We start from the raw sequence: 43,689 nt of genomic DNA on the forward strand, positions 1-43,689 counted from the left end.
CGACCTGGATGATCCGCGCGCCCTGGGCTTCCAGGTCGACGGTCTCGTCCCGGATGGCGAGCGCGACCTGGCGGGCCGACTCGCCCAGCGGCTGGTCGTCGCGGACGAACGACCACGCCAGGATGGTGACCGGGCCGGTGAGCATGCCTTTGACGGGCTTGGTGGTCAGCGACTGGGCGTAGTTGATCCACGACAGCGTCATCGGTTCGGGCCGGGTGACGTCACCGAACAGGATCGGCGGGCGCACGCAGCGGGTGCCGTAGGACTGCACCCAACCCGCCTCGGTGACGGCGAAACCGTCGAGCAGTTCGGCGAAGTACTGCACCATGTCGTTGCGCTCGGGTTCGCCGTGCACCAGCACGTCGAGACCGAGCCTTTCCTGCAGGGTGATCACGTCGGCGATCTCGGCGCGCATCCGCCGCACGTACTCGGCCTGGTCGATCTCACCCTTGCGTAGTGCGGCGCGGGCCAGCCGGATGGTCGAGGTCTGCGGGTAGGAGCCGATGGTGGTGGTCGGCAGTACCGGCAGGTCGAGGTGATCACGCTGCCGCGCGCGGCGCTCGTCGGCGGGGGAGCGGGCCAGGTCATTCTCGTCGAGCGCGGTCAACCGGGCCCGTACCTGCTCGTTGTGTAGACGCGGGTCGCTGCGGCGTGAGTCGGCGGCGGCGCGGGCCGCGGCCAGTTCGTCGGCGACGGAGTCGACTCCCGCGGTGAGCGCGGTGGCCAGCACTCGCACCTCACCGACCTTCTCGATGCCGAAGGCCAGCCACGAGCGCAGGCGCTCGTCCAGTCCGGTCTCGGGGGTCAGCGAATACGGCACGTGCAGCAGCGAGCACGAACTCGACACCGCCACCGCGTCGGCACTGCCGAGCAGGGTGCCCAGGGTGCCGAGGACCGCGTCGAGGTCGGCGCGCCAGATATTGCGGCCGTCGACCACGCCGGCCACCAGCAGCTTGCGGGCCAGGGCGGGCAACGCCGCGACCGCCGAGACATCGGCGCCCGCGGTGAAATCGAGAGCGACACCCTCGATCTCGGTCTCGGCCAGCACCGCCAGGGCGGCATCGGGGTGCCCGAAGTAGGTGGCGACCAGGATCGCGGGCCGGTTCAGCGCGGCCGACAGCGCGCTGTAGGTCCGGCCGACCAGGGCCAACTCTGCCTCGGTGAGGTCGGTGACCAGCACCGGCTCATCGATCTGTACCCATTGCGCACCCGCATCCGCCAGCTGGGCCAGCAGGTCGAGGTACAGCGGCACCAGCTCGGGCAGCCGCTCCAGCGCGGCACCGTCGGCGGCCTTGGCCAGTTTCAGGAAGGTGATCGGACCGATCACCACCGGCCGTGCGGGCAGGCCGAGCTCGATCGCCTCGTCGAGTTCGGTCAGCAGCTTGCCGGGATGCAGCGAAAAGGTGGTGGCCGCGTCGATTTCGGGCACCAGGTAGTGGTAGTTGGTGTCGAACCACTTGGTCATCTCCAGCGGGGCGACCGTGTCGGTGCCGCGCGCGGCCGCGAAATAGCGGTCGAGCGGATCGGCGATCCCGGCGACGCGCGGCGGCAGCGCACCGAGCAGCTCGGCGGTGTCGAGCATCTGGTCGTAGTAGGAGAAGGTGCCCACCGGCACCGAATCGAGTCCCGCCGCGGCCAGTTCGGTGAGCTGGGCGCGGCGTAGCTCTCGGCCGACCGCGTGCAGGTGCGCGGCATCGACACGGCCTGCCCAGTAGGACTCGGTGGCGCGCTTGAGTTCCCGGTTCGGGCCGACTCGCGGCAGGCCGAGAACCGTTGCGGTGAAAGGGGTGTGCGAAACAGTCACGGAGATTCTCCAGTGTCGTGCAGGGAGAGCCGTCGCCTTTTCGCGGGCACACGTCACCGGTGGCCGGACGGAGTCGCGCAGGCACGACAGGTCGGCATCGATGGTCCGCGCGCCCGATCCACGAGGCGGTGGCCGCCGGATACGGCGTATCCGGCACAGTCGGCAGGTCTTCGGACTCGCGGGCACCGGTCGTGTGATCGACCGACCTACTGGCCGTCGCTTCCCAGGCGTGCAGCCCAGTGCTGATGACGGCGGTCGTTCCCGCTCACCGCTGCGGGACAGTCCCGGATTCTCACCGGGTTCCCTCTCACCCGGTGCGGAACATGATCCGCACCCGGGTTTCGACGCCTCCGCGGGAGGTCGGGGCTCCGACTCTTCCACCGCGCAGGCGAACCAGCTGCGTCACCGAGCATAGGCCCTCGGCGCGAGCCGCCACCACCGCCCCGTCGCGAACATGGCCGTGACCTGCGGTTGCGTTGGGACCGTCCGGGGCGCACCGCGAGCGGTTCCCAGCGGTGAGATGTGACGGCCTGATGAACGCAACTTCGCAGGTGGGCGGGTGTGCGGTGTGAAGATTGCTGCGAAGCAACCTTGCGTGTCCTGGCTCGGCTCGTGGCCGGGTACCGTAGGCCAATGTTCTCGAAAGTCTTGGTCGCAAATCGTGGTGAGATCGCTATCCGTGCCTTCCGCGCGGCCTACGAACTCGGCATCGGAACGGTCGCGGTGTTCCCGTACGAGGATCGTAATTCCGTGCACCGCCTCAAGGCGGCCGAGTCCTACCAGATCGGCGAAGAGGGTCATCCCGTTCGCGCGTATCTGTCGATCGAGGCGATCATCGACGCGGCGGTTGCGGCGGGCGCCGACGCGATCTACCCCGGCTACGGCTTCCTGTCGGAGAACCCCGACCTCGCCGCGGCCTGTGCCGCCGCGGGCATCACGTTCATCGGCCCCACCGCCGAAATCCTCGAGATGGCGGGCAACAAGGCCACCGCCATCGCCGCGGCCAAGGCGGCCGGGCTGCCGACGCTGAAGTCCAGCGAGCCCTCGGCCGATATCGACGAATTGCTCACCGCGTCGGCCGAACTCGAGTACCCGATCTTCGTCAAGGCCGTCGCCGGTGGTGGCGGTCGCGGCATGCGCCGAGTAGCCGCACCCGAGCAGTTACGCGAATCGATCGAAGCGGCCTCGCGCGAAGCGGAGTCGGCCTTCGGTGATCCGACGGTGTTCCTCGAGCAGGCGGTGGTGAATCCGCGCCACATCGAGGTGCAGATCCTGGCCGACCAGCACGGCAATGTGATGCACCTGTTCGAGCGGGACTGCTCGCTGCAGCGCCGCCACCAGAAGGTGATCGAGCTCGCGCCCGCGCCCAACCTGTCACCGGAACTGCGCGAGCAGATCTGCGCCGACGCGGTGGCGTTCGCCCGTCAGATCGGCTACATCAACGCGGGCACGGTCGAGTTCCTGCTCGACGAGCGCGGCAACCACGTGTTCATCGAGATGAACCCGCGCATCCAGGTGGAGCACACGGTCACCGAGGAGATCACCGACGTCGACCTGGTGCAGTCGCAGCTGCGCATCGCGGCGGGAGAGTCGCTCGCCGACCTGGGCCTGAGCCAGGAGACCGTGCAGATTCGCGGCGCCGCGCTGCAGTGCCGCATCACCACCGAGGACCCGGCCAACGGTTTCCGCCCCGACACCGGTCGCATCACCGCCTACCGCACCCCGGGCGGCGCGGGCATCCGTCTCGACGGTGGCGCGAACCTGGGCGCGGAGATCGGCGCCTACTTCGACTCGATGCTGGTGAAGCTGACCTGCCGCGGTCGTGATCTGCCCGCCGCCGCCGCTCGTGCCCGCCGTGCGCTGGCCGAGTTCCGCATTCGTGGCGTGACCACCAACATCCCGTTCCTGCTGTCGGTGCTCGACGACCCCGACTTCCAGGCGGGCCGGGTGACCACCTCGTTCATCGACGAGCGTCCCGAGCTGCTCACCTCGCGCGGGTCCGCCGACCGCGGCACCAAGATCCTCACCTATCTGGCCGACATCACCGTCAACAAGCCCAACGGTGACCGCCCGACCACGGTGTACCCCTACGACAAGCTGCCCGCCGTCGACCTGACGCTGCCGCCGCCGGACGGTTCACGCCAGCGACTGCTCACTCTCGGGCCGGAGGGTTTCGCCCGCGCCCTGCGCGAGCAGAAGGCGCTCGGCGTCACCGACACCACCTTCCGTGACGCGCATCAGTCACTGCTGGCGACCCGCGTGCGCACCAACGGCCTGCTCGGTGTGGCGGGGCACGTCGCGCGGCTGACGCCGGAGCTGCTCTCCATCGAGGCGTGGGGCGGCGCGACCTACGATGTGGCACTGCGGTTCCTGCACGAGGACCCGTGGGAACGCCTGGCCGCCCTGCGCGAGGCCGTGCCCAACATCTGCCTGCAGATGCTGCTGCGCGGTCGTAACACCGTCGGTTACACCCCCTACCCCGAACAGGTCACGCGCGCTTTCGTTTCCGAGGCCGCCGCCACCGGCATCGACATCTTCCGCATCTTCGACGCGCTCAACAACGTCGACCAGATGCGGCCGGCGATCGACGCGGTCCGCGAAACCGGTACTGCCGTCGCCGAAGTCGCGCTGAGCTACACCGGTGACCTGCTCGACCCGAACGAGTCGCTCTACACCCTCGACTACTACCTGAAGCTGGCCGAGCAGATCGTCGACGCGGGCGCCCACGTGCTCGCGATCAAGGACATGGCCGGTCTGCTGCGCGCACCCGCGGCCGCGAAACTCGTGACCGCGCTGCGTAGCAACTTCGACCTGCCGGTGCATGTGCACACCCACGACACCCCCGGCGGTCAGCTGGCCACCTACCTGGCGGCCTGGCAGGCCGGTGCCGACGCGGTCGACGGCGCTTCGGCGGCGATGGCGGGCACCACATCACAGCCCGCGCTCTCGGCGATCGTGGCCGCCGCCGCGCACACCGAACACGACACCGGCCTGAATCTGCAGAACGTGTGCGATCTCGAGCCGTACTGGGAGGCGCTGCGCAAGGTCTACGCGCCGTTCGAGTCGGGTCTGCCCGCGCCGACCGGGCGCGTGTACACCCACGAGATCCCGGGCGGTCAGCTGTCGAACCTGCGTCAGCAGGCCATCGCGCTCGGCCTGGGCGATCGGTTCGAGGAGGTCGAAGCCAAGTACGCGGCCGCCGACCGGCTGCTGGGTCGCCTGATCAAGGTGACGCCGTCGTCGAAGGTGGTCGGTGACCTTGCGCTGGCCCTGGTCGGCACCGGTGTCGACATCGAGGACTTCGCCGCCGATCCCGGCCGCTACGACATTCCCGATTCGGTGATCGGTTTCCTGCGCGGGGAGCTCGGCACTCCCGCGGGCGGCTGGCCGGAGCCCTTCCGCAGCAAGGCACTGGCCGGGCGCACCGAACCCAAGCCCGAGACCCCGCTGAGCCCGGCCGACCAGAAGCTGCTCGACGGCTCCTCCGCCGAGCGTCGCGAAACGCTCAACCGGCTGCTGTTCCCCGGCCCGACCGCCGAGTTCAACAACCACCGGGAAAAGTACGGCGACACCACCGGCCTGTCGGAGAACCAATTCTTCTACGGCCTGCGCCGCGGCGAAGAGCACCGCGTGCAGCTGGAGAAGGGCGTCACCCTGCTCATCGGACTCGAAGCGATCTCCGAGCCCGACGAGAAGGGCATGCGCACGGTGATGTGCATCATGAACGGCCAGTTGCGTCCGGTCGCGGTGCGTGACCGGTCCGTGGCCTCCGAGGTGCCCGCGGCCGAGAAGGCCGACAAGAACAACGCCGGTCATATCGCCGCTCCGTTCGCCGGTGTGGTCACGGTGGCGGTGTCGGAAGGCGACGAGATCCACGCCGGTGACACCGTCGGCACCATCGAGGCGATGAAGATGGAAGCGGCGATCACCGCGCCGCGCGGTGGCGTGGTCGGCCGGATCGCGACCGCCAAGGTGGCCCAGGTCGAGGGCGGCGACCTGCTGGTGGAACTGGTCGCACGCGAGTCGGAATGACACGCATCGTCGCGGGTGTGGCAGGCGGGCGGCGCTTGAAGGTGCCGCCCGCCGGTACCAGGCCCACCTCCGACCGGGTCCGTGAAGCGCTGTTCAGCGCGATCGATGCCCGCCTCGACCTGGACGGGGCACTGGTCCTCGACCTGTACGCGGGCTCGGGGGCGCTGGGTTTGGAAGCGCTCTCGCGTGGGGCCGAGCGGGCGCTGCTCGTCGAGTCGGACCGGAAGGCGGGCGAGGTGGTGCGCGCCAATATCGCCGAGCTCGGCCTGCCCGGCGCCGAACTGCGGCTCGGCAGCGTGTCGTCGGTGCTGAAGCACGCCGCGCCGAGGGCTTACGACGTGGTGTTCTCGGATCCGCCCTACGACGTGAGCGCCGAGGACGTGATCGCCGACCTGGCCGCGCTTGCCGGTAACGGCTGGCTCGCGCCGGAGGCTCTGGTGGTGGTGGAGCGGTCGAGTCGATCACCCGAAATCGTCTGGCCCACAGGCTATGTGGCGTTGAAGACACGCAAGTACGGGGAGACCAGGGTCGAGTTCGCCGAGTTCGGTGCTAGCGTCTGAGGTATGGCTGCAGCACTGTGCCCCGGTTCCTTCGACCCGGTCACCAACGGTCACCTCGATGTGTTCGCCCGTGCGGCCGCACAGTTCGACGAGGTGATCGTCACGGTGAACGTGAACCCCAAGAAACAAGGCATGTTCACCGTCGAAGAACGCATGGAACTGCTGCGCGAATCGGTCTCGCACCTGCCGAACGTGCGCGTCGCGTCCTGGCAGGGTCTGACGGTCGACTTCGCCAAGCAGGAAGGCATCAGCGCGATCGTCAAGGGCCTGCGCGACGCGGGCGACTTCGGCTACGAGCTGCAGATGGCCCAGATGAACCACAAGCTGGCCGGCGTGGACACCTTCTTCATCGCCACCAACCCGTCGCTGAGCTTCCTGTCCAGCTCCCTGGTCAAGGAAGTCGCGGCCTATGGGGGAGACGTCAGCGACATGCTCCCGCCCGCCGTGCACAAGCGCCTGCTCGACCGCCTGGCCGAACGCAACAAGTGATCCCGCGCGAGTATCGGTAACTGACGGCCGGAAACCGACCGGGTTCGGCTAGGAAGTCGCGGGCAGGCGGAACAGCCCCCGCAGTGCCAGGAAGCGCAGGCCGCCGACGGCTGCGGTGATGGCCAGGACTGTCAGCGCTTGCGTGATGTCACCCAGGCCGGGCGCCCAGAAGTCCAGTCCGGCCAGGCACGCGGTGGTGATCGCGAGCCCGATCAACGCGATTCCGCCACCTTCCCACTGCGCGGTGAACCAGGTGACCCGGTCGGTGGCGTGGAATGTGAGCTGGCGGTGGAATTCGTTGGCGATGACCGTGCTGACCACCGACCCGGCCACATTGGCGATCAGCGGACCGATCCCGTGCATCGCGAAGAACAGCAGCACATAGGCGATATTGCTCGACCCGCCGACGAGGGCGAATCGGAAGAGTTGGGGGAGTGCGTGGTCGCCGCGCAGATAGGTGAGCGCGCCCTGGAGCTGCGGGCGCAGCGCGGGTGCGACTTCACTCGGCGTCACCACGGGGAACGGACCGGTCCAGGGAGTGAACATGCCCGCGACGTGCGACACCGGACTCCTAGGAGTTTCCAGGAGGGTCATGTTCGACTCCGATCCCACATGAACAGACGTCGAGGAGTACAACAGCGAAGAGGTTGCGGTGCTTCCCGGCGGACGGCGTTGTCGTGCTCACCGATGGTAGCCGAAGTGGAGGGCTGCACTCCACTTGATATCTGTGCGATCTTGGACACTGTCGCGACACACCGCGACGACATTCGGCACAGCCGCCGAGGACAGGCACACTGGGCGTCGGCGGTAGTGGTTTCGCCGTGAGTCCGCAGGAGGGTAGTGAGCATGTATCGCGTATTCGAAGCACTCGACGAACTGGTCGCGATCGTCGAAGAGGCACGCGGCATCCCGCCGACCCGCAGTTGTATCGTGCCGCGCGGCGATGTCCTCGAACTGCTCGACGACGTCCGCGACGCGCTCCCCGGTGAACTCGACGACGCCCAGGACGTTCTCGATCACCGCGACAAGATCGTCGGCGACGCCCGCAGCGGCGCCGAGACGACGGTCACCACGGCGAACGAGCAGGCGCGCACCACCATCGACGCCGCGCGCGCCGAGGCCGACCGCATCCTCGCCGACGCCAAGGATCACGCCGATCGAATGGTCGCCGAGGCCACGGCCCACGCCGACCGTCTCGTCACCTCCGCGCAGGCCGAGGCCGATCGGGTCGTCGCCGACGGCAACGCCGAATACGACGAACTCACCGGTCGCGCCCAGATCGACGCCGACCGGGCCATCGAGGCGGGCAAGGCCTCCTACGAGCGCTCGGTCGCCGACGGCAAGGCCGAACAGGCCCGCCTGGTCGCGCAGGCCGAGGTGGTGCGGGTCGCGCACGCCGAATCCGCCCGGCTGATCGACGAGGCCCAAGCCGAGTCCGACCGGGTGCGCACCGAATGCGACGACTACGTCGACGAGCAGATGGCCGACTTCGGCGCCAAACTGGCCGCGATGGAGGAGACGCTCAACACCACCCGCCGCTCCATCACCCGTGGCCGCCAGCAGATGCGGGGCGCGGCAGCGGGCGGATACCCGGAATACGCTGCCGAGCACCGGCGCTGAGCAGCCCGGCGCCCGCGCGGAGTCGGGCGCGCGTTTTGAGTTCCGGCGGGGTCCTGCCGTACTGTTGAGTGGTTGCCCATCATCCCCTCAACGGTTAGTGAGAATTTTCAGTGATGTCCGCCGGTTCCGGTTCGCCTGCGCGTCCACGCAAGACCAATGGTCCTGTGTCGGAGGCGGGTTTCGTGCTGGACGTCCGCAATCTCGGCCGTCGGCCGGGAACCATGCGGGAGGTGCGTCGCACTGTCACCGACCACGAGCGGCTGGGTCTCGACCTGATCGCCATCCCGGCCGACGCCGAGGTGGAACTCGATCTGCAACTGCAGGCGGTCTCGGAGGGCGTGCTGGTCACCGGCACGGCGTCCGGACCGACGACCGGGGAGTGCTCGCGCTGCCTCGAACCGTTCGACGACCAGGTGGGGATTCGTCTGACGGAGTTGTTCGCGTATCCGGACAGCACCACCGAGCAGACGACCGAGGACGCCGAGGTCTACCGCATGGAAGACGACCTCATCGACCTCGAGCCGGTGATCCTCGACGCCGTCGGGCTGGAGCTTCCGCTGCAGCCGCTGTGCTCGCCGGACTGCGCGGGCCTGTGCCCCGAGTGCGGCGTGCGGATGGCGATTGCGGGTCCTGATCATGGGCATGAGATACTGGACCCTCGCTGGGCGAAGTTGGCGAAGTTTGCCACCGACGAGCCCGGTACCGGCGACCCCGCTGAGGGTTCCACCCCCTAATACCGATCCGCGCCCGCGGCAGGCGATGCCGTGCGGTCAGCGAAAACCAAGAGGAGAAGTACCGTGGCTGTTCCCAAGCGCCGGATGTCCCGTTCCAACACCCGGTCGCGGCGCAGCCAGTGGAAGGCCACCGCGCCGACCCTGGTGACCTGCCCGAACCGCGCCTGTGGTGAGAAGACCCTCCCGCACATCGCGTGCCCGTCCTGCGGTACCTACAAGGGCCGCCAGGTCACCTCTGCAGTCTGATCGTTGTAGATCATTCCTAGCAACGTGACAGCCAGTAAAGACAATGTGGGCGCGGCGGATCACGCCAGCCTGCTCACCGCCCTCGGTGTCGACGTACGACCGGAGCTTCTGCGCCTAGCGCTGACGCACCGGTCGTACGCGTACGAGAACGGCGGTTTGCCGACCAACGAGCGCCTGGAGTTCCTCGGCGACTCGGTACTCGGCCTCAGCATCACCGAGCGCCTGTATACCGAGCATCCGGAGAAGTCCGAAGGTGAGCTCGCGAAGCTGCGCGCGAGCGTGGTGAACATGCACGCGCTCGCCGAGGTGGCGCGTGGTCTCGGCGACGGCGGACTCGGCCAGTATCTGCTGCTGGGTAAGGGCGAAGAGCTCACCGGCGGCCGCGACAAGCCGAGCATTCTCGCCGACGGCATGGAGTCGCTGCTCGGTGCGGTGCACCTCGAGCACGGCATCGAAACCGCGCGCGGCGTGGTGCTTCGCCTGTTCGCCGAACTGCTCGAGCGTGGCCCCCGCATGGGTGCCGGCCTCGACTGGAAGACCAGCCTGCAGGAACTCACCGCCGAACGCGGGCTCGGCGTGCCTGCCTACGAGATCACCTCCACCGGGCCGGACCACAACAAGGAGTTCACCGCCACGACGGTGATCGCCGGTCGTCCGTACGGTACGGGGATCGGCCGTTCCAAGAAGGAAGCCGAGCAGCAGGCAGCCGGTACGGCCTACAAGGCCCTCACCGACGAATCCGACGCCAAAGCCTGACGTCGTGCCCGAACTGCCCGAGGTCGAGGTCGTTCGCCGCGGTCTGGCCGATCATGCGGTCGGCCGCGCCATCGAGACCGTCACCGTCACCCACCCGCGTGCCGTGCGCAGGCACGTCGCGGGTGGTGCCGACCTGGCGGCCCGACTCACCGGGTTGCGGATCGACTCCGCGCAGCGGCGCGGGAAATATCTCTGGCTCACTTTCGACGAGCCCGATACCGCGCTGGTGGTGCATCTGGGCATGAGTGGTCAGATGCTCGTGCAACCCGCCGACGCGCCTGTCGAGAAACACGCGCACATCCGGGCCGCGCTCGGTGACGGTGCCGAATTGCGATTCGTCGACCAGCGCACCTTCGGCGGCTGGGCGCTCGGCGAACTCGTCGAGGTGAACGGAACCGTGGTCCCCGATTCCGTGGCCCACATCGCGCGTGATCCGCTCGACCCGCTCTTCGATCGTGAGGCCGTGGTCGCGGCCATCCGCGCCAAGAACACCGAGATCAAGCGGGTGCTGCTCGATCAGACGGTGATCTCGGGTATCGGCAACATCTACGCCGACGAAGCGCTGTGGCGGGCAGGTCTGCACGGCACCCGCGTCGCCGCCGAACTCACCCGCCCGGTCCTGCGCATCCTGCTCGACGGGGTCACCGCGGTCATGACCGAAGCCCTGGCAGTCGGCGGTACCTCCTTCGACGCCCTGTATGTGAATGTGAACGGCGAATCCGGCTATTTCTCCCGGTCACTGGCCGCGTACGGGCGCGCGGACGAACCGTGCGATCGGTGCGCGACGTTGCTCGTACGGGAACAATTCATGAATCGGTCGTCGTTTTCCTGTCCCAAGTGTCAACGGAAGCCGCGCCGCCGCTGATCCGGGCACGCTAACGTTTCCCCTGACAGGTCGTGACAGACCGGGTCCGTGCAGGGAGGACGTTATGCGCAAGCTGACCTATTTCGTGGCATCGACAATCGACGGCTTCATCGCCGCCGAGGACGGAACGCTGGATTTCTTCCCGGTGGGCGGTGACCACGGGCCTGCGATCATCTCGCAGTACCCGGAAACCCTGCCGACGAAGGTGCGCGAGGCGCGCGGGATCGCGGCGGGCAACATCTACTTCGACACCGTGATCATGGGTCGCAAGACCCACGACTTCGGGGTCCGCACCGGCACCGCCAGCCCGTACGAGCACCTGCGCCAATATGTGGTGTCCACGACGCTGCCCGAATCGCCGGCGCCGGGGGTCGAGCTGATCGCCGAGGATCCGACGGCCGCGGTGCGTGAACTCAAACGCGAAGACGGACTGGGGATCTGGCTGTGCGGCGGCGGTGAACTGGCCCAGGCGCTGCTACCCGAGATCGACCAGGTGTTCCTGAAGCTGCACCCGGTGGTTCTCGGTACCGGCAGGCCGCTGTTCGGTGGTGGGGCGAAACTGCCCGCGCCGGAACGGTTCCGGGTGATCACCAGCCGGGTGTACGCCGACGGCGTCGCGTTCCTCAAGTACGGCCGGATCAAGTAGTCCGCGATGACGTCGGCGGCGAGTCCGGGTCCGGTGGCGGCGCTGCGCGAGGTCGGGTTCTGGCTCGAACGCAGTCGTGCCGAAACGCACCGGGTGAAGGCTTACCGCCGAGCCGCCGATGTCGTCGCCGGGCTCGCCGAGGGCGAGTTCGCCACGCGCGCACACGAGCACAGTTGGCGCGAGCTCGCCGGGATCGGGCCCAAGACGGCGGCTATCATCGAACAAGCTTGTGCTGGTGCGGTTCCCGACTACCTGGCCGAGCTCCGCAAGCAGGCCCAGCCGATCGCACCGGCGGGTGAGCGGTTGCGCGCCGCGCTGCGTGGCGATCTGCACACCCACTCGGACTGGTCCGACGGTGGAAGTCCGATCGCCGAGATGATGGGCGTCGCGGCCGCGCTCGGCCACGAGTATTGCGCGCTGACAGACCATTCGCCGCGGCTCAAGGTCGCCAACGGCCTGTCCGCCGAGCGGCTGCTGCGCCAACTCGACGTGATCGCCGAACTCAACGAGCAGATGGCGCCGTTTCGCATTCTCACCGGCATCGAGGTCGACATCCTCGACGACGGCACCCTCGACCAGCGGGCGGATCTGCTCGAACGCTTGGATGTCGTTGTCGCCAGCGTGCATTGGCATCTGCGCGACGACAGCGACACCATGACCGAACGGATGGTCTACGCCGTCGCGAACCCCCACGTCGATATCCTGGGCCACTGCACCGGCCGTCTCGTGGAAGGGTCGCGCGGCACCCGACCGGAGTCGTCCTTCGATGCCGAAATCGTCTTCGAGGCCTGCCGCCGCTACGGCACCGCCGTCGAGATCAACAGCCGTCCCGAACGTCGGGATCCCCCCGGGCGCTTGATCGAACTGGCCGTCGAGATGGACTGCTTGTTCAGTATCGACACCGATGCGCACGCACCGGGCCAATTGGACTGGCAGGGATACGGATGCGAGCGGGCGCTGGCACACGGCGTCACCGCCGAGAAGGTGATCGACACCTGGCCGGTCGAGGAATTGCTGGCCTGGTGCCGCGAGTCTGCCGGGTGAAGTCTTGTCCAACAACTGATTCGGGCCACCGACCGCGTCGCTCTCGCCTGGTATAAACAACTCGCGATACGGGGCGGTGAGTGGGGGACTGGTGAGCGATATTCCGATCGACATCGCGCTGTCGGTGATCGGCATCGCGGTGGCGGTGGCGGCCTTCCTGCGGGAGTTCGTCTTCGTCGGACGTAAACATCTGGGCTATCGCGTGCAGATGAACACGCCGGTGAGCCGGATTCCGTTGATGGTGCCCAACGGGTCGGACATGACGATGGTGCTGATCCGGATCGAAAACGACGGCGGCACAGTCATCGATGACGACGACTACCGACCGGCCGATCGCCCGAGCTTGATCTTTCCCGGACACAGTGTGCAAGCGACCGAGGTGACCGAACGGGTCACCAGGTCCGGCGAGCGCCGGGCCCACGATCACTTCAGCAGCGAACTGCGTGCCATCGAAACCAGCACCACCGCCCAGGGGCAGGGCCGGATCGTGCTGCCGAGGGAGATCCTGCAGCGCGGCGAGCACTACAAGGTGCTGGCCCTACTGCAGGCACAGGGTGCGGACCCGATCACCGATGATCGCGAGATCGTGGTCCACGGTGGCAGTCTCAAGGGTGGCAGCATCGATATGACCACCACGCGGTCCCGGCGGGAGCCGCTGCTGCTGGGCTTCAGCCTGTTTCTGGCCGTGGTGTTCGTCGTCCAGCTGATCTACGCGGTCGTGCAACCGGATCCGCCGCCGAAGGACTGTGCCGCAGGACAACTCACCCTGATCGGGTCCACCGCCATGGCGCCGATGATTCGCAGTGCCGCGCAGTCCTATCAGCGGGTCTGTCGTGAGGCGAGGTTCGAGTTCGACTTCCAGGGCACGACCGACGGCCACGACAAGCTCGCGGAGCCCGCGCCGGCGCCGAACACGGTGTCGATCGGTGAGGGCCCCAAGTTGGACACCTACCCCACCCTGTCCGAGCGGGCTTTCGCGGTAGCGCCCTACTCGGTTGTCCTGCATCGGGATCTGCCCGTCGACACACTGACGGTGCAGCAGGTCCGGGACCTCTACGCGGGCAGGCTGGCGAACTGGAGCGACGTCGGCGGACCCGACCTGCCGGTGACGCTGGTCGATCGGAGGGTGGGATCGGGGACGAAGAACGCCTTCGATTGGCGACTGGGCATTACCGGCCGTCGCTCCGAGGCGACGATCTCCTGCCTCGGGATGCCCTCCGACCTCAGTCATTGCCTGGTGGGTTCGGCGGCGGAGATGATCGACGTCGTCGCCCGGACGCCCGGCGCCATCGGGTATTCGGAGACCGCGGCCGTCACCGACACCGTGCGCGCCATCGAGCTCGGTGGGGTGCGGGCGACCAAGGACAACGTCCTGTCGCACGTGTATCCGTTCTACTCGGTCGAATACGCGCTCACCGACTACCCCGACGGCAGTATCCCCGCGGATTCGCTGGCCGCGAACTTCATCGATTACCTGGTGAACGGTCGCGGCAAGCTGATCGTCGAGGAGTTCGGCGCTGCGGTCTGCGCGAACCTTCCCGACCCCATGACCTGTGAGCCGTAGGTCGCCGGTGATTCGCTGGTCGGCCGCTTTTGTCGATGCCGGACACGCGGTAAGGCCAGGCTCACCATGTTCGGATTCGGAAATTTTCCCTGTCCCGACCCGCGCGATCTTGAAATCTGTACGCCGTAGACCATTGCTGACCGCGTAATCTCCTGCCCTGGTAGGTAATCGATACCGAACATTTCCAGCAACACGCTGGTTTACTCTCCGGTAGCGGGGTACGTTCCTTGACGGCCCCTCTGTTCAGACGGGCACCCGAAACGGTGCGCATCGCGTCTGGCCAGGCCAACCATGCCCCATGGACGGCGGTGAAGCTCTCGTCTCCACCTCCGCCGAGGCGGCCATCTCTTGTTCGCGCAAGTGTTGCGAGGTTGCGTCCCTGGAAGGAAGGTCATGAGTACAGACACGTCGGCAATGTCGCCGATCGGTTTGTCCGCGTCCGATCTCTACTCGATCGATCCCCACGGTGGTCCGCTACGGATCGCCATGGTCGTTCCACCGTATTTCGATGTTCCACCCAAGGCCTACGGCGGTGTCGAGGCCGTGGTCGCCGATCTGGTCGACTCGCTGTGTGAGCGTGGCCATCACGTCACCCTGTTCGGTGCGGGCGACGACGGCACCAAGGCGAATTTCGTCCCGCTGTGGGACCGAATCCAGCCCGAGCGCCTCGGCGATCCGTTTCCCGAGATCGTGCACGCGTTGCGGGTGCGTCGCGCCATCGAGCGACTGGCCGATACCGAAGGCATCGATCTGGTCCACGACCACACGTTCGCGGGCCCGCTGAACGCGCCCGCCTACGCCAATCTCGGGTTGCCGACGGTGGTCACCGTGCACGGCCCGGTGCAGGACGACTGTTACCGCTATTACAAGGAACTGGGCCAGGAGTGCTCGCTCGTCGCCATCAGCGACCGGCAGCGCGCGCTGGCGCCCGATCTGCCGTGGGCGGGCCGCGTCCACAACGCGCTACGTCCCGATCAGTGGCCGTACCAGACCGAGAAGCAGGACTACGCGCTGTTCCTCGGCCGTTTCAGCGACGACAAGGGCCCCCATCTGGCGCTCGACGCCGCGCACGCCGCCGGCATGCCGCTGATCCTGGCAGGCAAGTGCAGTGAGGCCCCGGAGAAGGCCTATTTCGAGAAGTTCGTGCGGCCGCGAATGACCGACGAAGATCAGATGTTCGGCCTTGCCGACGCAACCGCCAAGCGTAAGCTGCTTTCCGGAGCGAAGTGTCTGCTGTTCCCCATCCGATGGGAGGAGCCGTTCGGCATGGTGATGATCGAGGCGATGATCTGCGGAACGCCGGTGGTCGCGTTGCGCGGCGGTGCGGTGAGCGAAGTGGTGGTCGACGGGGTAACGGGGCGGATCTGCGACGATCCGGCCGAACTGCCCGCCGCCATCGCCGAAGTTCAGACCTACGACCCGGCCCTGTGCCGCAAACACGTGGTCGACAACTTCAGCGCCGATACCCTCGGTCGCGGCTACGAACAGGTGTACCGGGAACTGCTCGCCCGCACCACGATCGGGTACGACAGCGCTTACGCGATGCCGATGCCGTTCGGGGTGGCGGCCAACGGGCGCGCATGAGCACCGACAGCGCCTCGGCGCCGAGCCCCCTCAACGCGGGGGAACCCGCGGGGCTCGGTGGCGGTGGCGGCAACATCACCCTTGTCGAAGGCGGCACGTTCTGCCTGTCCGACCGGCTCGGCGATATCGAGCCGGGCAAGCCGCAGGGCCTGTTCTTCCGTGACGCCAGGGTGATTTCGCGCTGGGAGCTGATGATCGACGGCAAACGGCCCGAGGCGCTGTCGGTGCTGAGTCCGGAGGCCTTCGCGGCACGGTTCGTGCTGCGCAGGCCTCCGCAGCAGGGGCGAGCCGACAGCACCCTGCTGGTGGTGCGCGATCGGCTCGTCGCCGAGGGTATGCACGAGCTGATCACGCTGGAGAACATGAGCCGCGAGGCGACAGCGGTGGTGCTCGAACTGCACGTCGACGCCGATTTCGTCGACCTGTTCGCGGTGAAGGAAGGCCGCACCAACGGGCGCCGGGCGGAGATGACGACCACCGACGGCGAACTGCTACTCCACGACCGCGCCGATCTGTCCCGTGGGCTCGCGCTCACCTCGACCGTCGAGCCGATGGTGTTGCCCGGCACCATGATCTGGCGGGTCGTGGTTCCGGCCGGCGGGCGCTGGCAGACCGAGATCACCGCGCAGCCCGCGGGCGCCGCGCAACGCCCGCAGACCACCGGCACGCCGGGCGAGCGCTACCGGGCCAGCGAGCCCGTGCGCAAGATCCAGGCGTGGCGGGCCACCGCCACCGACATCTCCGCCGACTCCGGCCTGCTCAATCAGATCCTGCGCCGCAGTGAAAGCGATCTGGGCGCCTTGCAGATCCACACCGACTCGGGCACCAATCGGCCCTTCGTGGCAGCGGGCGCGCCATGGTTCATGACGCTGTTCGGCCGGGACTCGCTGCTCACGGCGTGGATGTCGCTACCGCTGGAAACCGATCTGGCACTGGGCACCTTGCAGCAGCTCGCCGAGCTACAGGGGCAGACGATCGACCCCCTCGTCGAGGAGGAACCCGGCCGGATCATGCACGAGATGCGGCGGGGGCCCTCGGTCGGTCAGGTGCTCGGCGGTCAGATCTATTACGGAACCGTCGACGCCACACCGCTTTTCGTGATGCTGCTCGCCGAATGTCTGCGGTGGGGCGCGGATCCGGGCTCGATCGCCACCCTGCTGCCCGCCGCCGACGCCGCGATCAGCTGGATCACCGATTTCGGTGACCGCGACGACGACGGTTTCGTCGAGTACGTCCGCGCCACCGATCGCGGCCTGATCAATCAGGGCTGGAAAGACAGCTTCGACGGAATCAACGACGCCGCGGGACATATCGCCGAGGCCCCGATCGCGCTGGCCGAGGTCCAGGGTTATGTGTACGCGGCGTTCCTGGCCCGCGCGGAGCTCGCCGACCAGTTCGGCGATCCCGAACTGGCCGTGCGGATGCGGGAACGGGCCGACGAACTGCGGACCAAGTTCGCCGAGCAGTTCTGGCTACCGCACTACGGCTGGTACGCCGTGGCATTGGACGGGCGCAAGCGGCAGATCGACGCGTTGACCAGTAACGCGGCGCACTGCCTGTGGTCGGGCATCGCGACCGACGAGCACGCCGAGGTCCTGATCCGGAATCTGTCCCGGACCGAGATGGATTCGGGTTTCGGTCTGCGGACGCTCGCTTCGGACATGGGCGCCTACAACCCGATGAGTTACCACTGCGGGTCGGTGTGGCCGCACGACACGGCGATCGCGGTCGCCGGGCTGATGCGGTATCAGCATGTGCCCGGTGCGGTGGAACTGGCGACGAAACTCTCGGGTGGGTTGCTCGACGCGGCCGCCGCGTTCGACGGCCGGTTGCCCGAGCTGTTCTGCGGGTTTCCCCGGGCGAGATTCGCCGCGCCCGTGCCGTATCCGACCTCGTGTTCGCCGCAGGCGTGGGCCAGCGCGGCGCCGTTGCTGCTGGTTCGGTCGTTCCTCGGCCTCGATCCCGATGTCCCCGCCAAGACGTTGACCTTGCGGCCGCAGGTGCCCGCGGCGTGGGGGTGTATGCGGCTGTCGGAGTTCCGGCTCGGCGACGGGGTGGCGGTGGACATCGAGGTGTGCGGCTCGGCGGTGACCGTGACGGGCCTGCCGGAGGGCTGGGCCCTGATCACCGACGAGGATTCACGGTAGACCGGGTCCAGCGCTGTCGCGGGACAAGCGAATCGGGGCCGGATCCGTGGTGGATCCGGCCCCGAACTCGTGGTCAGCGTCGGAACGGGTGGCGGGCATCGAGGTCGAGGTTGAGTTCGACGACGTTCACCCGCGGCTCGCCGAGGAATCCGAGCGTGCGCCCGTCGGTGTGCGCGTCGAGCAGTTCGCGCACCTGCGTGGTGGTGATGCCGCGTGCCTTCGCCACTCGCTCGACCTGGATGGTCGCGTATGCGGGGGAGATGTGCGGGTCGAGTCCGCTGCCGCTGGCGGTGACCGCGTCGGCGGGGACCGTGGCCTCGGTTGGTGCGTCACCGAGGATCGGGATGATCCGGCCGACGGAGTAGTCCTCGTCCTCCTTCGCGCACTCCACGGCGACCCCGCGGAAGGTGGTCAGGAACGGTCGCGCCGGGCAGAGCTCGTTGACGCTGACCACCTGTACCGGCTGCGACACCTCACCGTCGGCGTCACGCGGCCCGATCACCGAGAGCACCGCGCCCACACCGTCTTTCGTGCAGAATTGCCGGGCACCGTCGACCCCCTCACGGTCGCCGACCTCCTTCGAGCGCGCGCACACGGTGGTGAGCAGGCTCGTGCGGTCGGCCGAGTCGACGATATCTTCCGGACCGAGGTTGCTCGCGCCGGTGGACAGCGGGTCGTAGCCGACGCCCGCGGCAGACGGGCGGCTCTGAAAGTACTGTGCCATCGCCTTGCCATCGGCGTCGGTGAACGACTGCCCGATCAAGCTGGAGCCCAACAGCTTTCCGTCCCGCTCGATGAGCGAGCCGTCGGCCTTGTTGTCGAGTCCGGGCAGCTGTGCGATAGCGAAAACCGCCACGGGATACACGATTCCGGTGATCACGGTCAGCACGAGCAGGGCGCGCAGCGCGGCCAGGTGCTGACGGATCCAGGTTGACATACGCATTTCAGGACATCCCTGGGAGGAGTTGGACGAACAGATCGATGACCTTGATGCCGAGGAACGGCGCGATGATGCCGCCCAGGCCGTAGATCGTCAGGTTGCGGCTCAACAGCTTCGAGGCGTTGCCGGCCCGATAGTTGACACCGCGCAGCGCGAGCGGGATGAGCGCCACGATGATGATCGCGTTGAAGATGACCGCGGACAGGATCGCCGACTGTGGACTGGCCAGGCGCATGATGTTGAGTGCGTCCAGGCCGGGGAACAGTCCCACGAACAACGCGGGAATGATCGCGAAGTACTTGGCGATGTCGTTGGCGATGGAGAACGTGGTGAGTGCGCCACGGGTGATCAGCAACTGCTTGCCGATCTCCACGATCTCGATCAACTTGGTCGGGTCCGAGTCCAGATCGACCATGTTGCCCGCCTCTTTGGCGGCCGAGGTGCCGGTGTTCATGGCCACGCCCACGTCGGCCTGCGCGAGCGCGGGGGCGTCGTTGGTGCCGTCGCCGGTCATCGCGACCAGGCGGCCGCCGTCCTGTTCGGACTTGATCAGAGCGAGCTTGTCTTCGGGGGTGGCTTCGGCGAGGAAGTCGTCCACGCCCGCCTCGTCGGCGATCGCCCTGGCAGTCAACGGATTGTCGCCGGTGATCATCACAGTGCGGATACCCATGCGGCGCATCTCGTCGAAGCGTTCCCGCATGCCGTGCTTGACGACGTCTTTGAGGTGGATGACACCGAGGAGGCGAGGGGTGCCGTCCTTGACCTCACCGACCACCAGCGGCGTGCCGCCGGAGGCGGAGATGCCGTCGACGATCACCGCGGCCTGCTCGGAAATCGAACCACCGCGGGCGCGAACCCATTCCGTCACGGCACCGGCTGCCCCCTTGCGCAGTTGGTGCCCGTCGGCGAGGTCGACGCCCGACATGCGGGTCTGTGCGGTGAACTCGACCCACAGCGCCCCGGGTAGTTCGCCCGCGCTGCGTTCGCGCTTGTTGAATGTCTGCTTGGCGAACACGACGATCGAGCGCCCCTCCGGCGTCTCGTCGGCGAGGCTGGACAGCTGGGCAGCGTCGGCGAGTTCGTCGTCGAGAATGCCCGGCATCGGAACGAATTCGGCGGCCTGACGGTTGCCGAGGGTGATGGTGCCGGTCTTGTCCAGCAGCAGCGTGTTCACATCGCCCGCGGCTTCCACCGCACGACCCGACATGGCCAGCACATTGCGCTGCACCAGACGGTCCATGCCCGCGATGCCGATGGCCGAGAGCAGCGCGCCGATGGTGGTCGGGATGAGGCAGACCAGCAGCGAGACCATCACAATGCCGGTGATGCCGTGCGCGTCCAGCGCCGAGGTATCCGGCACCCCCGGGTTGTTCGACTTGGCGAAGATCGCCAGTGGTTGCAGGGTCGCCACCGCGAACACGAAGATGATCGTGAGTGCGGCGAGCAGGATGTTGAGCGCGATCTCGTTGGGCGTCTTCTGCCTGCTCGCGCCCTCGACCAGCGCGATCATCTTGTCGATGAAACTGGCACCCGGTTCCTGGGTGATCTCGACGACGATCCGGTCCGAGAGCACCGTGGTGCCGCCGGTGACGGCCGAACGGTCGCCGCCGGATTCGCGGATCACCGGCGCGGACTCGCCGGTGATGGCCGATTCGTCTACGGACGCAATGCCTTCGACAACATCGCCGTCACCGGGAATCACCTGTCCGGCTTCGACGACCACGAAGTCACCGCGACGCAGTTCGGGTGCGGCGACGCGTTCCTCGACGATGCGGCCGCCGGGGGCCCAGTCGGCCAGACGTCGGGCGACGGTGTCGGTCTTGGCTTTTCGCAGCGAGTCGGCCTGCGCCTTGCCACGCCCTTCAGCAACAGCCTCAGCCAGATTGGCGAACACGACGGTGAGCCACAGCCAGACAACGATCGCCCAGGCGAAGAAGCTCGGATCGCCGATCGCCAGGATGGTCGACCACACCGCGCCGATCTCCACGATCAGCATGACGGGGTTCTTCCACAGGGTGCGTGGATCGAGCTTGCGTACCGCGTCGGGAAGGGAGGTGAGCAGCAGCTTCGGGTCGAGGACGCCCTTGCGCACGCCCTTGGCGCGCGGCGCGGATTCGAGTGTGGGAGTAGTCATTTCAGTGGATTCCTTCGGCGAGCGGCCCGAGTGCGAGGGCGGGCAGGAAGGTGAGCGCGACCAGGATCATCGTCACGCCGACGACCATGCCGACGAACTGCGGCCGGTGCGTCGGCAGCGTGCCGATCGACGCGGGAGTGGTGCCCTGCTCGGCCAGGGACCCGGCCAGGGCCAGCACGAAGATGATCGGCAGGAACCGCCCGAACACCATCGCCAGGCCGAGCGCGGTATTGAACCACTCGGTGTTGCCGGTGAGACCGGCGAAGGCGGAACCGTTGTTGTTGGCCGCGGAAGTGAAGGCGTACAACACTTCCGAGAGTCCGTGCGGGCCGTTGTTCAGCATGCTCGCCCGCTGGCCTGGCAGCGCCATCGCGACAGACGTGCCGATCAGCACGATCAGTGGGCTCACCAGGAAATAGGAAGCGGCCAGCTTGATCTCGCGCGGGGTGATCTTCTTGCCCAGGTATTCCGGTGTGCGACCGACCATCAGGCCCGCCACGAAGACTGTGATCACGGCGAGGATCAGCATGCCGTAGAGGCCGGAGCCGACACCTCCGGGCGCTACCTCGCCGAGCTGCATGTTGAACATCAGCATCATGCCGCCGAGGCTCGTGTACGAATCATGGAACGAGTCGACCGCACCTGTCGAGGTCAGTGTGGTCGCAGCACCGAAGGTGGCCGAATTCGCGACCCCGAAGCGGGTCTCGACGCCCTCCATGGACGCGCCGATCGCGGTCGGCACCGTGCCGTGGTGCTGCAGCTGGAACAGGTTGGTCAGCGTGACGCTGGTGAGCGCGATCGTGCCCATCACCGCGACGATCGCGTAACCCTGTTTGGTGCTGCCGACCATCCGGCCGAAGGTGCGCGGCAGCGAGAACGAGATCACCAGAAGCAGGAAGATCTCCAGGAAGTTCGTCCAGGTGCTCGCGTTCTCGAACGGATGCGAGGAGTTCGCATTGTAGAAGCCGCCACCATTGGTGCCGAGCTCCTTGATGACTTCCTGGCTGGCGACCGGGCCGCCGGTGAGCGTCTGCTCGGCGCCGCCGACGGTCTGCGCGACCTGATCGTGCAGGTGGAAGTTCTGGATGAGGCCGCCCGCGACCAGGACGATCGCGAATACGAACGCGATCGGCAACAGGATCCGCAGGATGCCGCGGACCAGGTCGACCCAGAAATTGCCCAGTTCACCGGTGTGGCGGCGGGCGAAGCCGCGCACCAGCGCCACCGCCACTGCCATGCCGACAGCCGCAGAGACGAAGTTCTGCACCGCCAGGCCGGCCATCTGCACCAGGTGGCCATGGGTGGACTCACCGGAATAGTTCTGCCAGTTGGTATTGGTGACGAAGCTGACCGCGGTATTCCACGCCAGCGCCGGCGTCATGTCGGTGCCGGGATCGTTCAGATGCAGCGGCAACGCGCCCTGGACGAGTTGGAAGAAGAACAAGAACAGGATCCCGACCGCCGAGAACGCCAGCACACTGCGGGCGTAGACCGGCCAGGACTGCTCGACTTCGGGTTTCGCGCCGATGGCGCGGTAGATCAGCTGCTCGACCCGAGAGTGCTTGTCGGCGTTGTACACCCGGAACATGTAGTCGCCGAGCGGCACGTGTACCAGAGCAAGCGTGATGACCAGGGCCGCGACGAAGGCGATCCCAGCGGTTGTCGTGTTCACCTAGAACCTCTCGGGAAAGAGCAATGCCGCGACCATGAAGACGGCGACGCAAACGGCCAGGACCAGACCGACAAGGTTCGCGATCACAGCTTCTCCACCCCCCGCTGGATCAGACCCAGCAGCGCGAAGATCGCCACGGTGAGCACCGTGAACACCACGACAGACATTTCCAACCTCCTCGACGCTCCGAGGTGAAGCGCCGAGGTGAGTGAAACGCCGATTTCGGGCTCGGCGCGGTTTCCTTACGACTCCTTAGCACCCGACGGCGCCGCCTTTGCGGAATGTTGACGCGCGAGGGGCGTGCGGATGCCGTCAAAGCGGGGCCGATAGCCGTCAACACTCCGTAAAGATCGAGATCAGGTGAATTCCGGCGCGGTACACAGTGGTGTACCGGCAGGCGAAGGGCGCTGTCGGACCCAGTTCGCGGAAAGTGAGATCGCGGTGTCTGTTGTGACCCTTGCGGTGATCGGAGGTTTCGTCGGATCGCTGCTGTTGATCCGGGTGCTCGGTCGGTTGAACAGCACACACGCACCGATGGTGAGCGTCGGTGTGTTGCCGGTGCGCCCGCCAGTTCCTGCGCGTCGGCACGCGATGATGGACCGGTGAAACGCGGACAACTGCGCATCTACCTCGGTGCGGCGCCGGGCGTGGGCAAGACCTACGCCATGCTCGGCGAAGCGCATCGGCGGTCCGAACGCGGCCGTGATGTGGTCGCGGCCGTCGTGGAGACGCACGGGCGCAAGAAGACCGCCGAACTCCTGGACGGCATCGAGCGCATTCCGCCCAAGACGGTTTCCTATCGAGGGACCGAGCTGCCCGAACTCGATGTCGATGCGGTGCTCACGCGCAAGCCCGCGGTGGTGCTGGTCGACGAACTGGCGCATACAAACGCACCGGGCAGCGTGCACGAGAAGCGCTGGCAGGACGTGGAGCAACTCCTGGCCGCGGGTATCGACGTGATCTCCACGGTGAACGTGCAGCACCTCGAGAGCCTCAACGATGTGGTCGCCCAGATCACCGGTATCGAGCAGCGCGAGACCGTGCCCGACGCGGTGGTGCGCGGCGCCGATCAGGTGGAACTGGTCGACCTGACACCGGAAGCATTGCGGCGCAGGCTTTCCCACGGCAACGTCTACGCCGCCGACAAGGTCGATGCGGCGCTGCGCAACTACTTCCGGCCCGGCAATCTCACCGCGCTGCGCGAGCTCGCGCTGCTGTGGCTGGCCGACCAGGTCGACGCGGCGCTGGCTCGGTACCGGGCCGACCACAAGATCACCGAGCTGTGGGAGGCGCGCGAACGTGTCGTCGTCGCGGTCACCGGTGGTCCCGAGTCGGAGACAGTGGTGCGCCGGGCCGGGCGGATCGCGTCCAAGTCCAGTGCGGATCTGGTCGTGTTGCACGTGGTGCGCGGCGACGGGCTGGTCGGGGTATCGACCGAGCGGATGACCAGGCTGCGCGATCTCGCCGCCGGTCTCGGCGCCTCGCTGCACACCGTGACCGGTGCCGACGTGCCGTCCGCGCTGCTCGATTTCGCGCGCGAGGTCAACGCCACCCAATTGGTGCTCGGCACCTCGCGACGCTCGCGCTGGGCGCGGATGTTCGACGAGGGCATCGGCTCCACCGTGGTGCAGCGCTCGGGCAAGATCGATGTGCACATGGTGACCCACGAGCACGCCAATCACGGGGTGCGCAAGCATTGGCTGCGGCCGCGGCGCCCGGTCAGCGCGTGGCCGGCGGCCGTGGTCGTGCCGGTGCTGGTGAGCCTGACCTGCGGGGTGTTTCTCGACGGTCGGCTCCAGCTCGGCGGGCTGAGCGCGATGTTCTTCGTGGGTGTCGTCGCGGTGGCGCTGTTCGGTGGTGTGCTGCCCGCTGTCGCCTCGGCGCTGCTGTCGGGACTGCTGTTGAACTGGTTCTTCACCTCACCGCGCTACAGCTTCACCATCGCCGAGCCGGACAACTTCGTCACCGTGGTCGTGCTGCTCATCGTCGCGGTGGCCGTGGCGGCGCTGGTGGATGTCGCGGCGAAGCGAACACTGCAGGCGCGCAAGGCATCCAGGGAGGCCGAGCTGCTGACGATGTTCGCCGGATCCGTGCTGCACGGCGCCGACCTGCCCCACCTGCTCGAGCAGGTCCGCGAAACCTACGGCCAGCGCGCGGCGAGCCTGCGGTGTGGCGATCAGCTCGTCGCCACGGTCGGTCCGCAGCCACCGACACGACCCGCCGACGCCGCGACCGTCATCGAAGCGGGTGACGGGCAGAGCTGTCTGCTGCTGGCCGGGGCGCCGATCGACGCCGCCGACCGGCCGGTGCTCAACGCGGTCGCCAACCAGGCGGTGGGGCTGGTGCGCCAAGCCGGGTTGGCCGAGGAAGCCGGTGCGGCGGCGGGACTGCTCGAAGCCGACCGGCTGCGCCGTGCGTTGCTGTCGGCGGTCAGCCACGATCTGCGCACCCCGCTGGCCGGTGCGAAAGCGGCCGTGTCGAGCCTGCGCAGCGACGACATCGAGTTCTCGGCGCAGGACACCGGCGAGTTGCTGGAGGCGATCGAGGAGTCGGTCGACCAGCTGACCGCCCTGGTCGGCAATCTGCTCGATTCCTCGCGACTGGCCGTCGGGGTCGTCACGCCGCAGTTGCGGCAGGTGTACATGGACGAGGCGGTGCATCGCGCGCTGGTGAGTGTCGGCATGGGCACCCGTGGACTACGCCGGGCGGCGATGGACCGGGTGCGGGTCGAGGTCGGTGAAATGTCCGTGCTCGCCGACAGCGGACTGCTCGAACGCGTGCTCGCCAACCTGATCGACAACGCCCTACGGCATTCCGGCCGCGAGTCGCCCGTGCGGGTGACCGCCGAACCCGACGGTGACCGGGTGTCGATCGCGGTCGTCGACATCGGCCCCGGCGTCCCGTCGGGTACCGAGGAACAACTGTTCGAACCTTTCCAGCGCCTCGGCGACCGCGACAACACCACCGGCGTCGGCCTCGGCCTGTCGGTGGTACGCGGCTTCGTCGAAGCGATGGGCGGCACCGTCCGAGCAGATCCCACCCCCGGCGGCGGGCTGACGATGCTTGTCGACCTACCGTCGGGGACAACGCCAGTCGACCCGCGAGGAAAGTGAGCACATGGGTATCTCATCGAGGACGGGCGCACCTGCCGTCGCGCTCGACCGGCGGCCGCCGACGTCGCGCGACGACACGTCCGAATCCGGCCCGAAGGTGCGGGGAGGCGGGTGGGCGCATGGGTGACTCATCGGGCGGGGTGGAGTCGGCGCATCCGCCCGTCAAGGTGCTGGTGGTCGACGACGAGCCACAGATCGTGCGGGCGTTGCGAATCAATCTGTCCGTGCGCGGGTATGAGGTGATCACCGCGGGCAGTGGGGCGGCCGCTCTGCGCGCGGCCGCCGAGAAGCACCCCGACGTTGTCGTTCTCGACCTGGGCTTGCCCGATCTGGACGGTATCGAGGTGCTCGCCGGACTGCGGGGGTGGAGCTCGGCGCCGGTGATCGTGCTGTCCGCGCGTACCGATTCGGCGGACAAGGTCGAGGCGCTCGACGCGGGTGCCGACGACTATGTCACCAAGCCGTTCGGGATGGACGAGCTGCTGGCCCGGTTGCGCGCGGCGGTTCGGCGTGGCGCTCGAGCGAGCGAGGACGCCGACCCGGTGGTGGTCACCGACTCGTTCACCGTCGACCTCGTCGCCAAGAAGGTCACCAAGAAGGGTGTGCCTGTGCATCTGACGCCCACCGAATGGGGGATGCTCGAGATGCTGGTGCGTCATCGCGGAAAACTGGTGGGGCGCAAGGAGTTACTGCGGGAGGTATGGGGCCCGTCCTATGCCACCGAGACGCATTACCTGCGCGTGTACCTCGCGCAGTTGCGGCGCAAACTCGAAGACGATCCGGCCGACCCGCGCCACCTGCTCACCGAGGCGGGAATGGGTTATCGCTTCCAGGAGTGAGCGTGTGCCAGATCACGTGACCGGAATGGCGGGGATGGTGTGGGCGTTGCCCGGCGTGGATCGTCGTCGAGCGAATGGCAGGATCAGGGCATGGCTGAGCAGACCGCACCCGTGAACAACGCCCCCACCGAACTGTGGGTCGAGCGCACCGGAACCCGCGCCTACACCGGGCGTAGTTCGCGCGGCGCGGAGGTTTTGATCGCCTCCCAGGGTGTGCCCGGCGCCTTCACCCCCGGTGAGCTGCTGAAGATCGCGCTCGCCGCCTGCACCGGGCTCAGCTCCGATCTGCCGCTGTCGCGTCGACTCGGCGACGAGTTCGACGCCACCATCCGCGTCTCCGGCGACGCCGACCGCGAGAACGAGCTCTACCCGCAGCTCGACGAGGTCCTCGAACTCGACCTGTCCGAGCTCGACGAGGCCGCCCGCGAACGACTACTGGTCACCGTGCAGCGCGCCGTCGACAAGGTGTGCACGGTGGGTCGCACGCTCAAAGCGGGCACCAAGGTGACGTTGACTTTCGACATCGACGCATGAGCGAGCAGCCGGTTCGGCTGAGCGCGTGGGTGCACGGCTATGTACAGGGCGTGGGTTTCCGGTGGTGGACGCGGTCGCGCGCACTGGAACTCGGGCTGGTCGGCTACGCGCGCAACCATCGCGACGGACGCGTCCACGTCGTCGCCGAAGGGCCGCGATCGGCGGGCGAGAAATTGCTGGAACTGCTACGGTCCGGCGATGTGCCCGAGAGTTCGCAAGTCGTCGGGCACGCGAGACATGGTCTGTCCGGGCGTGCTCCCGGGCGGGTAGACCTGGTTGTGGAAAGCTGGGAGCCCGCGCGGGGCGACATGACGGGATTCGAGGAGCGCTAGTGGTGACTTCGGGGGCTAGGGGGCGGCAGCGGTGAGCACACAGAACCCTGGACCGCCCGATCGACCGGACCAGCCCTCGAACGGCGAGCCCGAGAGATCGCCGTGGACAGCGCCCGATCCTGGCGCGGGCTGGAACCCGTCGGATCCGAACCCCGGTGCGACACCGTCGGAGCCGGGGCCCGGCGCGATACCGTCGGCCCCCGGCTCTGGCGCGACGCCCCCCGAGCCTGGTGCGAGCGGTTCGCGCCCCGGTGACCAGGCACGTCCGGGTCGGATGGCCAGGCAGGAACCCGGCCGCACCCAACCGCGTCCGCCCACCGTCGGCGAGGCGCGCGCCAGGGACAAGGCCCGCAAGCAAGCCGCCGAGGCCGAGCGCGCGGCAGCCGCGGCGGCGGAGGAGAAGCGGCGCAACCGCAAACGCGTGATGATCGGTGGTGTCGCCATCGTCGGCGTCGCCGCGCTCGTCGGCGGTGGCTACCTCGCCTACCGGGCGATCACCGCACCCGACCAGGTGACGGCCTCGTGCGTGCAGATCGACGAGAACGGGCAGGAAATCGTTGTCCCCGACGACAAATGCGGCGAGGGTCAGGCCAATTTCCGCAGTGACAGCTCCAGCGGCGGCCACGGCGGCGGACTGCTGATCCTCGGCTGGCCGCAGTACCGCTACCACTACGGCGGCACCCCGACGATCGGCAAGCCGCCCTCGGGCGGCACCTCCGTGAAACCGCGCAACGCCCAGATCAAGACCAAGAGCGGCACCACGGTGCAGCGCGGCGGGCTCGGTAGCAAGTCGACCGGCGGGAGCGGATCGTAGATGCGGCGTAACCAGAGCACGCCACGCCCGGGCTGGCAGCAGATCATCGAGAAGCAGGGCCTGGTCTACGGCGCACCGGGGCGCGATGCCAGCGGTCAGCCCCGGCCGTACTGGGACGAGTCGGTGCACTACGAGTTCTCGATGGACGAGATCCTCGCGCTAGAAGCCGACGTGGAACTGCTGCAGTCGATGTGTCTGCACGCGGCCGAACATGTCGTACTCACCGAACGTTTCGCCGATTTCGGCCTGCCGGAATGGACATGGGCCCCGATCGCCGAATCGTGGCGTCGCAGCGACCCTTACGTGTACGGCCGCTTCGATCTGCGCTACGACGCGCGCCGCCCGGCCAAGCTGCTGGAATACAACGCCGACACCCCCACCTCGCTGCTCGAGGCCGCGATCGTCCAGTGGCACTGGCTGCAGCAGGTGTATCCCGATGGCGACCAGTGGAATTCGCTGCACGAGAAACTGGTGGAGCGCTGGACCGAACTGCGCGGTGTGCTGCCCGGCACCGAGCTGCACTTCACCTGGTCGGGCGCCGACGCGACCGGTGAGGACAACGTCACCACCGCCTACATGCAGGAGACGGCGGCCGAAGCCGGTTTCGACACGGTCGCCCTGCCGATCGAGGAAGTCGGTTTCGACACCGAGCTGAACCGGTTCGTCGACCTGGCCGAGGCGCCGATCGAGGCGATCTTCAAGCTGTATCCGTGGGAGTGGATCCTCGACGACGACTTCGGTCAGCGCGTCGTCGGCAGTCTGCCCGCGACCGCGTGGATCGAACCGCTGTGGACCACGCTGCTGAGCAACAAGGCGATCCTGGCGATCCTGTGGGAGATGTATCCCGGCCACCCGAACCTGTTGCCCGCCTACCTCGACAATCCGCACGAGCTCACCGAATACATTCGCAAACCCAAGCTCGGCCGCGAGGGCGCGAACATGACCATCGTCGGCCCCGGCATGGAGACCGCGACCGGCGGCGTCTACGGCGCCGAAGGTTTCGTCTACCAAATGCTCGACCCGCTACCGGAATTCGACGGAATGCGCCCGGTACTGGGCGCCTGGGTCGTCGGAGACACCGCGGCGGGACTCGGCATTCGGGAGACCGCCGGACTGATCACCGATGACGGCGCCGCGTTCGTGCCGCACCGCATCGTCGACTGACAACTGACCTCACAACATTGTTCGAAAGGACCACGATGACCGTCCTCGCCCTGGAATCGGGTTATTGGAATGCGCTCGGTGAAGGCGTCGGCGCCATCATCCTGTACTGCCTGATCGGTCTCGCGCTGATGCTGATCGGCTTTTTCGCCATCGACCTGACCACGCCCGGCAAGCTGCGCGACCTGGTGGTGGCGGGCAAGCCGAACGCGCTCGTCGTCTCGGCGGCCGGAATGATCAGCATGGCGTTCATCGTCGTGTTCGCGGTGCTGGCCACCGGCGGCAGCGGCAAACTGTCCGAAGGGCTGATCGCGGCGATCGTGTACGGCCTGGTCGGCATCATCGCGCAGGTGATCTCGGTGCGGGTGATCGAAAAGGTCACCGGGATCGATATCGGTCGCACGTTGCACGCCGAGACCTACACCCCCGAGGTTCTCGTCGTCGCCGCCGCGCACTTCGCGCTGGGTCTGGTCGTGGCGTTCGCCATTCTCTGAGCGAGCACGGGCGGTTGACATCGCACTGTGGAGGGTGGACGCTGGAAAGCAGCACTCCATCGTGGATGTGACCGAGAGGACGTCGGCATGGATATCACCCCGGGTACGCGTGCGTCCGATGCCGAACGCAACGCGATCGTCGCCCAGCTGGGCACCCATCTGGCTGACGGCAGGCTCGACTTGGGCGAATACGACCTGCGCGTGGCCGAGGTCTACGCGACCACCACGCGTGACGAACTCGCCGTCGTCCTGTCCGATCTGCCGCCGCTGACAAAACAGCAGCAGGCCGCGGCGCCTGCCGAACGCAAGCCCGGCACCCGCTTCCCGATCTGGCAGCGCATCGAGGCGGGTAGCTGGCTCGGGGTCAGCGTGATCGTGCTGGTCATCTGGGGGCTGATCTCGCTGACCGCGGGCGAGCTCACCTACTTCTGGCCGATGTGGGTGATCGGCCCGTGGGGCGCGGTCCTGATCTTTCGCGTGATCACCGGCTGGGAAGCGACCCCGGGCAGCGAGACCCACTTGCGCCAACTGCAGAAGCAGGCCAGGCACATGAACCCACACAGCCCGCACTGACCGCGACCGCACCCGCGGTACGCTCCCGGCCCGCTGTCGGTGCGCACCCGCGGGTGACGAGGGTGTGAGCTCGGCCCGCCCCCGGTGAGTTACCGATGTGCTCGCTTGTTGCTGCCGCGCGTTCCGATACGCTGGCCCACGTCGAGGCTTGGCCCGATTTCGGAAAGGCGGCAAAGCTTGCATTTGAAGAGCTTGACGTTGAAGGGCTTCAAGTCCTTCGCGTCCGCGACCACTTTGCGCTTCGAACCGGGCATTACCTGCGTCGTCGGGCCCAACGGGTCCGGCAAGTCCAATGTCGTCGACGCGCTCAGCTGGGTGATGGGCGAGCAGGGTGCCAAAGCGTTGCGGGGCGGGAAGATGCAGGACGTCATCTTCGCCGGAACCGTCGGGCGGGCACCGCTCGGGCGCGCCGAGGTGACATTGACCATCGACAACTCCGACGGTGCGTTGCCCATCGACTACGCCGAGGTGTCGATCACCCGGCGCATGTTCCGCGACGGCGCGGGCGAGTACGAGATCAACGGCAGCACGTGCCGACTGATGGATGTGCAGGAACTGCTGTCCGACAGCGGTATCGGGCGCGAGATGCACGTCATCGTGGGGCAGGGCAGGCTCTCGGCGATTTTGGAATCGCGGCCAGAGGATCGGCGCGCGTTCGTCGAAGAGGCCGCGGGTGTGCTCAAGCACCGCAGGCGCAAGGAGAAGGCGGTCCGCAAGCTCGACGCGATGCAGGCCAACCTCGCCCGGCTCACCGATCTCACCACCGAACTGCGGCGCCAGCTCAAGCCGCTCAGCCGCCAGGCCGAAGTCGCCCGTCGCGCGCAGACCGTGCAGGCCGACCTGCGCGACGCCCGGCTGCGCCTGGCCGCCGACGACCTGGTCACCCGACGCGGCGAGCTGCAATCCCAGCTCAGCAAAGAGGCCTACGCCCGCGAGCGGCAGATCAACGTGCAGTCCGAACTGGATGCCGCCAACGCCGCGCTCGCGCAGCAGGAGTTCCAGCTCTCGCGGCTGAGCCCCAGCGCCGAGGCCGCCGCGCAGACCTGGTTCCAGCTCTCGGCGCTGGCCGAACGGGTGAACGCCACCATCCGCATCGCCGGCGACCGGGCCAGGCACCTGCACACCGAAGCGCCGGTCGGCACCGGTCGCGACCCGGAACAGCTCGAGGCCGAGGCCGACCGGATCGAGGCCGAAGAGGCCGAACTGCGCTACGCGGTCGAGATGGCCACCGAAACCCTCGAAGCCGCGCGCGAAGCCCTCGCCGAGCGCGAACATGCCGCCAAAGCAGCCGAACAGGCGCACTTGGCGGCCGTGCGCGCGATCGCCGACCGACGCGAAGGGCTGGCCCGGCTGTCGGGTCAGGTCGACACATTGCGCACCCGCGCCCAGTCGGTGGACGCCGAGATCGCGCGCCTGTCGGTGGCCATCGCCGACGCCCGCCACCGTGGCGAGGCCGCGCAGGTCGAATACGACGCGGTGCAGGACGAGCTCGGTGAACTCGACGCGGGCGAGAAGGGCCTGGACGCCCAGTACGAGCACGCCGTCGCCGCGCAGGGACTGGCCGACGAGCGGGTGCGCGAACTTCGCGAACTCGACCGGGAGGCCAGCAAACTGGTTGCCCGGCTCGGTGCCCGAATCGAAGCGCTCGGGATGAACCTGGCGCGCAAGGACGGGGCGGCCTGGCTGCTCGAGCACGGGGTGGGCGGACTCGGTGAACGGCTGTCCGGCCTGCTGCGCGTGCAGTCGGGATTCGAAGCCGCGGTGGCCGCACTGCTCGGCCCGCTCGCCGACGCGATCACGGCGGACGCCGCGACCACCGCCGACGCCGCGGTGCGGGAATTGCGCACCGGTGACGGTGGTCGGGTGGCCTTCGTCTTCGCTACCGAGGCGCCGACCCCGCCGATGCGCGGTGATCTGCCCGCCGGAGCGCGGTGGCTCGCCGATGTGCTCGACGGAGACGAGCAGGTGCGACCCGCCCTGGCCGCGCTCACCGCGGGCGTCGTGGTCGTCGATGATCTGGCGACCGCCACCGACCTGGTCTCGCTGCGCCCGGATCTGCGGGTGGTCACCCGTGAGGGCGATCTGGCCGGTGCAGGCTGGGTCGTCGGTGGTGCGGAGCGGATGCCGAGTCAGCTCGAGGTCCAGGCCGATATCGATACCGCCACAGCGGAGTTGGCGGCCGCGCAACGCCACGCCGAGGAGCTGGAGGCGGCGCTGGCGGGTGCGCTGGCCGAGCAGACCGACCGGAAGGACGCCGCCGACCACGCGCTGATGGCGCTGCACGAATCCGATCAGGCGCTGCTGGCGATCTACGACCGGCTCGCGCGGGTCGGGCAGAACGCACGCGCGGCGCAGACCGAGGGGGAGCGGCTGGCCACCCAGCGTGCCGAAGCCGAAGCGGCACGGGAGAAGTCGCTCGCCTCGCTCGCCGAACTCGAGGATCGCCTGCGCCATGCCGAGATCGAACACGACGGCAGCGACGACAGTCTCGGTGCCGCGAGCACCGAGACCGCGGGCTACGCACGAGAGGAAGCCGCCGCCGCCCTCGCCGAGGCTCGAACCATGGAGGTCGAAGCCCGGTTGTCGGTGCGCACCTCGGAGGAACGCGCGGAATCGGTCCGGGGCAAAGCGGATTCGCTGCGCCGCGCGGCCCGCGGGGAGCGCGAGGCCAGGGCCCGCGCCGAACGCGCGCAGGCCGCCCGGCGGCAGGCCGCCGCCGTGGCCGCGGCGGTCGCCGAGTCGGGGGCCGAGATCAAGCACGAGCTCGAACAGGTCGTCGCCACCGCCGCGGCGCGGCGCGACGAACTGGTCCGTCGCCGTGGGGAATGCGCGGCCGCGCTGGAACAGGTGAAGGAACGCGCGCGGGCGCTGAACACCCAGCTGGCCCAGCTCACCGACGCCGTCCACCGCGACGAGGTGGCCAAAGCCCAAGCGGCACTGCGCATCGAACAGCTGGAGACCACGATCTCCGAACAGTTCGGCATCGCACTCGCCGACCTCGTCGCCGAATACGGGCCCGACGTGCCGTTGCCGCCCTCGGCGCTGGAGATGCACGAGTACGAGGAAGCCAAGGAGCGTGGCGAGCAGGTCAGCGCGCCGCAGCCGATGCCCTACGACCGGCCCACCCAGGAGCGCCGGGCCAAACGCGCCGAGAAGGACCTCACCACCCTCGGCAAGGTGAATCCCCTTGCGCTGGAGGAATTCGCGGCCCTGGAAGAGCGCTACACCTTCCTCGCTACCCAGCTCGAGGACGTCAAGAACGCGCGCAAGGACCTGCTCGACGTGGTCGCCGAGGTCGACGCCCGCATCCTGCAGGTGTTCACCGAGGCCTACTCCGACGTGGAACGCGAATTCGTCGGTGTCTTCGGGAAACTGTTCCCCGGTGGGGAGGGCAGGTTGGTGCTCACCGACCCGTCGGACATGCTCACCACCGGCATCGAGGTCGAGGCCCGCCCGCCCGGTAAGAAGGTCAAACGGCTCTCGCTGCTCTCCGGTGGCGAGAAGTCGCTCACCGCGGTGGCTTTGCTGGTCGCCATCTTCCGGGCCCGGCCCTCCCCGTTCTATGTGATGGACGAGGTCGAGGCGGCGCTCGACGACACCAATCTGCGCCGGCTCATCGGCCTGTTCGAGCAGTTGCGCGAGAAGAGCCAGCTGATCGTCATCACCCACCAGAAGCCCACCATGGAGATCGCCGACGCTCTCTACGGCGTGAGCATGCGCGGTGACGGCATCACCCAGGTCATCTCCCAGCGCTTGAACCGAGCCGAGGTCACCGACCCGGTGTCGGCCACGGTCTGAGGCCGGGACAGCCACGCGCCCTGCGCCGCGGCGCGGGCGATCGGTTCCGTCGTGCACTGGGCGGGCTGCTCGCCTCGGCTCAACGGCAGGGCGCGGTTTGCTCCGATGTCCTCGTCACCGACGTGGCGGACCGCTTCACCGGATATGTTGCGATCCAACGACATCGATGGGGTCGATGATCCTCTCGCCCCGGCCGTCGTCCTCATCCTCGCGGCCTGCGAAGCCACCCCTCGCCCGTAACGGAACCGGCGAAAGTCGGCCATAGCGAAACAGGGGAAGTAACGAAACCCCGGCGTGTCGCCAGAAAACCCACCGCCGACGCAACTCTTCCGCCCCTCGGCCCCCCACGTGATCAGGGGCTGCTCCTACAAGAGGTCGCTGACGTCGTCGGGCACGTCCACCGCGTATTTGCGGAGGATGTCCATCGAGATGACCTCCAGTGCGTTCTCGTGGGTGGCGGCCAGCACCACGGGGGCGGCCACGCCGTCCTCGTGGGCATGCAACCAGCGGACCGCCACCACGCACCAGCGGTCGCCCGGTTGCAGGCCGGGGAAATTGTTCTCAGGGCGAGGGGTGCTGAGGTCGTTGCCGATGGAGGCCTGATGCTCCAGGAATTCCGCCGTCACGACGGTGCACACGGTGTGGCTGCCGAGATCCTCCGGACCGGTGCTGCAGCAGCCGTCCCGGTAGAAGCCCGTGAGAGGATCGGTGCCGCACTCTTCCAGCGGCCCCCCAAGCACGTTTCGATCGGTCACTCCGCCGATCCTATGGGGCAAGCGCCAGAAGTTCCGCAGGACAACGAATCTGTAGCATTTCCGCCACGCCGCGACGCGCCCGGCCACGCCTCCCCGACCTGCCGCGTAGACGCCGCCGACGTGCGGCAACTGCCCGCCCGAATAGACTCGCCGGGTGAGTTCGCAAGCGTGGATCCTGATCGCCGCGATCGCCGCCGTCCTGTTGGTGGCGCTCGTCGCGGGTTTCGTCCTGTACAAGCGACGCCAGATTTCGCTGGCCCCGCCCGAGCCGGACAAGGAGTTGACGGACCGCTCCGGTGGTTACACGGCCTCCGGTGGGTTCAGCTTCAGCCAGGGCGGCTCGACGGCGACCGTGCCCAAGCCCGAGCCCGTCGGAGAACGCACCGACACCGACGGCCAACCGCACATCGGCGACGACGCCGCGATCCCGCGTGACGCCCCGCGCCGCGGCATCACCGACGTGCCACTGCCCGACGGTGATGTGGCCGTCGACGAGGCCGTGGTGGTTCCCGACGACGCCTCCACCCTCGACATCGTCGCCCCCGCCGAGCCCGCTGACGCGCCGCCCGCCGACACTGCCACAGCGCCCACCGAGACCGCGCCCGCCGACGACGCCTCCACGAAGGCCGCGCCCGCGGGCACGGCTGGCGCCGAGGCGGCCGACACCGCGCCACCGAAGACCACCCCGACCGAGGCCGCGCCCAGCGCACCGCTGACCGAGGCTCCCGTCGACACCGCCCCGGCCGAGGGCGACGCGGTCGCCACCGCGATCGAGGAGATCGACCCCACCACCGGCCGTCTGGTCCGCCTGCGGGGGCGCCTTGCCCGCTCCCAGAACGCCGTGGGCAAGAGCCTGCTCGGCCTGCTCGGTGGCGGCGATCTCGACGAGGATTCGTGGGAGGAGATCGAGGACACCCTGGTGCTGGCCGATATCGGCACCGCGAGCACCGCGAAGATCGTCGAACGGCTGCGCGAGGAGATGGCCTCGCGCAGCGTGCGCACTCCCGAACAGGCCCGTGGCGCCCTGCGGGACGTGCTCATCGAGGCGCTGCGCCCCGATCTCGACCGTTCCATCCATGCCCTCCCGCACGGCGACAAACCCGCGATCCTGCTCGTCGTCGGTGTCAACGGCACCGGCAAGACGACCACCACCGGCAAACTGGCCCGCGTGCTCGTCGCCGACGGCCGCCGGGTGCTGCTCGGTGCCGCCGACACCTTCCGCGCCGCCGCCGCCGATCAGCTGCAGACCTGGGGCGAGCGGGTGGGCGCCGAGACCGTGCGCGGTAAAGAGGCCGCCGACCCCGCCGCTGTCGCCTTCGACGCGGTCACCGCGGGCATCGACCGCGGTGTCGACGCGGTGCTCGTCGACACCGCGGGTCGCCTGCACACCAAGACCGGCCTGATGGACGAGCTGGGCAAGGTCAAGCGGGTTGTGGAGAAGAAGGGCGAGGTCGACGAGGTGCTGCTGGTCCTCGACGCCACCGTCGGCCAGAACGGCCTGATGCAGGCGCGGGTGTTCGCCGACGTCGTCGACATCACCGGCGTGGTGCTCACCAAGCTCGACGGCACCGCCAAGGGCGGCATCGTGTTCCAGGTGCAGCACGAACTCGGTGTGCCGGTGAAACTCGTCGGTCTCGGCGAGGGCGCCGACGATCTGGCGCCCTTCGAGCCCGGCGCGTTCGTCGACGCGCTGCTCGGGGGAACCTCGTAGCTGTTTCGTCGTTGCCCGCCCGATCCAGCGATCGGGCGGGCATCGTCGTTTCTCGGGTCTGACATCACTGTTCGCGCGCACCGGCACCGTGGCGAATCGCCGCGCGAACTCGTGGCGAACCGCACATCCGTACCGACCTCACCGTGAGCTGACAAGCTGGTGCCAACCACGCGAAACGTGGATGCAACACAACACCGCTATCCGTTCACTCAGGCGAAACACCACAGCTCAACGGACGAAACACCGAGTGGCGACCCTCTGTACAGGTCCTTTTTGCCGTCATCGGCGAGGCCCGAGATGAGGAGGAAGACAAGGTGGCATTTCCACTGATCGGTACACCGGATACCGGTGATACCGCTTGGATGCTGGCGTCGGCAGCGCTCGTGCTGTTGATGACGCCGGGTTTGGCGTTCTTCTACGGCGGCATGGTCCGTGGCAAGAACGTGCTGAACATGATCATGATGAGCGTCTCCGCGATGGGCCTGGTCACCATTCTGTGGTGTCTATACGGCTTCTCGATGACGTTCGGCGAGGACAAGAGCAACCTGATCGGTGATCCTCTCCAGTACTTCGGCCTGAAGAGCATCTTCGGCGGTACCGGCGCGGATTCGGCGGGCATTCCGCTGTTCACGGCGACCCCGGAAGACCCGACGGCCCCGATCACCTCGGGCATCCCGCTCACGGTCTTCGTCGCCTTCCAGCTCATGTTCGCGATCATCACGGTCGCTCTCATCTCGGGCGCGGTCGCCGACCGCCTGAAGTTCGGCTCGTGGCTCGTATTTGCCGGAATCTGGGCCACCGTCGTCTACTTCCCCGTCGCGCACTGGGTCTTCGCCTTCGACGGTTACACCGCTGAGGCGGGCGGCTGGATCGCCAACAACCTCAAGGCGATCGACTTCGCCGGTGGTACCGCGGTCCACATCAACGCCGGCGCCGCCGGTCTGGTGCTGTGCCTCATCCTCGGCAAGCGCAAGGGCTGGCCGAAGACGCCGTTCCGTCCGCACAACCTGCCGTTCGTGATGCTCGGCGCCGGTCTGCTGTGGTTCGGCTGGTACGGCTTCAACGCCGGTTCGGCGCTCGGTGCCAACGGCATCGCCGGTGCCACCTTCCTCACCACCACGATCGCCACCGCCGCCGCGATGATGGCCTGGCTGCTCGTGGAGAAGATCCGTGACGGTCACCCGACCTCGCTCGGCGCCGCCTCGGGCATCGTCGCCGGTCTTGTCGCGATCACCCCGGCTTGTTCCTCGGTGAACGTGGTCGGCGCCCTGGCCATCGGTGTGGTCTCCGGTGCGCTGTGCGCCCTGGCCGTCGGCCTGAAGTTCCGCTTCGGCTTCGACGATTCGCTCGACGTGGTCGGCGTTCACCTGGTCGGTGGCCTGGTCGGCACCCTGATGGTCGGTCTGGTCGCTACGAGCGAAGCTCCGGCGGGCGTCACCGGCTTGTTCTACGGTGGTGGGGTCGAGCAGTTGAAGCTGCAGGCTGTCGGTGCTTTCGTCGTCTTGGCCTACTCGCTGGTCGCCACGGCCGTCATCGCGTACGCGATCAAGTTCACGATCGGCCTGCGCGCCAGTGAAGAGTCCGAGGCCGCAGGCCTGGACGAGGCCGAGCACGCGGAAACCGCATACGATTTCGCTGCTGTGGGTGGCACGGCACGCTCACTCGTCAAGGAGGCATGACGAACATGAAACTGGTTACGGCAATCGTCAAACCGTTCACGCTCGAAGATGTGAAAACCGGGCTGGAACAGGCAGGCGTGCTCGGCATGACCGTCAGCGAAGTCCAGGGATACGGCCGGCAGAAGGGCCACACCGAGGTCTACCGCGGTGCCGAGTACTCGGTGGATTTCGTGCCCAAGGTCCGGGTCGAGGTCGTCGTCGACGATGCGTCGGTGGAGAAGGTCGTCGAGGTGATCGTCGAGGCCTCGCGCACCGGCAAGATCGGTGACGGCAAGGTGTGGGTGACCCCGGTGGACACCATCATCCGCGTCCGTACCGGCGAACGCGGAAGCGACGCCCTGTAATTCGGTAGGCACGCACGAGGAAACGATCGAGCGGCGGCCCCGCTCCCACCGGCGAGAATCCGGTCGGGGCGGGGCCGCCCGCATGAAATGGTGGTGTGGGCTGTGGCACGGAACGGCGGTATGCAGAACAACGGAGCGGCGGATCTGGTCAAGGCCAGGGCGCAACTGCTCGACGGCGCGGGCACCCGCAATCCGCGGCTCGATCCGGAATCGCTGCGCGAAGCCCTGGTCGACCTGTTCGAACTGTGGCTCACCAGCAAGGGCAACGAACTCGGCATCACCGCCGACAGCGGCCTGTCGGTCGTGGCGGTGGGCGGACTCGGACGGCGCGAGATGCTGCCCTACTCCGATCTCGACCTCGTCCTGCTCCACGACGACGTCGACCCCAAGGTGGTCTCGGAGGTCGCCGATCAACTCTGGTACCCCCTGTGGGACGCCCACATCAAGCTCGACCACAGCGTGCGCACCGTCCCGCAGGCGCTGCGGGTGGCCGCCGACGACATGATCGCCGGGCTCGGCCTGCTGGAAGCCCGCCACATCGTCGGCGACCAGGACCTCAGCAATCTGCTCATCGGCGGCGTGCGCAGGGAGTGGCGCACCGGGATCCGGTCCCGATTCGACGCCCTCATCGCCCAGACCACCACACGGTGGCAGCGCAGCGGCGAGATCGCCCACCGCGCCGAACCCGATCTCAAGAACGGGCGCGGCGGCCTGCGCGATATCCAACTGCTCGACGCCCTCTCGATCGCCCAGCTGACCGACGCCATGCCGGGGTTGGGCCCCGAGGTCCCGGGTGGCGGCCTGAAGCAGGCCCACCGCAGACTCCTCGACGTGCGCACCGAACTGCACCGGGTCGCGGGCCGGGCCCGCGATCAGCTGCGTGCCCAGGACGCCGACGAGATCGGCGCCGCGTTGCGTATCGGCGACCGCTTCGATCTCGCCCGGACACTGACCGATTCGGCGCGTACGGTGAGCTATTCGTGCGACGTGGGCCTGCGCACGGCCGCCAACGCGCTCCCGCGGCGCGGCCTGGCCCGGTTGCGTCGGATGCCGGTGCGCCGACCACTCGATGAGGGGGTGGTCGAGCACTCCGGTGAGGTCGTACTGGCCAGAGACGCCCGTCCGCAACGCGATCCCGGGCTGATCCTGCGGGTGGCGGCGGCGTCGGCGCAGACCGGGCTGCCGATGTCGGCGACCACGCTCAACCGCCTGTCCGAGGACGCGCCCGAACTGCGCGAACCGTGGCCCAAGGACGCGCTCAACGATCTGCTCGTGCTGCTGGGCGCGGGCCGCGGCAGCATCGACGCGGTGGAAGCACTCGACCGAACGGGCCTGTGGGGCAGGCTCTTTCCCGAATGGGGCGCGGTGCGTGATCTCCCGCCGCGCGACGCGCTGCACACCTGGACCGTCGATCGGCACCTGATGGAGACGGTCGCCTACGCCAGCGGCCTGAGCACCAGGGTCGCCCGGCCCGACCTGCTCGCCCTCGGCGCGCTGCTGCACGACATCGGCAAGGGCCGAACGGGCGACCACAGCATCGTCGGCGCCGAACTGGCCACCCACATCGGTCGCAGGCTCGGCCTGTGGCCCTCGGATGTGCGCACCCTCAGCGCGATCGTGCGGCACCACCTGCTGCTGCCCGACACCGCGACTCGCCGCGACCTGGGCGACCCGGCGGTCGTACAGCACGTCGCCGACGCGCTCGGCGGAGACGTGGGGCTGCTCGAACTGCTGCACGCCCTGGCCGAAGCCGACTCGATGGCCACCGGCCCCGGCGTGTGGGGCGACTGGAAGGCTTCGCTGATCGGTGATCTGGTGCGCCGTTGCCGACTCGTCATGGCGGGGGAGGTACTGCCGCGACCCGAACCGATCGCCCCCGAGCTCTTGGACAGGGCACGAGCGGGCGGCGTGCACGTCACCCTCGCGCCCGGCGACGGCAAGCACACCTTCGTGGTGACGGTGATCGCCCCCGACGAGCCCGGCCTGCTCTCCGACGCTGCCGGTGTGCTGGCGCTGCACGCGCTGCGTGTGCTCTCGGCGTCACTGGGCAGTGCCGGGGATTCGGCGATCAACACCTTCGTGGTGATGCCGAAATTCGGTGACCCGCCGGACGCGGGCCTGCTGCGGCAGGAACTCATCCGCGCCACCAACGGCGCACTCGACCTGCCCGCGGCGCTGGCCAAACGCGAAGCCGAAGCAGTCGGGGCCGGGCCGGGTCGGTACGCGCGTGCCGCACCGCGCCTGATCTGGTCACCTTCCAGCACACCGGGCCAGGCGATTCTCGAGCTGCGCGCCGATGATCGCCTCGGTTTGCTGAGCCGACTCGCCGGAGCCTTCGCCGCGACGGGCGCGAATGTCCGGTGGGCCAAGGTGGTCACGATGGGCTCGGCCGTGGTCGACGCCTTCTGCCTCGATCTGGGCGATGCCGACAGCCCTGCCCTGCGCCACCGTATCGAGAAGGCCGTCCTCGACGTGGTTCCACGGCCTGCTCCCGCCCCACCCCCGACCGAAACCGCCGACGTCGACTGATACCGCAAGGACACGATTTACTCACCGATTGCTATCAGGTTGCTACACAGCGTTCTCACGGTCCGATAAGTCGAGATGAGACCTATAGCATTTCCCAGGTCTGGCTGTCACTCGTACGAGGGGAGCTGATCCGTGGCTATCGAAGTCGTTTCCGCATCGATGATGACCAGCGACGCGACCGCGCACATCGCGCGCTGCGTCGGTGGTGACCTGTGGGTGGTTTCGTGGTTGCCGGGTCGCACCCTCAGTGGTGCGCAGGCGTTGGCCGCGATGACCATCGCCTCGACCGCTGCCCATCACGCCGACAGCGCCGATTCCGAATGGCTTCGGATCGAGGCGCTCTCGCGCGAACTCGGCCTCACCGGCAGAGAAGCGGTGTATCTGGTGAACATCGAATCCCACGAGTTGCGCCGCACGGCGCCACCGCACGTGCGGCACACCGAATAACCTCCATTACCCTGGGAGGGCAAGAGACGTCCGACTTCGGTCAGACGACCTGAGACCCTTTCAGATCAGGAGCGCGATCGGTGTTCGAATCCCTGTCCGACCGGCTTACCGGTGCACTGCAGGATCTGCGCGGTAAGGGGCGTCTGTCACCGGCCGACATCGACGCCACCGCGCGTGAGATCCGCCTCGCACTCCTCGAGGCCGACGTCGCGCTGCCCGTGGTGCGCGGCTTCATCGCCAACGTCAAAGAACGCGCCAAGGGCGCGGAGGTCTCCGGCGCGCTCAATCCCGCGCAGCAGGTCGTCAAGATCGTCAACGAGGAACTCGTGGCGATCCTCGGTGGCGAGACCCGCCGACTGAACCTCGCCAAGAACCCGCCGACGGTCATCATGCTGGCCGGTCTGCAGGGTGCGGGTAAGACCACCCTCGCGGGCAAGCTGGCCAAATGGCTCAAGGGTCAGGGGCATCAGCCGTTGCTGGTGGCCTGTGACCTCCAGCGTCCCGGCGCGGTCACCCAGCTGCAGGTCGTCGGTGAGCGCGCGGGCGTACCCGTGTTCGCCCCGCACGGCGGCACCTCCATCGGTGGCGGCGACAACCCGCTCGGGATCACCGCGGCCGACCCCGTCGCGGTGGCCGCAGGCGGTATCGAAGAGGCCAAGGCCAAGCAGTACGACGTGGTCATCGTCGATACCGCCGGTCGCCTCGGTATCGACGCCGAGCTGATGCGCCAGGCCGCGGGCATCCGCGATGCCGTGCAGCCCGACGAGACACTGTTCGTGCTCGACGCGATGATCGGTCAGGACGCGGTCAGCACCGCCGAAGCCTTCCGCGACGGTGTCGGGTTCACCGGTGTCGTGCTCACCAAGCTCGACGGTGACGCCCGCGGTGGCGCTGCGCTGTCGGTGCGCAACGTCACCGGCGCGCCGATCATGTTCGCCTCCACCGGTGAGAAGCTCGAGGACTTCGACGTCTTCCATCCCGACCGGATGGCCTCGCGCATCCTCGGCATGGGCGATGTGCTCACGCTCATCGAGCAGGCCGAACAGGTCTACGACGCCCAGCAGGCCGAGGAGACCGCGCGCAAGATCGGCAGCGGCGAACTCACCCTCGAGGACTTCCTCGACCAGATGCTGGCCATCCGCAAGATGGGTCCGATCGGCAACCTGCTCGGGATGCTGCCCGGCGCGGGCCAGATGAAGGACGCGCTGGCCGCGGTCGACGACAAGCAGCTCGACCGGGTGCAGGCGATCATCCGGGGCATGACACGCGCCGAGCGCGACAATCCGAAGATCATCAACGCCTCGCGGCGCCTGCGCATCGCCAACGGCTCCGGGGTGCAGGTTTCCGAGGTCAACCAGCTCGTCGACCGGTTCTTCGAAGCCAAGAAGATGATGGCGATGATGGGTCGGCAGATGGGCATGCCGGGCGCTCGCCGCGGCAACAACAAAAAGGGCGGTAAGAAGGGCAAGAAGGGTGGGCGTGGGCCCACACCGCCGAAGGTGCGCGGTGGATTCCCCGGGATGCCCGCCGGAATGCCGGGGCTGCCGCCGGGCATGGACCTGTCGAACATGCCGCCCGGGTTGGATCAGTTGCCGCCAGGGCTCGAGGGGATCGACATGTCGCAGTTCAAGTTCCCCAAGAACTGAATTGTCGGCGCGCTGGCGCGCGCGTGTCCGCGGCCCCGAGGGGCCGCCGGTCAGCCACCGTTGCTTGCTCCTTCGTCGCCCTG

36 protein-coding genes and 1 riboswitch (1 of these 37 only partly in view) are annotated in these 43,689 nt (G+C 68.0%); of the genes, 28 read left to right on the forward strand and 8 right to left on the reverse strand.

The window, feature by feature from the left end; translation table 11 throughout:
• Window positions 1–1,804, reverse strand: partial view of a 5-methyltetrahydropteroyltriglutamate--homocysteine S-methyltransferase gene (metE, locus tag ACFWUR_RS02075; RefSeq protein WP_378900434.1) — the 5' portion only. 461 nt of this gene lie to the left of the window's left edge; 1,804 of the gene's 2,265 nt are visible here — the first part of the coding sequence; the start codon lies at window positions 1,802–1,804; the stop codon falls past the left edge of the window.
• A 143-nt stretch (window positions 1,805–1,947) separates the two neighbouring features.
• Window positions 1,948–2,145, reverse strand: a riboswitch (cobalamin riboswitch).
• A gap of 292 nt (window positions 2,146–2,437) precedes the next feature.
• On the opposite strand from metE, the gene ACFWUR_RS02080 reads away from it, so the two are divergent.
• The 3 genes from ACFWUR_RS02080 to coaD are packed head-to-tail and all read left to right on the forward strand — an operon-like array spanning window position 2,438 to window position 6,885.
• A complete protein-coding gene (locus tag ACFWUR_RS02080; RefSeq protein ID WP_378900437.1) occupies window positions 2,438–5,836 on the forward strand; it encodes a pyruvate carboxylase in 3,399 nt (1,132 codons plus the stop codon).
• A complete protein-coding gene (rsmD, locus tag ACFWUR_RS02085; protein ID WP_378900440.1) occupies window positions 5,833–6,396 on the forward strand; it encodes a 16S rRNA (guanine(966)-N(2))-methyltransferase RsmD in 564 nt (187 codons plus the stop codon). Before ACFWUR_RS02080 ends, rsmD begins: the two co-directional genes overlap by 4 nt.
• 3 nt (window positions 6,397–6,399) lie before the next feature.
• The gene (gene coaD / locus ACFWUR_RS02090; protein WP_378900443.1) at window positions 6,400–6,885 is read left to right on the forward strand and encodes a pantetheine-phosphate adenylyltransferase; all 486 of its coding nucleotides are present in this window, start codon (window positions 6,400–6,402) and stop codon (window positions 6,883–6,885) included.
• Window positions 6,886–6,933: 48 nt separating this feature from the next.
• Here coaD and ACFWUR_RS02095 read toward each other — a convergent pair whose 3' ends face one another.
• A complete protein-coding gene (locus tag ACFWUR_RS02095) occupies window positions 6,934–7,479 on the reverse strand; it encodes a GtrA family protein (protein ID WP_378900446.1) in 546 nt (181 codons plus the stop codon).
• A 252-nt stretch (window positions 7,480–7,731) separates the two neighbouring features.
• Here ACFWUR_RS02095 and ACFWUR_RS02100 point away from each other — a divergent pair, with 252 nt between their 5' ends.
• The 10 genes from ACFWUR_RS02100 (at window position 7,732) to ACFWUR_RS02145 (ending at window position 18,091) form a co-directional block, all read left to right on the forward strand.
• Window positions 7,732–8,505, forward strand: coding sequence for a DivIVA domain-containing protein (locus tag ACFWUR_RS02100; RefSeq protein WP_378900449.1), 774 nt, complete (start codon window positions 7,732–7,734; stop codon window positions 8,503–8,505).
• A 113-nt stretch (window positions 8,506–8,618) separates the two neighbouring features.
• Entirely contained in the window at window positions 8,619–9,239 is a 621-nt protein-coding gene (locus ACFWUR_RS02105) for a YceD family protein (protein WP_378900451.1), read from the forward strand.
• A gap of 63 nt (window positions 9,240–9,302) precedes the next feature.
• Window positions 9,303–9,485, forward strand: coding sequence for a 50S ribosomal protein L32 (rpmF, locus tag ACFWUR_RS02110; RefSeq protein ID WP_040708879.1), 183 nt, complete (start codon window positions 9,303–9,305; stop codon window positions 9,483–9,485).
• A gap of 24 nt (window positions 9,486–9,509) precedes the next feature.
• Window positions 9,510–10,241, forward strand: a complete 732-nt coding sequence (gene rnc, locus ACFWUR_RS02115) for a ribonuclease III (RefSeq protein ID WP_378900453.1) — start codon at window positions 9,510–9,512, stop codon at window positions 10,239–10,241.
• A gap of 4 nt (window positions 10,242–10,245) precedes the next feature.
• Complete coding sequence (mutM, locus tag ACFWUR_RS02120) at window positions 10,246–11,106, forward strand: bifunctional DNA-formamidopyrimidine glycosylase/DNA-(apurinic or apyrimidinic site) lyase (RefSeq protein ID WP_378900456.1); 861 nt, start codon at window positions 10,246–10,248, stop codon at window positions 11,104–11,106.
• Between the two features lie 64 nt (window positions 11,107–11,170).
• A complete protein-coding gene (locus tag ACFWUR_RS02125) occupies window positions 11,171–11,752 on the forward strand; it encodes a dihydrofolate reductase family protein (RefSeq protein ID WP_378900459.1) in 582 nt (193 codons plus the stop codon).
• A 6-nt stretch (window positions 11,753–11,758) separates the two neighbouring features.
• Entirely contained in the window at window positions 11,759–12,796 is a 1,038-nt protein-coding gene (locus ACFWUR_RS02130) for a PHP domain-containing protein (RefSeq protein ID WP_378900462.1), read from the forward strand.
• Window positions 12,797–12,887: 91 nt separating this feature from the next.
• A complete protein-coding gene (locus ACFWUR_RS02135; protein WP_378900465.1) occupies window positions 12,888–14,360 on the forward strand; it encodes a substrate-binding domain-containing protein in 1,473 nt (490 codons plus the stop codon).
• A gap of 414 nt (window positions 14,361–14,774) precedes the next feature.
• Window positions 14,775–15,944, forward strand: coding sequence for a glycosyltransferase family 4 protein (locus ACFWUR_RS02140; RefSeq protein ID WP_378900566.1), 1,170 nt, complete (start codon window positions 14,775–14,777; stop codon window positions 15,942–15,944).
• A complete protein-coding gene (locus tag ACFWUR_RS02145; RefSeq protein WP_378900468.1) occupies window positions 15,941–18,091 on the forward strand; it encodes a glycogen debranching N-terminal domain-containing protein in 2,151 nt (716 codons plus the stop codon). The genes ACFWUR_RS02140 and ACFWUR_RS02145 overlap by 4 nt, the downstream gene beginning before the upstream one ends.
• A 73-nt stretch (window positions 18,092–18,164) precedes the next feature.
• Here the strand turns inward: ACFWUR_RS02145 and ACFWUR_RS02150 are convergent, their stop codons facing one another.
• The 5 genes from ACFWUR_RS02150 to ACFWUR_RS02170 are packed head-to-tail and all read right to left on the reverse strand — an operon-like array spanning window position 18,165 to window position 23,004.
• The gene (locus ACFWUR_RS02150) at window positions 18,165–19,034 is read right to left on the reverse strand and encodes a potassium-transporting ATPase subunit C (protein ID WP_378900471.1); all 870 of its coding nucleotides are present in this window, start codon (window positions 19,032–19,034) and stop codon (window positions 18,165–18,167) included.
• A gap of 1 nt (window position 19,035) precedes the next feature.
• Window positions 19,036–21,165: a potassium-transporting ATPase subunit KdpB gene (kdpB, locus tag ACFWUR_RS02155; RefSeq protein ID WP_378900474.1), complete on the reverse strand. Its 2,130-nt coding sequence runs from the start codon at window positions 21,163–21,165 to the stop codon at window positions 19,036–19,038.
• 1 nt (window position 21,166) lies between these two features.
• Window positions 21,167–22,837 (reverse strand): potassium-transporting ATPase subunit KdpA, encoded by a 1,671-nt coding sequence (gene kdpA / locus ACFWUR_RS02160; RefSeq protein WP_378900477.1) that lies wholly within the window; start codon window positions 22,835–22,837, stop codon window positions 21,167–21,169.
• Entirely contained in the window at window positions 22,838–22,924 is an 87-nt protein-coding gene (locus ACFWUR_RS02165; protein WP_378900569.1) for a potassium-transporting ATPase subunit F, read from the reverse strand.
• Window positions 22,921–23,004: a potassium-transporting ATPase gene (locus ACFWUR_RS02170; protein ID WP_067449012.1), complete on the reverse strand. Its 84-nt coding sequence runs from the start codon at window positions 23,002–23,004 to the stop codon at window positions 22,921–22,923. The genes ACFWUR_RS02165 and ACFWUR_RS02170 overlap by 4 nt, the downstream gene beginning before the upstream one ends.
• 435 nt (window positions 23,005–23,439) lie before the next feature.
• On the opposite strand from ACFWUR_RS02170, the gene ACFWUR_RS02175 reads away from it, so the two are divergent.
• The 9 genes from ACFWUR_RS02175 to smc all read left to right on the forward strand — a co-directional run bounded on the left by ACFWUR_RS02175 (window position 23,440) and on the right by smc (window position 34,495).
• Window positions 23,440–25,950, forward strand: a complete 2,511-nt coding sequence (locus ACFWUR_RS02175; RefSeq protein WP_378900479.1) for an ATP-binding protein — start codon at window positions 23,440–23,442, stop codon at window positions 25,948–25,950.
• Between the two features lie 119 nt (window positions 25,951–26,069).
• Window positions 26,070–26,789 carry a response regulator gene (locus ACFWUR_RS02180; protein WP_378900481.1) on the forward strand — a complete coding sequence of 240 codons (720 nt, stop codon included), beginning with the start codon at window positions 26,070–26,072 and terminating at the stop codon, window positions 26,787–26,789.
• 90 nt (window positions 26,790–26,879) lie between these two features.
• Window positions 26,880–27,323 (forward strand): OsmC family protein, encoded by a 444-nt coding sequence (locus ACFWUR_RS02185; protein WP_378900483.1) that lies wholly within the window; start codon window positions 26,880–26,882, stop codon window positions 27,321–27,323.
• Window positions 27,320–27,655 (forward strand): acylphosphatase, encoded by a 336-nt coding sequence (locus ACFWUR_RS02190; protein WP_378900486.1) that lies wholly within the window; start codon window positions 27,320–27,322, stop codon window positions 27,653–27,655. Before ACFWUR_RS02185 ends, ACFWUR_RS02190 begins: the two co-directional genes overlap by 4 nt.
• 274 nt (window positions 27,656–27,929) lie before the next feature.
• Window positions 27,930–28,469, forward strand: coding sequence for a hypothetical protein (locus tag ACFWUR_RS02195; protein WP_378900489.1), 540 nt, complete (start codon window positions 27,930–27,932; stop codon window positions 28,467–28,469).
• Window positions 28,470–29,633: a glutathionylspermidine synthase family protein gene (locus ACFWUR_RS02200; RefSeq protein ID WP_378900492.1), complete on the forward strand. Its 1,164-nt coding sequence runs from the start codon at window positions 28,470–28,472 to the stop codon at window positions 29,631–29,633.
• Window positions 29,634–29,668: 35 nt separating this feature from the next.
• The gene (locus ACFWUR_RS02205; protein ID WP_378900495.1) at window positions 29,669–30,124 is read left to right on the forward strand and encodes a DUF350 domain-containing protein; all 456 of its coding nucleotides are present in this window, start codon (window positions 29,669–29,671) and stop codon (window positions 30,122–30,124) included.
• A gap of 87 nt (window positions 30,125–30,211) precedes the next feature.
• A complete protein-coding gene (locus tag ACFWUR_RS02210; RefSeq protein WP_378900498.1) occupies window positions 30,212–30,697 on the forward strand; it encodes a DUF1707 domain-containing protein in 486 nt (161 codons plus the stop codon).
• A 177-nt stretch (window positions 30,698–30,874) separates the two neighbouring features.
• Window positions 30,875–34,495, forward strand: a complete 3,621-nt coding sequence (gene smc, locus ACFWUR_RS02215; protein ID WP_378900500.1) for a chromosome segregation protein SMC — start codon at window positions 30,875–30,877, stop codon at window positions 34,493–34,495.
• 365 nt (window positions 34,496–34,860) lie between these two features.
• Here the strand turns inward: smc and ACFWUR_RS02220 are convergent, their stop codons facing one another.
• Window positions 34,861–35,250, reverse strand: coding sequence for a DUF2237 family protein (locus ACFWUR_RS02220; RefSeq protein ID WP_019048221.1), 390 nt, complete (start codon window positions 35,248–35,250; stop codon window positions 34,861–34,863).
• Between the two features lie 154 nt (window positions 35,251–35,404).
• Between ACFWUR_RS02220 and ftsY the strand changes: the two genes are divergently transcribed.
• From ftsY to ffh, 6 genes are all read left to right on the forward strand, one after another.
• Window positions 35,405–36,961, forward strand: coding sequence for a signal recognition particle-docking protein FtsY (gene ftsY / locus ACFWUR_RS02225; protein WP_378900505.1), 1,557 nt, complete (start codon window positions 35,405–35,407; stop codon window positions 36,959–36,961).
• Between the two features lie 362 nt (window positions 36,962–37,323).
• A complete protein-coding gene (locus ACFWUR_RS02230; protein ID WP_378900572.1) occupies window positions 37,324–38,640 on the forward strand; it encodes an ammonium transporter in 1,317 nt (438 codons plus the stop codon).
• A gap of 5 nt (window positions 38,641–38,645) precedes the next feature.
• Window positions 38,646–38,984 carry a P-II family nitrogen regulator gene (locus tag ACFWUR_RS02235; RefSeq protein ID WP_110036141.1) on the forward strand — a complete coding sequence of 113 codons (339 nt, stop codon included), beginning with the start codon at window positions 38,646–38,648 and terminating at the stop codon, window positions 38,982–38,984.
• Between the two features lie 87 nt (window positions 38,985–39,071).
• Window positions 39,072–41,513 (forward strand): [protein-PII] uridylyltransferase, encoded by a 2,442-nt coding sequence (locus tag ACFWUR_RS02240; RefSeq protein ID WP_378900508.1) that lies wholly within the window; start codon window positions 39,072–39,074, stop codon window positions 41,511–41,513.
• 132 nt (window positions 41,514–41,645) lie between these two features.
• Window positions 41,646–41,960 carry a hypothetical protein gene (locus ACFWUR_RS02245; RefSeq protein ID WP_378900511.1) on the forward strand — a complete coding sequence of 105 codons (315 nt, stop codon included), beginning with the start codon at window positions 41,646–41,648 and terminating at the stop codon, window positions 41,958–41,960.
• Window positions 41,961–42,040: 80 nt separating this feature from the next.
• Window positions 42,041–43,606: a signal recognition particle protein gene (ffh, locus tag ACFWUR_RS02250; RefSeq protein ID WP_378900514.1), complete on the forward strand. Its 1,566-nt coding sequence runs from the start codon at window positions 42,041–42,043 to the stop codon at window positions 43,604–43,606.
• Window positions 43,607–43,689 lie beyond the last annotated feature (83 nt).

This window comes from Nocardia sp. NPDC058633, from assembly GCF_042717045.1.
GTDB lineage: Bacteria > Actinomycetota > Actinomycetes > Mycobacteriales > Mycobacteriaceae > Nocardia.

Excerpts from the sequence above, each read along its gene's own strand:
- ACFWUR_RS02100 (WP_378900449.1), top strand. The coding sequence starts at position 7,732 with ATGTATCGCGTATTCGAAGCACTCGACGAACTGGTCGCGATCGTCGAA.
- ACFWUR_RS02230 (WP_378900572.1), top strand. The coding sequence starts at position 37,324 with ATGCTGGCGTCGGCAGCGCTCGTGCTGTTGATGACGCCGGGTTTGGCG.
- ACFWUR_RS02150 (WP_378900471.1), bottom strand. The coding sequence starts at position 19,034 with ATGCGTATGTCAACCTGGATCCGTCAGCACCTGGCCGCGCTGCGCGCC.
- ACFWUR_RS02140 (WP_378900566.1), top strand. The coding sequence starts at position 14,775 with ATGTCGCCGATCGGTTTGTCCGCGTCCGATCTCTACTCGATCGATCCC.
- ACFWUR_RS02170 (WP_067449012.1), bottom strand. The coding sequence starts at position 23,004 with ATGTCTGTCGTGGTGTTCACGGTGCTCACCGTGGCGATCTTCGCGCTG.
- ACFWUR_RS02190 (WP_378900486.1), top strand. The coding sequence starts at position 27,320 with ATGAGCGAGCAGCCGGTTCGGCTGAGCGCGTGGGTGCACGGCTATGTA.
- kdpB (WP_378900474.1), bottom strand. The coding sequence starts at position 21,165 with ATGACTACTCCCACACTCGAATCCGCGCCGCGCGCCAAGGGCGTGCGC.
- rsmD (WP_378900440.1), top strand. The coding sequence starts at position 5,833 with ATGACACGCATCGTCGCGGGTGTGGCAGGCGGGCGGCGCTTGAAGGTG.
- ACFWUR_RS02185 (WP_378900483.1), top strand. The coding sequence starts at position 26,880 with ATGGCTGAGCAGACCGCACCCGTGAACAACGCCCCCACCGAACTGTGG.
- ACFWUR_RS02235 (WP_110036141.1), top strand. The coding sequence starts at position 38,646 with ATGAAACTGGTTACGGCAATCGTCAAACCGTTCACGCTCGAAGATGTG.
- ACFWUR_RS02080 (WP_378900437.1), top strand. The coding sequence starts at position 2,438 with ATGTTCTCGAAAGTCTTGGTCGCAAATCGTGGTGAGATCGCTATCCGT.
- ACFWUR_RS02130 (WP_378900462.1), top strand. The coding sequence starts at position 11,759 with ATGACGTCGGCGGCGAGTCCGGGTCCGGTGGCGGCGCTGCGCGAGGTC.
- ACFWUR_RS02125 (WP_378900459.1), top strand. The coding sequence starts at position 11,171 with ATGCGCAAGCTGACCTATTTCGTGGCATCGACAATCGACGGCTTCATC.
- ACFWUR_RS02105 (WP_378900451.1), top strand. The coding sequence starts at position 8,619 with ATGTCCGCCGGTTCCGGTTCGCCTGCGCGTCCACGCAAGACCAATGGT.
- ACFWUR_RS02180 (WP_378900481.1), top strand. The coding sequence starts at position 26,070 with ATGGGTGACTCATCGGGCGGGGTGGAGTCGGCGCATCCGCCCGTCAAG.
- ACFWUR_RS02205 (WP_378900495.1), top strand. The coding sequence starts at position 29,669 with ATGACCGTCCTCGCCCTGGAATCGGGTTATTGGAATGCGCTCGGTGAA.
- coaD (WP_378900443.1), top strand. The coding sequence starts at position 6,400 with ATGGCTGCAGCACTGTGCCCCGGTTCCTTCGACCCGGTCACCAACGGT.
- ACFWUR_RS02210 (WP_378900498.1), top strand. The coding sequence starts at position 30,212 with ATGGATATCACCCCGGGTACGCGTGCGTCCGATGCCGAACGCAACGCG.
- ACFWUR_RS02200 (WP_378900492.1), top strand. The coding sequence starts at position 28,470 with ATGCGGCGTAACCAGAGCACGCCACGCCCGGGCTGGCAGCAGATCATC.
- ACFWUR_RS02240 (WP_378900508.1), top strand. The coding sequence starts at position 39,072 with ATGGTGGTGTGGGCTGTGGCACGGAACGGCGGTATGCAGAACAACGGA.
- ACFWUR_RS02145 (WP_378900468.1), top strand. The coding sequence starts at position 15,941 with ATGAGCACCGACAGCGCCTCGGCGCCGAGCCCCCTCAACGCGGGGGAA.
- ACFWUR_RS02195 (WP_378900489.1), top strand. The coding sequence starts at position 27,930 with ATGGCCAGGCAGGAACCCGGCCGCACCCAACCGCGTCCGCCCACCGTC.
- ACFWUR_RS02095 (WP_378900446.1), bottom strand. The coding sequence starts at position 7,479 with ATGACCCTCCTGGAAACTCCTAGGAGTCCGGTGTCGCACGTCGCGGGC.